The sequence below is a fragment of the Microbulbifer mixtoriginis (SeqCode) genome (assembly GCF_052466695.1).
In genome coordinates, this window is the sequence record NZ_CP174285.1 from 1,213,600 (window position 1) to 1,269,216 (window position 55,617).

The 55,617-nt window shown below is 48.4% G+C and carries 66 protein-coding genes and 3 tRNA genes (2 of these 69 cut by a window edge); 26 read left to right on the forward strand and 43 right to left on the reverse strand.

What is annotated here, in order from left to right:
- Positions 1 to 319 carry the 5' portion of a TetR/AcrR family transcriptional regulator gene (locus ACJJI0_RS05240; RefSeq protein ID WP_252085834.1) on the reverse strand. Its footprint begins 359 nt before the window's first position, so only the first 319 of its 678 coding nucleotides appear in the window; the start codon lies at positions 317 to 319; the stop codon falls past the left edge of the window.
- 385 nt (positions 320 to 704) lie between these two features.
- On the opposite strand from ACJJI0_RS05240, the gene ACJJI0_RS05245 reads away from it, so the two are divergent.
- Positions 705 to 1,553: an acyl-CoA thioesterase gene (locus ACJJI0_RS05245; RefSeq protein ID WP_252085833.1), complete on the forward strand. Its 849-nt coding sequence runs from the start codon at positions 705 to 707 to the stop codon at positions 1,551 to 1,553.
- Positions 1,554 to 2,049: 496 nt separating this feature from the next.
- On the opposite strand, the gene ACJJI0_RS05250 is transcribed toward ACJJI0_RS05245, so the two are convergent.
- A tRNA-Pro gene (locus tag ACJJI0_RS05250) sits at positions 2,050 to 2,126 on the reverse strand.
- Between the two features lie 239 nt (positions 2,127 to 2,365).
- Positions 2,366 to 2,506, reverse strand: coding sequence for a hypothetical protein (locus tag ACJJI0_RS05255; RefSeq protein ID WP_444884981.1), 141 nt, complete (start codon positions 2,504 to 2,506; stop codon positions 2,366 to 2,368).
- Positions 2,507 to 3,309: 803 nt separating this feature from the next.
- Here ACJJI0_RS05255 and ACJJI0_RS05260 point away from each other — a divergent pair.
- The 6 genes from ACJJI0_RS05260 to ACJJI0_RS05285 all read left to right on the forward strand — a co-directional run bounded on the left by ACJJI0_RS05260 (position 3,310) and on the right by ACJJI0_RS05285 (position 8,807).
- Positions 3,310 to 4,131: a hypothetical protein gene (locus ACJJI0_RS05260; protein ID WP_444884982.1), complete on the forward strand. Its 822-nt coding sequence runs from the start codon at positions 3,310 to 3,312 to the stop codon at positions 4,129 to 4,131.
- A 93-nt stretch (positions 4,132 to 4,224) separates the two neighbouring features.
- Positions 4,225 to 4,458 carry a hypothetical protein gene (locus tag ACJJI0_RS05265; protein ID WP_444884983.1) on the forward strand — a complete coding sequence of 78 codons (234 nt, stop codon included), beginning with the start codon at positions 4,225 to 4,227 and terminating at the stop codon, positions 4,456 to 4,458.
- Between the two features lie 86 nt (positions 4,459 to 4,544).
- Positions 4,545 to 6,449 (forward strand): S8 family serine peptidase, encoded by a 1,905-nt coding sequence (locus ACJJI0_RS05270; RefSeq protein ID WP_444884984.1) that lies wholly within the window; start codon positions 4,545 to 4,547, stop codon positions 6,447 to 6,449.
- A gap of 507 nt (positions 6,450 to 6,956) precedes the next feature.
- Entirely contained in the window at positions 6,957 to 8,129 is a 1,173-nt protein-coding gene (locus tag ACJJI0_RS05275) for a hypothetical protein (protein ID WP_444884985.1), read from the forward strand.
- Between the two features lie 423 nt (positions 8,130 to 8,552).
- Positions 8,553 to 8,626 (forward strand) — tRNA-Cys (locus ACJJI0_RS05280).
- 94 nt (positions 8,627 to 8,720) lie between these two features.
- Positions 8,721 to 8,807 (forward strand) — tRNA-Leu (locus ACJJI0_RS05285).
- A 339-nt stretch (positions 8,808 to 9,146) separates the two neighbouring features.
- On the opposite strand, the gene ACJJI0_RS05290 is transcribed toward ACJJI0_RS05285, so the two are convergent.
- The 3 genes from ACJJI0_RS05290 to ACJJI0_RS05300 form a co-directional block, all read right to left on the reverse strand.
- Positions 9,147 to 9,881: an SOS response-associated peptidase family protein gene (locus ACJJI0_RS05290; protein WP_444884986.1), complete on the reverse strand. Its 735-nt coding sequence runs from the start codon at positions 9,879 to 9,881 to the stop codon at positions 9,147 to 9,149.
- A gap of 300 nt (positions 9,882 to 10,181) precedes the next feature.
- On the reverse strand, positions 10,182 to 10,760 hold the full coding sequence (locus tag ACJJI0_RS05295) for a DUF2971 domain-containing protein (RefSeq protein ID WP_444884987.1): 579 nt from the start codon (positions 10,758 to 10,760) through the stop codon (positions 10,182 to 10,184).
- A gap of 258 nt (positions 10,761 to 11,018) precedes the next feature.
- A complete protein-coding gene (locus ACJJI0_RS05300; RefSeq protein WP_444884988.1) occupies positions 11,019 to 11,468 on the reverse strand; it encodes a hypothetical protein in 450 nt (149 codons plus the stop codon).
- 196 nt (positions 11,469 to 11,664) lie between these two features.
- On the opposite strand from ACJJI0_RS05300, the gene ACJJI0_RS05305 reads away from it, so the two are divergent.
- On the forward strand, positions 11,665 to 12,180 hold the full coding sequence (locus ACJJI0_RS05305) for a ComF family protein (protein ID WP_444884989.1): 516 nt from the start codon (positions 11,665 to 11,667) through the stop codon (positions 12,178 to 12,180).
- On the forward strand, positions 12,180 to 12,842 hold the full coding sequence (locus ACJJI0_RS05310) for a DNA-processing protein DprA (RefSeq protein WP_444884990.1): 663 nt from the start codon (positions 12,180 to 12,182) through the stop codon (positions 12,840 to 12,842). The genes ACJJI0_RS05305 and ACJJI0_RS05310 overlap by 1 nt, the downstream gene beginning before the upstream one ends.
- Before the next feature lie 447 nt (positions 12,843 to 13,289).
- On the opposite strand, the gene ACJJI0_RS05315 is transcribed toward ACJJI0_RS05310, so the two are convergent.
- From ACJJI0_RS05315 to ACJJI0_RS05325, 3 genes are all read right to left on the reverse strand, one after another.
- Entirely contained in the window at positions 13,290 to 14,543 is a 1,254-nt protein-coding gene (locus tag ACJJI0_RS05315) for a Y-family DNA polymerase (protein WP_444884991.1), read from the reverse strand.
- Positions 14,544 to 14,933, reverse strand: coding sequence for a LexA family protein (locus tag ACJJI0_RS05320; RefSeq protein WP_152451359.1), 390 nt, complete (start codon positions 14,931 to 14,933; stop codon positions 14,544 to 14,546). It lies immediately after the preceding gene.
- Positions 14,934 to 15,050: 117 nt separating this feature from the next.
- Positions 15,051 to 15,260, reverse strand: a complete 210-nt coding sequence (locus ACJJI0_RS05325) for a hypothetical protein (protein ID WP_444884992.1) — start codon at positions 15,258 to 15,260, stop codon at positions 15,051 to 15,053.
- Positions 15,261 to 15,474: 214 nt separating this feature from the next.
- Between ACJJI0_RS05325 and ACJJI0_RS05330 the strand changes: the two genes are divergently transcribed.
- A complete protein-coding gene (locus tag ACJJI0_RS05330; RefSeq protein ID WP_444884993.1) occupies positions 15,475 to 15,816 on the forward strand; it encodes a helix-turn-helix domain-containing protein in 342 nt (113 codons plus the stop codon).
- A gap of 57 nt (positions 15,817 to 15,873) precedes the next feature.
- Here ACJJI0_RS05330 and ACJJI0_RS05335 read toward each other — a convergent pair whose 3' ends face one another.
- From ACJJI0_RS05335 to ACJJI0_RS05485, 31 genes are all read right to left on the reverse strand, one after another.
- Positions 15,874 to 17,190, reverse strand: coding sequence for a hypothetical protein (locus tag ACJJI0_RS05335; protein ID WP_444884994.1), 1,317 nt, complete (start codon positions 17,188 to 17,190; stop codon positions 15,874 to 15,876).
- Positions 17,191 to 17,768: 578 nt separating this feature from the next.
- Positions 17,769 to 18,188, reverse strand: coding sequence for a hypothetical protein (locus tag ACJJI0_RS05340; protein ID WP_444884995.1), 420 nt, complete (start codon positions 18,186 to 18,188; stop codon positions 17,769 to 17,771).
- Between the two features lie 150 nt (positions 18,189 to 18,338).
- Complete coding sequence (locus ACJJI0_RS05345) at positions 18,339 to 18,521, reverse strand: hypothetical protein (protein WP_444884996.1); 183 nt, start codon at positions 18,519 to 18,521, stop codon at positions 18,339 to 18,341.
- A gap of 202 nt (positions 18,522 to 18,723) precedes the next feature.
- Complete coding sequence (locus tag ACJJI0_RS05350) at positions 18,724 to 19,122, reverse strand: hypothetical protein (RefSeq protein ID WP_444884997.1); 399 nt, start codon at positions 19,120 to 19,122, stop codon at positions 18,724 to 18,726.
- 84 nt (positions 19,123 to 19,206) lie between these two features.
- On the reverse strand, positions 19,207 to 20,004 hold the full coding sequence (locus ACJJI0_RS05355; protein WP_444884998.1) for a hypothetical protein: 798 nt from the start codon (positions 20,002 to 20,004) through the stop codon (positions 19,207 to 19,209).
- Between the two features lie 79 nt (positions 20,005 to 20,083).
- On the reverse strand, positions 20,084 to 20,368 hold the full coding sequence (locus ACJJI0_RS05360) for a hypothetical protein (protein ID WP_444884999.1): 285 nt from the start codon (positions 20,366 to 20,368) through the stop codon (positions 20,084 to 20,086).
- 102 nt (positions 20,369 to 20,470) lie between these two features.
- Positions 20,471 to 20,875 (reverse strand): hypothetical protein, encoded by a 405-nt coding sequence (locus tag ACJJI0_RS05365; protein ID WP_444885000.1) that lies wholly within the window; start codon positions 20,873 to 20,875, stop codon positions 20,471 to 20,473.
- 230 nt (positions 20,876 to 21,105) lie between these two features.
- Entirely contained in the window at positions 21,106 to 21,489 is a 384-nt protein-coding gene (locus tag ACJJI0_RS05370) for a hypothetical protein (protein WP_444885001.1), read from the reverse strand.
- A gap of 8 nt (positions 21,490 to 21,497) precedes the next feature.
- A complete protein-coding gene (locus ACJJI0_RS05375) occupies positions 21,498 to 26,813 on the reverse strand; it encodes a Hint domain-containing protein (RefSeq protein ID WP_444885002.1) in 5,316 nt (1,771 codons plus the stop codon).
- 2 nt (positions 26,814 to 26,815) lie between these two features.
- On the reverse strand, positions 26,816 to 27,211 hold the full coding sequence (locus ACJJI0_RS05380; protein ID WP_444885003.1) for a hypothetical protein: 396 nt from the start codon (positions 27,209 to 27,211) through the stop codon (positions 26,816 to 26,818).
- Between the two features lie 2 nt (positions 27,212 to 27,213).
- Complete coding sequence (locus tag ACJJI0_RS05385; RefSeq protein WP_444885004.1) at positions 27,214 to 29,430, reverse strand: hypothetical protein; 2,217 nt, start codon at positions 29,428 to 29,430, stop codon at positions 27,214 to 27,216.
- 3 nt (positions 29,431 to 29,433) lie between these two features.
- A complete protein-coding gene (locus tag ACJJI0_RS05390; RefSeq protein ID WP_444885005.1) occupies positions 29,434 to 29,700 on the reverse strand; it encodes a hypothetical protein in 267 nt (88 codons plus the stop codon).
- The gene (locus tag ACJJI0_RS05395; RefSeq protein WP_444885006.1) at positions 29,700 to 30,125 is read right to left on the reverse strand and encodes a phage minor tail protein domain-containing protein; all 426 of its coding nucleotides are present in this window, start codon (positions 30,123 to 30,125) and stop codon (positions 29,700 to 29,702) included. Before ACJJI0_RS05395 ends, ACJJI0_RS05390 begins: the two co-directional genes overlap by 1 nt.
- 2 nt (positions 30,126 to 30,127) lie before the next feature.
- Positions 30,128 to 30,541 (reverse strand): phage tail tube protein, encoded by a 414-nt coding sequence (locus ACJJI0_RS05400; RefSeq protein WP_444885007.1) that lies wholly within the window; start codon positions 30,539 to 30,541, stop codon positions 30,128 to 30,130.
- Positions 30,542 to 30,567: 26 nt separating this feature from the next.
- Positions 30,568 to 30,975, reverse strand: coding sequence for a phage tail terminator protein (gpU, locus tag ACJJI0_RS05405; protein ID WP_444885008.1), 408 nt, complete (start codon positions 30,973 to 30,975; stop codon positions 30,568 to 30,570).
- A 489-nt stretch (positions 30,976 to 31,464) separates the two neighbouring features.
- A complete protein-coding gene (locus ACJJI0_RS05410) occupies positions 31,465 to 31,968 on the reverse strand; it encodes a hypothetical protein (protein WP_444885009.1) in 504 nt (167 codons plus the stop codon).
- 201 nt (positions 31,969 to 32,169) lie between these two features.
- Positions 32,170 to 32,466 carry a head-tail joining protein gene (locus tag ACJJI0_RS05415; RefSeq protein WP_444885010.1) on the reverse strand — a complete coding sequence of 99 codons (297 nt, stop codon included), beginning with the start codon at positions 32,464 to 32,466 and terminating at the stop codon, positions 32,170 to 32,172.
- A 7-nt stretch (positions 32,467 to 32,473) separates the two neighbouring features.
- Positions 32,474 to 32,845, reverse strand: a complete 372-nt coding sequence (locus ACJJI0_RS05420) for a capsid cement protein (protein ID WP_444885011.1) — start codon at positions 32,843 to 32,845, stop codon at positions 32,474 to 32,476.
- 98 nt (positions 32,846 to 32,943) lie between these two features.
- Entirely contained in the window at positions 32,944 to 35,067 is a 2,124-nt protein-coding gene (locus tag ACJJI0_RS05425) for a ClpP-like prohead protease/major capsid protein fusion protein (RefSeq protein ID WP_444885012.1), read from the reverse strand.
- Between the two features lie 3 nt (positions 35,068 to 35,070).
- On the reverse strand, positions 35,071 to 36,558 hold the full coding sequence (locus ACJJI0_RS05430) for a phage portal protein (RefSeq protein ID WP_444885013.1): 1,488 nt from the start codon (positions 36,556 to 36,558) through the stop codon (positions 35,071 to 35,073).
- Positions 36,558 to 36,773, reverse strand: a complete 216-nt coding sequence (locus ACJJI0_RS05435) for a DUF6148 family protein (RefSeq protein ID WP_444885014.1) — start codon at positions 36,771 to 36,773, stop codon at positions 36,558 to 36,560. Before ACJJI0_RS05435 ends, ACJJI0_RS05430 begins: the two co-directional genes overlap by 1 nt.
- Complete coding sequence (locus ACJJI0_RS05440; protein ID WP_444885015.1) at positions 36,774 to 38,777, reverse strand: terminase gpA endonuclease subunit; 2,004 nt, start codon at positions 38,775 to 38,777, stop codon at positions 36,774 to 36,776.
- Positions 38,740 to 39,261 carry a hypothetical protein gene (locus tag ACJJI0_RS05445; RefSeq protein ID WP_444885016.1) on the reverse strand — a complete coding sequence of 174 codons (522 nt, stop codon included), beginning with the start codon at positions 39,259 to 39,261 and terminating at the stop codon, positions 38,740 to 38,742. Before ACJJI0_RS05445 ends, ACJJI0_RS05440 begins: the two co-directional genes overlap by 38 nt.
- An 86-nt stretch (positions 39,262 to 39,347) precedes the next feature.
- Entirely contained in the window at positions 39,348 to 40,067 is a 720-nt protein-coding gene (locus tag ACJJI0_RS05450) for a hypothetical protein (RefSeq protein ID WP_444885017.1), read from the reverse strand.
- Complete coding sequence (locus ACJJI0_RS05455) at positions 40,067 to 40,288, reverse strand: holin (RefSeq protein WP_444885018.1); 222 nt, start codon at positions 40,286 to 40,288, stop codon at positions 40,067 to 40,069. Before ACJJI0_RS05455 ends, ACJJI0_RS05450 begins: the two co-directional genes overlap by 1 nt.
- Positions 40,285 to 40,641, reverse strand: a complete 357-nt coding sequence (locus ACJJI0_RS05460) for a hypothetical protein (RefSeq protein WP_444885019.1) — start codon at positions 40,639 to 40,641, stop codon at positions 40,285 to 40,287. Before ACJJI0_RS05460 ends, ACJJI0_RS05455 begins: the two co-directional genes overlap by 4 nt.
- Positions 40,641 to 41,033, reverse strand: a complete 393-nt coding sequence (locus ACJJI0_RS05465; RefSeq protein ID WP_444885020.1) for a DUF5675 family protein — start codon at positions 41,031 to 41,033, stop codon at positions 40,641 to 40,643. The genes ACJJI0_RS05460 and ACJJI0_RS05465 overlap by 1 nt, the downstream gene beginning before the upstream one ends.
- Before the next feature lie 158 nt (positions 41,034 to 41,191).
- The gene (locus tag ACJJI0_RS05470; protein WP_444885021.1) at positions 41,192 to 41,578 is read right to left on the reverse strand and encodes a hypothetical protein; all 387 of its coding nucleotides are present in this window, start codon (positions 41,576 to 41,578) and stop codon (positions 41,192 to 41,194) included.
- 46 nt (positions 41,579 to 41,624) lie between these two features.
- Positions 41,625 to 41,870 carry a hypothetical protein gene (locus tag ACJJI0_RS05475; protein ID WP_444885022.1) on the reverse strand — a complete coding sequence of 82 codons (246 nt, stop codon included), beginning with the start codon at positions 41,868 to 41,870 and terminating at the stop codon, positions 41,625 to 41,627.
- 26 nt (positions 41,871 to 41,896) lie between these two features.
- A complete protein-coding gene (locus ACJJI0_RS05480; RefSeq protein ID WP_444885023.1) occupies positions 41,897 to 42,682 on the reverse strand; it encodes a hypothetical protein in 786 nt (261 codons plus the stop codon).
- Between the two features lie 344 nt (positions 42,683 to 43,026).
- The gene (locus tag ACJJI0_RS05485) at positions 43,027 to 43,275 is read right to left on the reverse strand and encodes a transcriptional regulator (protein WP_444885024.1); all 249 of its coding nucleotides are present in this window, start codon (positions 43,273 to 43,275) and stop codon (positions 43,027 to 43,029) included.
- An 83-nt stretch (positions 43,276 to 43,358) separates the two neighbouring features.
- Here ACJJI0_RS05485 and ACJJI0_RS05490 point away from each other — a divergent pair, with 83 nt between their 5' ends.
- Positions 43,359 to 43,964 (forward strand): helix-turn-helix domain-containing protein, encoded by a 606-nt coding sequence (locus tag ACJJI0_RS05490; protein WP_444885025.1) that lies wholly within the window; start codon positions 43,359 to 43,361, stop codon positions 43,962 to 43,964.
- An 8-nt stretch (positions 43,965 to 43,972) separates the two neighbouring features.
- Here the strand turns inward: ACJJI0_RS05490 and ACJJI0_RS05495 are convergent, their stop codons facing one another.
- Positions 43,973 to 44,818, reverse strand: coding sequence for a hypothetical protein (locus ACJJI0_RS05495; protein WP_444885026.1), 846 nt, complete (start codon positions 44,816 to 44,818; stop codon positions 43,973 to 43,975).
- A 131-nt stretch (positions 44,819 to 44,949) separates the two neighbouring features.
- Between ACJJI0_RS05495 and ACJJI0_RS05500 the strand changes: the two genes are divergently transcribed.
- The 11 genes from ACJJI0_RS05500 (at position 44,950) to ACJJI0_RS21945 (ending at position 49,104) form a co-directional block, all read left to right on the forward strand.
- Positions 44,950 to 45,303, forward strand: coding sequence for a response regulator transcription factor (locus ACJJI0_RS05500; protein WP_444885027.1), 354 nt, complete (start codon positions 44,950 to 44,952; stop codon positions 45,301 to 45,303).
- A complete protein-coding gene (locus ACJJI0_RS05505) occupies positions 45,300 to 45,485 on the forward strand; it encodes a hypothetical protein (RefSeq protein WP_444885028.1) in 186 nt (61 codons plus the stop codon). Before ACJJI0_RS05500 ends, ACJJI0_RS05505 begins: the two co-directional genes overlap by 4 nt.
- Positions 45,482 to 45,784 carry a DUF7673 family protein gene (locus ACJJI0_RS05510; protein ID WP_444885029.1) on the forward strand — a complete coding sequence of 101 codons (303 nt, stop codon included), beginning with the start codon at positions 45,482 to 45,484 and terminating at the stop codon, positions 45,782 to 45,784. Before ACJJI0_RS05505 ends, ACJJI0_RS05510 begins: the two co-directional genes overlap by 4 nt.
- A 168-nt stretch (positions 45,785 to 45,952) precedes the next feature.
- Positions 45,953 to 46,102: a hypothetical protein gene (locus tag ACJJI0_RS05515; RefSeq protein ID WP_444885030.1), complete on the forward strand. Its 150-nt coding sequence runs from the start codon at positions 45,953 to 45,955 to the stop codon at positions 46,100 to 46,102.
- Entirely contained in the window at positions 46,099 to 46,386 is a 288-nt protein-coding gene (locus ACJJI0_RS05520; protein WP_444885031.1) for a phage antirepressor KilAC domain-containing protein, read from the forward strand. The genes ACJJI0_RS05515 and ACJJI0_RS05520 overlap by 4 nt, the downstream gene beginning before the upstream one ends.
- A gap of 89 nt (positions 46,387 to 46,475) precedes the next feature.
- Complete coding sequence (locus tag ACJJI0_RS05525) at positions 46,476 to 46,829, forward strand: YfdP family phage-associated protein (protein WP_444885032.1); 354 nt, start codon at positions 46,476 to 46,478, stop codon at positions 46,827 to 46,829.
- A 53-nt stretch (positions 46,830 to 46,882) separates the two neighbouring features.
- Positions 46,883 to 47,710 (forward strand): DUF2303 family protein, encoded by an 828-nt coding sequence (locus ACJJI0_RS05530; protein ID WP_444885033.1) that lies wholly within the window; start codon positions 46,883 to 46,885, stop codon positions 47,708 to 47,710.
- A 66-nt stretch (positions 47,711 to 47,776) separates the two neighbouring features.
- A complete protein-coding gene (locus ACJJI0_RS05535) occupies positions 47,777 to 48,046 on the forward strand; it encodes a hypothetical protein (protein WP_444885034.1) in 270 nt (89 codons plus the stop codon).
- Positions 48,047 to 48,118: 72 nt separating this feature from the next.
- Complete coding sequence (locus ACJJI0_RS05540) at positions 48,119 to 48,340, forward strand: hypothetical protein (RefSeq protein ID WP_444885035.1); 222 nt, start codon at positions 48,119 to 48,121, stop codon at positions 48,338 to 48,340.
- Positions 48,327 to 48,773 (forward strand): hypothetical protein, encoded by a 447-nt coding sequence (locus ACJJI0_RS05545; RefSeq protein WP_444885036.1) that lies wholly within the window; start codon positions 48,327 to 48,329, stop codon positions 48,771 to 48,773. Before ACJJI0_RS05540 ends, ACJJI0_RS05545 begins: the two co-directional genes overlap by 14 nt.
- A 61-nt stretch (positions 48,774 to 48,834) precedes the next feature.
- Positions 48,835 to 49,104, forward strand: coding sequence for a helix-turn-helix transcriptional regulator (locus ACJJI0_RS21945; protein WP_507021906.1), 270 nt, complete (start codon positions 48,835 to 48,837; stop codon positions 49,102 to 49,104).
- Positions 49,105 to 49,131: 27 nt separating this feature from the next.
- On the opposite strand, the gene ACJJI0_RS05550 is transcribed toward ACJJI0_RS21945, so the two are convergent.
- Complete coding sequence (locus ACJJI0_RS05550) at positions 49,132 to 50,109, reverse strand: tyrosine-type recombinase/integrase (protein WP_444885037.1); 978 nt, start codon at positions 50,107 to 50,109, stop codon at positions 49,132 to 49,134.
- A gap of 1,340 nt (positions 50,110 to 51,449) precedes the next feature.
- On the opposite strand from ACJJI0_RS05550, the gene ACJJI0_RS05555 reads away from it, so the two are divergent.
- Positions 51,450 to 51,989, forward strand: coding sequence for a cysteine hydrolase family protein (locus ACJJI0_RS05555; protein ID WP_444885038.1), 540 nt, complete (start codon positions 51,450 to 51,452; stop codon positions 51,987 to 51,989).
- A 476-nt stretch (positions 51,990 to 52,465) separates the two neighbouring features.
- Positions 52,466 to 53,068, forward strand: a complete 603-nt coding sequence (locus tag ACJJI0_RS05560) for a hypothetical protein (protein WP_444885039.1) — start codon at positions 52,466 to 52,468, stop codon at positions 53,066 to 53,068.
- A 93-nt stretch (positions 53,069 to 53,161) separates the two neighbouring features.
- Here ACJJI0_RS05560 and ACJJI0_RS05565 read toward each other — a convergent pair whose 3' ends face one another.
- Positions 53,162 to 53,221 (reverse strand): hypothetical protein, encoded by a 60-nt coding sequence (locus ACJJI0_RS05565; RefSeq protein WP_444885913.1) that lies wholly within the window; start codon positions 53,219 to 53,221, stop codon positions 53,162 to 53,164.
- 691 nt (positions 53,222 to 53,912) lie between these two features.
- Between ACJJI0_RS05565 and ACJJI0_RS05570 the strand changes: the two genes are divergently transcribed.
- Both ACJJI0_RS05570 and sigZ read left to right on the forward strand, forming a co-directional pair.
- Positions 53,913 to 54,743: a TauD/TfdA dioxygenase family protein gene (locus tag ACJJI0_RS05570; RefSeq protein ID WP_444885040.1), complete on the forward strand. Its 831-nt coding sequence runs from the start codon at positions 53,913 to 53,915 to the stop codon at positions 54,741 to 54,743.
- 340 nt (positions 54,744 to 55,083) lie between these two features.
- Positions 55,084 to 55,617, forward strand: the 5' portion of a protein-coding gene (gene sigZ, locus ACJJI0_RS05575) for an RNA polymerase sigma factor SigZ (RefSeq protein WP_444885041.1). 39 nt of this gene lie beyond the right edge of the window; 534 of the gene's 573 nt are visible here — the first part of the coding sequence; it begins with the start codon at positions 55,084 to 55,086; the stop codon falls past the right edge of the window.

Here is a 55,617-nt window from a genome sequence, read left to right on the forward strand (position 1 = left end):
GATCCTTACCAGGATCAGCCATACGGGACTCAAAGTAGGCACGGGCGGGCGCGGTAATGTCGCCTTTCTCTGCATTCTCTACTGCGATCTTCAGGCGCTCTGCCAGGGACTTTTCATAGTCCATCAGCAGCCGCATATAGATTTCTGTTTTAGAGATAAAGTGCTTGTAGATGGTGCCTTTGCCTATATCTACACGCTCAGCAATCTGCTCAACCGTGACTTTCTCTTCACCATGCTCCAGCAGAAGCTCCAGAGCCGCATCCAGGATGCGCTGCTCACGCGCGCGAAACCTCTGAACCTTCTCTTTTGCCTTATCCATACTTCCGACCTTCTCTGCCCGTAATGTTGGGGACTGAAATTGACTATTCATTCATGAATGATAGGCAATTCGAGTCGCTTGGAAAAGAGAATCGGGAAATTAGCCTAGAAAATACGCCCAAAGAGAGAGCAGCCCGCCTAAATTTTGTCCTAATACGACATTTAAGGTCCAAGTTAGCCATCATTTTCGCCATGAATGACATCACATTGCTAACGCAAAGCGCCCAACTAAGTGAACCATCAGCCACCAATGAAACTTGATGCAAAATTAATGACTAATAATGGCCTTTACGTCATCTACTGTTATTATCGCTCTTCTGGGCAGACCTCCAATGCCAGCCCAGGCAAACCCGACTATCACTTATAGGTAACAGGTAGAGTCGTCCATGTTGGAAAAGCTGAGCAAACTTCTCGACGTCGAAGAGCTGGATCGCCACCTCTTTCGCAGTCGCCATCACGTCGAAAATTATCGAAAAGTACTCTTTGGGGGCCAGGTGCTTGGCCAAGCCCTGATGGCCGCCGCCCGTACCGTCGAGGATCGCCTGCCACACTCCCTACATGCCTATTTCTTACGCCCTGGATCAAGCGAGCTACCGGTAATCTATGAGGTGGACCCAATACGTGACGGGGGCAGCTTTACCACCCGCCGCGTTGTGGCCAAACAGCGCGGCCGCGCGATCTTTAACATGTCGGCCTCTTTCCAGATCCAGGAGCCTGGTTTCGACCATCAGGCCGACATGCCTGCTGTGGACATACCTGACCCAGAAAGCTTAAAAAACACTCAGGAACTGGCTCTGGAGGCTGGCCTCGTTAGCCCGCAGTATGACCAGCGCCGCTATATGATCGACTTCCGCCCAGTAGATCCACAAAGCTACTTTGGTGCCGAAACTCGAGAAGCCAAGTGTATGTTCTGGTTGCGTGCAGAGGGCGAAATGTCTGATGACCCTATCGAGCACCGAGCAGCACTCTGCTATGCCTCTGATATGGGACTACTGGGCACCTCTCTGCAGCCACATGATATTTCCCTATTCGATCCACACCTGATGCCAGCCAGCGTTGACCATGCCATGTGGTTTCATCGCAACTTCCGTCTCGATCAATGGCTTTTGTACGTCACTGATAGCCCGTCTGCCGGTGGTGCACGTGGATTTACCCGCGGCCAGATCTATACCCGCGATGGCGTGTTGGTAGCCTCTACCGCACAAGAAGGCCTCATTCGACAAATTAAAAGCTAAGTCGAAAGGTTATAACGAAAGCCAGACAAGAAAGCGCCACTCATTGTATCGGTAGAGATAGCCCAGCCGGGAATGAGCGGCGTAACCTTTTTACCTGAAAATCTAATAAATAGCTTCAGGATCTCCACGGGTGAATAGTCCCTTCTAATCCACAAAGACAATCGCTACCTATTTGGCGATCTCGCCGACATAAGCTGGCAGTTTTCTTCTTAGGATACCCAACAGGCCACTCTGCATTTTTGAAGCGCGAGAAGTATGGAGCCATTTCGCTTTAGGGGCTCGCGAAAATACCTTCATCTACATGTGGGGCACCCTCTTAACCCCTGCCTCATAAGAGCAAAAAATGGAAAAGTACAGACCATTCTCAAGCACAATAACCGGAGTTTATTAATAAGGCTTTTGAACCATGTGGAAAGTTGGTGCTAGAAATACTCAGGAGAAAAGAAGCAAGCTGACAGACACAAAAAAGCCCGCAGCATGCGGGCTTTTTAAATAATGGTCGGTGAGAGAGGATTCGAACCTCCGACCCCTTCGTCCCGAACGAAGTGCGCTACCAGGCTGCGCTACTCACCGAGGTCGCGAATACTACGCGCCCACTTTTTATCGGTCAAGTATTTTCGACGCAAATATCATCTTCGTACATTTTGCATTCAACCACCTTACTTTATGGCTTTTGAAGGCTTTATCTCTCCGCTATACGAACATCTTTGGCTTTATGTTATCTCCCCCTTTGAAATAACCGGCTTGCCTATTCGGGAGTCTTATTTTGGATATATTTCAATCAATAGTGTACTCCTGCTGATTTCGCTCCTTCATTTCGGCAAATACTGCATACGGTGCACTTGGTGAGCAATGGACTCCTTCAATTGCAGGGCATCATCTGCTTCGTAGATACCACTTACCTCAACACTGGCTACCAGAAATACATGATACTTGCTTGAAACTAACATCATGTTAACGGCTTTATAAGTGCATTCTTTTAACCGCTATTTAAGTGCCTTCCAAGTTAATGGGTGGCCATCACATTATTCGTAGCCTGATACCAGGTGACCTCTACCTTGATCCTGGATATTACGCCTTTTTAACTGCACCAAGATTTTTCACAGCACACATAGAGTTTCATTCAGCACTACCTATTGCTATTAAACCCGGCGAAGCCAATAGATTGATAAAGATCCATGTGAAACATGCAGAATAAAAAAGCCCTCCGCCCCCGCCCTACCCCGCATTGATTCCATAGAGAAGAATTTTTAGCTTACACATAAAACAACTCAGAAAAGAAGAAATGCTTTATGAATATTATTTAGGCGAAATTTAAATAAGATTGTCTATTTGAAGTCACACCCTGAAATTTTTGAGCGGGGATGAATACATCGCCTCCTCCAAACAATACAATTTATAAGTTTAGAATCAACACGGCCTGCATCTTATAGAAAATTGAGTGAATTATCGGCTAAAAATCGTTACATTTTTAAAAAGGTACAAACATTTTTCACGCCTTTATATTCAACCGATTTTAGCCACAAAAAATTCTTAAACTTTTCCAGCACACTGCGAAAGCTTCTCTATACTCTGCTCAGCCAGCTGGATACCCGACACTTAAAGCATTCCCCCTATTATTGGCACCTGATTTACTTCTAGCTGGTCAAATTGTTAATGGGGCTTTATCAAGTCTCAATACTCTCAACCCAGAAACCATGAAATACCTGGACGATAGATTTTTATATCGATAAAGGCCTACTCAAGGAGTACGTTCATGTACCAGCCATATGCATACGCTCAAGGGACTTTTGGACAGCCACTTAACTACGCTATTCCTCCAATCAGCACAGTCGCAGGATTCACCAATATATTCCCTCATCATGCTGTACCACAACTGAGCCCCCAAGGTTTCCTGGGTGATTTGGTGAATCGGGCGGCGCCATTAATTGGCGGTATTGTTGGTGGACCTCAAGGCCAGCTGATCAATTCCCTCGGCGGTCTTGGTCAATTGCTTCCCTTCCAAGCATTACCACAAATTCAGCCTCAACTTACCCAGCCATTCATTCCTCAGGGATATATTGGAGAATTAATCAACCGGGCAGCGCAACAATTTGGGGGCTATTTGGGGGCACCCCAAAACCAATTTGTGAATGCTGTGAATAACCTCAGTCAGTTGCTGCCTTTCCAGGCTGCGCCACAATATACGCCCCAGGGTTTCCTGGGAGAACTGATAAACCGCGCTGCTCCGGTAATTGGCAACTACATTGGTGGCCCACAGGGCCAACTTCTCAACAATGTTGCGCGACTAGGTCAGCTACTGCCATTCCAGGCCATGCCTCAGTTCGTCCCACAATTAACGACACAGCCCTATTTAAATCAGTTTACCCCTGTTCCCCAGATTCAAGAGCAGCTGGGGACCCTCCCTGCTCAAATGATGAACCCAATGACGGGTATCGGCCATACATTGCCATTTCAGGTAATACCACAGACTCCATATCAAGGATTGCAAAATTTAAGTGGTATCGGCCAGGCATACCCATTCCAGGCCATGCAGCAGCCTAACTCACCCCTACAGCAGCAATCCTATTTACACTAATAAAACACTGATTCTTGGTGGCGGATTTTCCGCCACCAGTTTTATATAACTTGCCCCGGCATTCTTTAAGTTGATCGTTATCAGAGAAAAATAATGAAAAAATTTGAGCAGTATGTGGCTGTCCCTAACCGCAAGTTATTAGCTACCGCCATAGAATTGGAGGAGCTGGCACGCGAGGCAAAAAATTGCCCAGATGTGAAAGAAGTCGTCTTGCGCAAAAGCAATGTCACACTACGAGCTACACCAGATGCAGTTGAAAACTTAAGAAGGAAATTAGGCGGGAAAGTGATCATAGATCCAGACAGACCTATTCAGCCAATCGGCTAATATTGAATACCCTCTCGATTCATTACTTTCGGACGTTAAGTACACGCTAAAAGTCAGCACCGCACTGAAAGCGAAGGAACACAAACATGACTGAATCCCGACAAGAAAAGGCCGCAGGAGAACCTTCGGTCGAGGTTGCAGAGAAGGTCGAGTTACTTATTTCTCCCCGCCGGAGCCAAGTGGCCAAGTCTATGGGAGTCCAGCTATTAAACGCTGGCTCAATGCACAATATAATTTCAACTATTGCCAGGCAGCCCGGTTGTGAAGTGCTTCGCGAAATTAGGCCAGGTAGAAAGCTAAAAACACTTTCAACTGCAGATGAAGCAACAAACATCTACAAAGTGCGTATGGATGTTGATGCTGCCGCTACTCTCTACCAAACGGCCCCTCCCAATATTGCGGTTGAACTGGATTCATTACTTTCTTATGGGCAAGCTAATTTTGCACCAAGCTTTACTGCAATTTTTGCCCAGCAACCCGGTCTCTTACGTGAATATCATGCTAAGGCCCAACAAGTCCGGCTCCGAGTGGTCGGCTCAAAGGGTGAACCGATTCGGGATGCTCAAGTAATTGTAGAAAGTGCGGGCTTCCCACAAGAGGGCGTAACCAACAACAAAGGGGAGGTGGCAATCAATATTTTCGCCCAGAGTGGCGGTGCCCAGATCAAATCCCTTCTTATCCGCCCCTCTAAAGATTTCTGGAATAAATATATTCGTTGTCCCTCACTTTCTCTGACAGGAGTAAACCTGGTCAAATTGCACTCACTAAGCGAGGCAATCCCCAGCTTTCCAAATAACGCTCCCTATGGCTGGGGGCAAAAGTACATGGGCTTAGATCAACTTCCCGATGAATATACCGGTAAAGGTATTAAGATCGCCATCATTGACTCGGGGGCCGATAACCAACATCCAATACTCTCGCATCTAAAAAATGGCATTGATGTCACCAATAATTACGACAGCAAAAGCTGGGCAGAAGACATTGTCGGACATGGAACCCATTGCGCAGGTATCATTGCCGGTCAACCCTCTGGGACTGATGCTATACGTGGCTTTGCACCAGAAGCCGAAATTTATGTATTTAAAGTCTTCCCTGGCGGCCAATTTAGTAGCCTGATTGATGCAATCGCTCACTGCATTGAAATAGGTATTGATGTGATCAATATGAGCCTGGGGAGCACAGATTCATCAGAAGCCGTTGAGCAGCAAATTGAAGATGCCGTGCAACATGGTATCGCCTGCGTTGTTGCCGCTGGCAATTCTGGCGGCCCTGTTCAGTATCCTGCAAGATCCCCCAATGTTATGGCTGTAGGGGCAATAGGAATGCTCAATGAATTTCCAAGAGACTCCTGGGATGCTCAAACCGTTATTCCATCAACCGTTACTGCAGATGGTGTTTTCTTACCCACCTTTAGTTGCCATGGACCAGAGGTATCAGTAGCGGCTCCGGGAGTGGGTATTGTGTCATCGGTGCCAGATAAAGGATTTGATGTACAGTCAGGCACGTCCATGGCAGCACCTCATATCACTGGTCTTGCTGCCCTGCTACTCGCCCACCACCCATTATTTAAAACCACTTTCAGACAGCGTGATATTTCGCGTACAACCGGCCTCTTCCAACTGATCCGAACACTAACATCACCAATGAATCTTGGGGCAGATAGAGTAGGAGCCGGTGTTCCCAGGCTATTTGGTATTGATTCTCTATTCGAGTCAGCCAAAGAAATGGCAAAAACCGAAGGTGTTGGTGTATCTGCCGCCCAGCCCACAAGCCCACCCGCTTCTCCTTATACCGGATATAGCGTGCCGCCAATGCAAGGGTATGCGGGGGCTGGAGCAAACTGGTCCGGCCATCAGTTTGTCCCGGCCTATTACGGGGCAGAGGTTAGCGGAATGCCCCCCCAACAACCAGTGATGGGTACTTTCCCAGACGGCTTCGCCTTTGCCTATGGAATGCCCTTTATGGATCCACGCTCCATTCGTTATTGGTAGAGACATCCACAGAGGCCACGGGAACCTGTGGCCTCTGTATCTACGTCATTCCTCAATGCTTGCGCATGGACCATTTTCCCTATACACAGCTTGAATAAAAATCAACCACCCTTTCCCCTATCAACATTTTTCGGCGGCGCTTTTCTACATAACACAACCTCTAGTGACATATTGGGTTGTGCTTAGATATACCATTTACATTGATAACGCCTTTATAAGTGTATTCTTTAATCTGACTTGATAGTAAAAGCTGCTTCTACATGCACTAACTAGACGCACCGGAACGAATGATTAAACCCAGGTGCCGTGACTCATTTGCTTGATGGCGACATGTCGGCACCTGTAGGCTTGCTCATTGTCCAAATTGGAACTTGTTGGATTTTCTGCCAGATAATGATGCGTAAACAACTTCTCTCTTTGTCTTTGATTGTTCTTATCCTTTCACCGGTTTCTAGGGCATATGAGCTCTTATACACGGCAAAAATCGACCCTGAGAGTAAGAGGGCCTTGGTTGAGGTAGCTCTGAGCGGTGAAGACGTACCCAGTAAGCTAACCCTGAACCTGGCTTCAGGCCGTTATAAGGACCTGAAGAGCGAGCAGCCTTTGGAAGAAAAGGAAGGAAAGGCTATATGGCACACCGCCGGCAACGAGGCAAAACTCCGATATAGTTTTGTTATCAATAACCAAAGGAAAAACGGTGGTTATGATTCACGCATTACCAAAGACTGGGCAATTCTACGCAGCGATAAATTAATTCCGCCAATTTCTGCTACCAGCCGAGGACGGGCCACGGATACCCACCTGAAGTTAGAGATGCCAGAAGGTTGGTCTTCCGCTCTGCCCTACCCTCAAATCGAAGAAAATCTCTATCAAATATCCGACAAAAAGCGACGTTTTGTCAGACCAAAGGGATGGATGATTGTTGGTAAGATCGGCAGCCGCCAGGATTTGATTGCCAACACAGATACCAGAATTTCCGGCCCTAAGGGGCAAAACATCCGTCGACAGGACATTCTTGCATTTCTCAATTGGAACCTGCCAGAACTTAAAAAAATCTTCCCTCTATTTCCAGACCATTTATTGATCGTTACCGCTGATGACCCTATGTGGCGAGGGGGATTATCCGGGACGCGCTCATTATTTATGCATGCCGATCGGCCTTTGATCAGTGGAAACCGCACCAGTAGCATGATTCACGAGTTAGTACATGTTGGAACAGGTATCCATGGAGATGACCAGAGTGACTGGATTGTGGAGGGCCTTGCAGAATTTTACTCCCTTGAAATTTTAAGAAGAACTGGTGGCATCAGTGATGACCGCTACCAAGAGGCAATGGATAAACTGATTAATTGGGGAAAAAAGGCCCCCACCCTATTGGTGAAACGCTCCTCAGGGCCAGTTACAGCGCGGGCAGCGGGAGTTATGCTAGAACTCGATAAAGAGATTCGTGAAGCAAGCGACGGTAAAGCCAGTATTGATGAGGTTGCGAAAGCACTCGCGAGTACCCGTGGCGAAGTGACTTTGGAACGCTTTCGAAAGCTGTCAGAACAAGCAGCTGGTAGACCCGTAAAAGCACTGGCCTTAGAAAACCTCACCGAGAAAAATTCTAAGGACATCAAACAACAGATAAAAAAAAGCCCTGACGACGGGGGGGGAGAGCGTCAGGGCCAAGACCATTAGGAGTGAAACTTGGAGGATTTCATCCTTGCTACACTACGGGCAAATACCATCCTGGTGTGCCCTACCGGCATTGCATAACACGTTTGGGGGGAGACATGTTAGCCAGATAAAGACAGTATCGAACACCCTCAATGGATTGCCAGCAACCCTTCCAATAAATTAAGAACAAATGGAAATAGCTTCATTGGCAACCGTACTAAAAGTTATTAAGTCTATTGCCATAAGGTCATCCGTGAACTTTCCAGACTTTTTTCCTCAAGTTTTACAATTTGTTGAAAACAACGCTTGACTAATCTCTAATAGTCCATAGAATAGCGCCCACTTACGCAGCCAAGGGCACGTAAGTATAAGAAAACGCTAGGATTTTTCAGATTTATCAGATAGAATTCGCAGCGTTCTCATCCACACACGATGTGGAACAAAGGCTAGGTGGCAGAGTGGTCATGCAGCGGACTGCAACTCCGTGTACGCCGGTTCGATTCCGACCCTAGCCTCCATTTTTCCTTTTCATTGCAGAATCCTGTGAACTGCATTGAACGTGAGGATCCAGGGAAGAGCAAAAGTGCTAAACTCCCGCCTCGCAAAGGAGCTGCCCGGGTGGTGGAATTGGTAGACACAGGAGACTTAAAATCTCCCGGCTTCACGGCCGTGCCGGTTCAAGTCCGGCCCCGGGCACCACACAACCCTTCAGAATCAATAAGTTAGAACCCTTTTGGTGCATTCTTGGTGCACAACTCTAAATTTATTATTTTCTCCTGAATAAAATTCAGATTTAATTAATTTCAAGTGTAGGTTTTTACCGCATCGCCCCTCCCCCTCTGGCGAGAGCTTCAGCCTTTATTCTTAATCTGTTCTTATTCGCTCACCTCAATGTTTCTCGAAGCTATTCTTGCATCCTCCTGAGAACGTTTAGATCTTAAATCGAGGCAATCCGTCAAAACCATGTACAAATATACAAATTGCGAATGTAGCTTGTCGACAACCAAGGGAAATGGTTGAGCAGTAAGCTTTCATTACTCATGCAGCTAAAGAGTGGCGATAAGCTACTGTCTCACGATGCCCCTTCAGAAATTCCTGCCACCCCTCTGCGCTGTTTGACTCCGCATCAAGCCAAGCTTCCATGAAATCAGCATCAAGGAAAATTGGACTGCGGTCATGTCCAGCTGCTTTAACTTCAGGAGCTGGGTCATCGGTAATCAAGGTGCATGAGAAGTAGCCAACCTCTTTACCCGGAGACATCCAAAAATCCCATAGAATTGGCGCCCACATCAAGCTCCTTCCTTCTGGTATGAACTGTATTTGGATTTTCTTACCCTTACGTTCTACCCATTCGAAGAAGCTGGTGAATGGTAGGATGCCATGACGATGACCTATCAGAGGTCGCCAAGTCTTTGCCTCCAGTAATCTATCCAGGCGGGCGTTATAAAGGCTGTATTTGGTTGATAAGTCCCAAGCTGAATTTGATGGGCGGATCGAATAGCGTAAAGGGCGCAGCCAATTCTTGCCCTCATCGCACACGATACCTGGAGCGAAGTAACGAGGGTATACTCGCTGGCCAGGCCCTACCAGCCGGAATTGACTCACACGGGGCTGTCCCTTCAAGCCCAGTACATGTTTAATCTCTTCCTTACTAGAGGACTTCTCCCACTCTTGATCTAAGCGTAACTGGTCCCAAGACAAGCTATCACTCTGGAAAACAATTGGTAGTTCGGCAAGTAATTTATCGCCGGGAACAGCAAAGGAGTAGCACATGGAATCCCTCCACATAATATGAATGAGACTTGGTAAACTTTTTAATATTAACCCAAGAAAACCCTAAAAATTCTTAACCACCAACGGAACCAATATCCGGACTGACTCTTCCCTACATGAATCGAGCGCTTACCTCTCTAGATAGATGAAATATAAGCAACTCACAAGCTAGCACCTTATTTTAGGGTCTTTAAACCATCTTCTTATTCTAAACATGGGGGAATAAACTTAGAGACGCTCCTTTAATTAAGGAGTCATATTTAGACTACAAGAGGAGTATCTAGTTAAGCTCAAAAACACTTAAAGATTAAGTTCAGCTTTCTCTCTCATAACAAGAAAGTCTAGCTTATACATATCTGGTGATAACTGCGCCTGCTTTAAAATGGCATGCGGGAAATTTTTCTCGATATATTTAATCACCCTATTTCGTGATTCATCACTTACGTTTGCACCAAGTATGACCTCCTTTAACCTACCTGCCGGAAAATCAACAAGGCCCGGATCAATTTTTGGATTGGTATTGCAAAACCTAACTTCATTTTCATATGACCATTCAATCGCTTTTACATAGCACCTACGAGTTATAATGTCGTCAAATTCAGGAAGAATCTTACGATTGAAACTATAAGCATGCATCATCTTTTCAACTTCCAACATGGAAATAACTGGGTAGGACTTCCTGTATTCTACTGGGTATCCTGCACCGAAAACCGAATCATTAGGGAGAGAAATATCGAACCCTATGCATACTCCACGATGAGAATCACCATAGTGTGACCACATTAGTAGATTGTCAAAATGTGGGGTTACACAGAAAACGCCTGTCTTTTTTGCCATCCCATCCGTTGACTCGAGTACAATCCCCACATCATCTTTCAATTTTTTCCTTAGCATTTTGGTTAATGATGTTAACTGGTTCTTTTTTGCCCCAATATTGATTAAATGAGATTTGATCTCCGACTTACAAGGCTGTACATAATTAGGCCTAAACTCGAACGGATCATTAAAGAGAGATGGAGGCGAAAAGAAAACCTTTCTATCATTAAGTATCGACTCAAAAGATAGAGAACTTGTAGACAAATATTTATAAAGCATATAGGCCTTACCAAACTAAAATTACAAACCCAACACCCAAAACTAAGTGACGGCCAACTGCAACACATACCCAAGGCAGACAAAAAACAGTCCGAGCCAATACATTATTTTTACCGTGACATTGAAATTTATCACCGAAAAATATACATGCTCCAACTGAAACCCCTGCCTCATATGTAAATCAATTTTCCGTACCTTTTCTTGATTATCCTTGAGGGATATAATTTTTTTGAAATCTTCTTTGCGCTTCGCACACTGCCTCACGTAATCACCCTTCTGCTCTAAAGCCAATGGCCCTCTCAGAAACTCAAAGGATAATATAATTACTCCGAACAACTGACACCAAAGCCCTACAACATTAAAATTTCTTATAGTTCGACTTGAGTAACTAACATCAGGTTCCGTCATAACAACAAGTGCACCACACACTAGAAGAACAACAAAAATCAGAACCTCTGCGTAAATACTTTTCGGTATTATCTTTTTTTGCATTGCAATAACCCGCCAACTCCATTGACAACTTAGAATTCAATCATATTACAGGCTTATAAATTAACAACTCTCCAAAAATCCAAGCAGTGGGCACAGGAATAATACTCGAATTAAATCCAATTTTTATGGGCAAAAGAATCTCTGTATATTTGCGATTAAATTTAACTGGGAAGTAAAGCATTACAAGGATTTTGGCATGCCAGTAGAATATCTTTTTGAGTACCATCCATATCGCGGGGGTAATAACCCTAAGCATATTGGGGCGAGCGTACAATTACTTAACTTCAAAAATGGTGATCTTAAAGCTATAACCTTCTTCACTGACCATGTAGAAGCTAAACTGAAAACGACTTTACCGGCTGGCACCGGGTTCAGTATTGCAACAGTACCATCCTCAACCGCTGCCAAAGCTCACAAAGGCTTTGGATCAATGATTAGGCTTCTAAAAGGGAGGTTTCCAGAAATTAGAAACAGTGGAAACCTGCTTCAAAGAATATCTAGCATCCCCTCTCTTCATAAAGGTGGGAATCGTGCACCAAGTGTCCACCAGAAGTCCTTAGTAGCCGCCGATTCGATAGTGTCAGGTGAAAAGGTGGTATTATTAGATGATGTGACTACCACCGGAAATTCATTGCAAGTGGCTGAAAAGCTACTCCAACAAGCTGGTGCGAATGTAGTTTTAACACTAGCTCTCTGCAAAACGGTTTCATAATGGAAATAGTTGAGATTCAACGCGGCAATCCAGAGTATCCAGTCGGCCTGGAAGATGCACCCAATCCGCCGGCAACACTGTATGCCCGAGGTAATGTCAGCCTACTAAGTCGGCCAGGCGTTGCGATTGTTGGATCTCGAGACGCTTCTCCAAACGGCCTAGAGATTGCTCGAAGAATCGCGGGTTACGTCACTTCTAAGGGTAATGTTGTCATTAGCGGGCTAGCCCTGGGGATTGATGCCGCAGCCCATGAGGGCGCACTGGCAGCTGGGGGAGACACCATCGCAGTTCTTGCTCATGGCCTGCACACTGCAAACCCTCGGGCAAACTATAAGTTGGCGATGAGAATACTTGAGGCTGGTGGCCTATGGGTATCCGAGCACCCTGAAGGTGTATCTCCCCAAAGGCACTTCTTTGTAGCAAGAAACAGGATTCAAGTTGGCCTGTCTCAATCCTCTGTCATAGTAGAGTCTGCGGCATCGAGCGGGACTATGAAGCATGTAGACTTCTGCCTGCAAGCCCGCCACCGACTCTTTGCCATTGCCCCTCACAACCCTGAGAATTCTCTAGGTCTAAACTGCCAGGGCCCAATGAAGCTCATCAATGAAGGAAAGGCAACACCCCTAAGAACTAAGGCTGACTACGATCTCCTAGAGCTGTAATTGCCCTGCTTTCCTAAAAGTACTGGTAGCTGAGCTAACTCTTCCTACTAGAACTTCAGCCCGTATTTCTCCACTACCACCCTGAACATCTATGGACTGGTTCATACAGTAGCTCCAGCTCACCTGGGCGCATATCGCCCTTAATCTGGTGCGGCCGAAACCAATCATAAATTAGAGATGCCCTATTGAGACACCAACATACTGCAGCAGTAGTTTATAAAACAACCTCCAGCCCCCGTGGTTGCTAGCTTTCCGGGAAATCGCTGTCTAAGAAAACTACCTGTTTTTACTCAATTTTGCTCTATATAAATCAATGAGTTAGGAGCAAATCTTAGACATTTTTTGGCGCTTAAATAATTCATGTATATTTATACAGGCACCCTAAACTCAACCTGTTGAGGCTTTGCAAAGTATCAAAGCTCTCGGGATCTAATTGGTACAATCATCTCATGTTGTCACTTTGGGCAAATCCCCCCACCGAGTGGTATAGGCAGGCGATGTAAACGCCTGCCGCATCTTCCATTTTTTCTGGATGCCTTCGGCCCCTAGAAACAAAGTCCCGCGACCAAACTTTTTATTGATTCGGTCCATCGCTTGCATGGTCTGCCCTGCCCTAAGCGATTGCCCAGGGGTGAACAAATCACCCTGACCGAGCGCGCAGGGGATTATCTCGATTAGCCCAACCCCTGCTTTCATAAAGCGGCAGCCGGGGCGGTATAAATCGGCAATAGTTTCTCTCACCAGCCGCACAATTACCCGCGTGTCGTCGGTGGGGTATGGGGTCTGCACTACGGCGCTGCGGCTGTAGTAGTTGGGCTCATGGGGTGAGGTGTGCAGGAATAGATGGATCGACTTTACCAGCGACTTCTGCGCGCGCAGTTTCTCTGCGGCCCTGCTGGCGTAGAGGGTGGCGGCCTGTAGTATCGGCGCTAGCTCGGTGAGCTTTTCACCAAAAGAGCGGGTGCAATAGATCTGTTTCTTCGCTGGGGGCTCTTCCTCCAGGCCCAGACAGGCAATCCCGTTCAATTCTTCAATAGTGCGCTCAATATTCACATTGATACGGCGGCGCAAGATTTTTGGGTTGGCCTGTGCCAGGTCATAGGCCGTCTCTATGCCGAAATCTGCTAGGCGCTTGGTAAGGCGGCGACCTATGCCCCACACATCATTCACAGCGGTACGGCGCTGCATCCACTGCCACTTCTCCGGCGTGTCCAGCGCACAGACACCATCGCACTTGAGGATTTTCTTGGCCGCGCGGTTGGCGAGCTTGGCCAGTGTCTTACTGGGGGCGATACCCACACCAACAGGCATACGGATATTGCGCCAGAGCGTGTTACGGATCTTGCGGCCGTAGTCCTGCCAATCCTCTTGCAGCCCGTGCAGGTCCAAGAACATCTCATCAATGCTATAGACCTCCACATTGGGGCCGAACTCGCGCAGAGTAGTCATTACCCTGTGGGAAATATCGCCATACAGTGGGTAGTTGCTGGAGAAGATCGCCACCCGGTGTGCGCGCAGCAGGTGCTGAACCTTAAAGAAAGGTTCCAGGTCGCCGATGCCCAATAGCTTTGCTTCCTTGGAGCGCGCCACTACAAAGCCGTCGTTATTGGAGAGCACCACCACTGGGCGCCCGCGCAGGTCCGGCCGGAATATCTGCTCGCAGCTGGCGTAGCAGCTGTTGCAATCCACCAGTACTAGCATTCAGCGCGGCCGGTGGTAACGCACCGAAGCCTTTACCACCCCCTCCACAATCAATTCCTGCCCTTCCCAAATTGGGATCGGGGCGTAGTCATCATTGGCAGAGAGCAGCCGCCCCTGCTGCTGGTCCAGCACCTTGCAGGTGAGCTGGCCATCCAGGGCCACCACCACCACATCGCCATGGGTAGGCTTTAGCGAGCGATCGACAATCAATAAATCCTTATCGAAGATACCGAGCCCCATCATGGAATCCCCATTCGCTCGCGCCATAAAGGTCGCCGCCGGCTTGCTGATCAAGTGCTCATCCAGGCTGAGGGCCGCCTCCTTGTGGTCATCGGCGGGAGAGGGAAAGCCACAGGCAATGCCGTGGCCGTAGAGTGGGGAAAGCTTCATTCTGGAAACCCTAGATACTGTATATACATACAGTTTATTGCTAGAGGGTAGCAACCGGCAAGGGCAATGGATGACTATGAGGCCGGTACCACTCACGGCACCGGCTCTACAAAGCAATCAGGCAGGCTCTTCAACTGCAGGTCTTCCCCCTGGGATCTTTTGCTCATAAGCGCAGATAACGCCTTGAAGCACGAACCCCACCTCCTCACCAATCAGCTGCAGCAAGGCGGTGCGCGCACTCTGATTGGGACAATCCGCGACCCATTCCAGGCCGGCACATAGATTGTTGACGTGGTGAAGTTGTTGAATGTGAGCAGTCATTGGCATGGTCCACCTCCTGTAGGAACTACAAATCCTCACTAATGCCGCCGAACGAATTCAGCACTTTATTCGGGCTTTTGGCGACAAACACCGGGACACTACTAACTATTTCTCAGCTTATAAACGGATATTCTGGATTATTTCTAATTTAGCAATGCAAAATGCGGTTTTATTTCGAAAATCAAAAATTTGTTATTACAGGAGTAGCTGAAACGGCTAGATGTTTGAGGCCGGGACACTGGGCAAACGCCTGCGCAACGCACGGAAATTGAAGGGGATGACGATCACACAGTTGGCCAGGCAGCTGGGGCTGGGGCCATCTCAAGTTTCGAAAATGGAAACAGGCAAGCAGAAGATACTGGCGGAGCTACTGCCGGCCTGGTGTGAGGCGGTGGGGATTACTTTGGCCGAGGTGTACGGAGCCGAGAACCTGCACCACTTTGCACAGATTCCCTTTCCGCCACTTATAGCTCGTCTATATGCGCAGCTGCCGCAGGAGTTTCGTCGGCATATTCACCGAGTGATTGAGAGTAGTTATCAGCTTTGGAAAGGGAGGCAATAACGCCGTGCTCTGGGGCAAACCGGAGCGGAGCGTAGGTTTATCCCTAGCAGCACTTTGTTAGGGCTCTTCTGGTTCTGGAAGGAATTGGTACTCCGAAACATCAAATTCATCGATCACCTTCATAGCTCGCTCTACAACGAGTTCATGATCACTGTCAGCTCGGCCGCGCCAGTGCGTCTGGTTATTATTTCCAATACCTTCGATCAAAAGTTCGATATCAGCTTTATCGAATTTACTGATATGAGGCTTAATAAATTGAGAAAAGAGCGAATCAGCAGCGTCGAAGTTTGTCGCATTTACATACATTACTACCAGTAGTTTGTTAATGCGACTTTTTATACCAGCTGATTCAGCATGCCTCATGAGATCATGAATGTGGTTGATGTGTATTTTATGTGTCCCGCCAAAAGAACATGCGTGATTCGCTTTTATCAAATTAATGAGCATGTCTATGTGTTCAGAGATATTTTTGCTGAGAAAATATGAAACGGCTAGCAAATCTACATCCGATTTTGCTTTAGCAGAAACCACCTCCCTGGTCGCCTCACTCAGAAGATTAAACAAGTGAGGGTAATCACCCAAGAAGAACACTGCCTGCCGCAATGGCCCGCCGTCAGATATTTCACTGAAGTATGGGGAATTGTTTCTGATATATTCGGTTAATGTTTCACGATTTCGGTCAAAAAGTATTCTTACGGCTCGGGAATTAATGATTCTATTTTCATTGCACCGTTCGTCTTCAATCTTGAAGGTTACTCGCCATAAGGACTTAAATATTTGAGCTGAAACTTCTTCATTTAAATTCTTAAAATATTTGGACTCTAGATACCTTTTGAGTTGGCTATTTTCTGCGAACAGATCTTTTACTTTCTCCAGATCTTCGGCTAGCTCGGTAAAAACCTGCTTAGTTAGAATCGGGGGTTTAGTTAATACAGAGTCCAGTGCAACTCTTATATCTGAAAGAACCATCTCTCTATTGGGTCGAAACAAAATGTCGGCTTTACTAATCACTGGATGAGCTGACAAATGCCTGTGCCGATGCAATGCTTGCAAAGAATCAAGCTCATGCGCTTCTAACAAACTTGTTCGTGAAAATATCTCTTTTAAGAGATTCTCTTCCCATTTAGGGTTTGCAGGATTTTTCTCTTGAAACTCTGACATCTCATTAAGGATCGACTCTGCTTTTTCATCACCATGAATATCTTTTAAATATTGCAGCTTATAGACAAGGTCACAAATAACTACGGTCCACAGCATTACAAGTGCAGACCTGTGGTTTCCATTAAAATAGTTATTCATCACCTCACGAAAATACTCTTTCGTCCGGTGATCATGAATATTATTAGCCGCTTGCTCAACCGAAAATTCGTACATCTCAATCCTTATAGTCCTGCTTCATTCTTGACTGGCGCCCTAACGCCTCACTCAACAGACGCGCCAGCGTTCCGTTGCAGTGACTTGTTAAATTTGAATTCTGCGTTAATCACAGGGGAATTTCCTTTGAAGTGCTCTTAGTAGGGCAAATCCTGGCGGCATTTCTACTCTACTACCATTCAATTTTTCTCGAAAAGCATACTCGTCGTCTATAAGATTTAAGTAGTTTTGAGTATTAAGCTTAATAGCCAGGCAGAATAGCTTTTTCTCGCCTCTGCCCTCTAGCGCTGCGTTGGACCAAAGTAAGCCCTCCATCACCGAATTGAGGTATATATCAGTACTAGTACTATCTGATTTGATATGGTTTTCAAAAGTGTTTCTGTCAATAAAGGAAGCTGAAGAGGTAGCTGGAACCAACAATAACAAAGTCAGGTAAATGAATATCGGTTTCAAAGATATGCGTCTCATAAATTTCCCGCACTTAAATCTAACGCCGCCAACACGGGCCGCAGTGGAGGCGCGAAGCGCCTGAACGGAGGTCCGAGCCCTGAAAAGCAGGGCTGTAGTGCTTGGCCTTATTAAAGCTTGATGCACTCACCAATTCCTACCCTTGGTGCGGCTGCAGTATTGCCTGCCAGAAATTGAACACCTAAATCGGCTGAGATAAATGTTCCTTTGTTTTTTGACTTCCTGGCAAACTTGAAATGGTAGTCATTTTTGTTTCCACAATGTGCCATGCCTATTTCAGGAAACCAATATTGACAGCGGAATATGAGTGTCCCCTCATTCGTTTCGTACACTCCATATTCTTCACCTCCTTTCTTATCTTCTTTTTCTAATGGCTTTAAAAGAAATTGATTTCCTTTAAATATACCTTGCTCCCATTTTTCTGTCTTGCCGCTGTAAAAATATCCAGTTTCATTTTCTGAAGTACATAGATAAGTTTCTGCCATGCATGGTAGGGACACAAGTAGCAATAACAATTTCAGAGTACGCATAGATTTTCTCTTTAACGCTGCCCACAAAGGCGGGCGCTTTTCAGCGTATCCTTTTGCTGGGCCTGGTTATGTGCTTGGCTTTCCATTGGAACTACCCATTTTCAGTTTATAGCATTGACGCTAAAGATCTTTGCATCGGTCTGGCGTTATCTATTTTGATTCCGGGTTTGATACTTTCTTCTTTTTTCCAAATATTCCTGCCCAGAATAGGCCCTCGAAAGTTATCCCGAGAATGACAAAGAGTATGCCTCCTACGGGAACACCGAAGACATAGCAAGCTATTGCTGCAAAGAAGCAAGCGACAATGAGTACTACCCTAAATACCACGTTCATTGAATATTTCTCTTTCTAATTTTTTAGGAACACATAACGCCGTGCGCAGCGGCGGCTTACTTTGTGCATTTTTTGCACGAAAATAGGAGCGTAGCAACTGGGCAAAAAATGCACAAAATAAGACGTCGGTCTGCCGCACCTTGTTAAGACGACAAGGACCCTGGCCCCGGCTTCAGTACCCGTTATACTTTGCCACAAGAAACTAGGCATCTGGCGCTTCATCATAAATAGTAATTATCGTTGCTTCAGAAGCAATACTACACTTTGGAGAGTCGTGGTTTTCAGTTTTTATAATTTTAGTAATACGGAGATTTATGTCTCTCGGCGGTGAGGATAGCCCAAAAGTATAGATCCCATTATTCGTGACTTCTGCTATTAGCTCGACATATAGAAGCTTCCTAAAACCTGACTTCTCTTTTTGGTACATAGAGTAAATATCGAGATCGCTACTGTCATCTAAGCCGTATACATCACCTCCACAGTGATAAAACCCGACCCACTCTTCATCGTAAACTAAATAGCCGTTGAAACTACTCTGATCTGTTGCCTTTGCAATTACAGACCAACTAAGCATCAGCATAAAGAGGAAGACTTTATTCATTATTTGCCTTAACGCCGCCATAACCGGCCGGAGCACGCAGTGCGGAGGTCCAGCCAGTTCTGCTGGCGATGGTTGATGGCTTTGTTAGGCATTTTTACGTTTGACCTTTTTCATGAGTTTCTCAGGATCGCCGCTCCCAGTATCGTCCGTTGTTGCTTCAAAGTACTCAATAAATTTGTAGCCCCGTTCAACGATCTCTGCCTCACCTAGTGCTTTGGCCGCGAACACGACTGAAATAAGACCGCGATATGTGTAGTCCCAGTAGTTATACGCAAATTCTGCTTGACGAGGTGTGCCAGCCATACCTGACAGAAAGTAATGTAATGGATCACCACCGATCATGTCGCATATATGGCAAGAGGCCCCGTGGACATAGCCACTATATATCTGACTAATGGTTCGCGACACCTCTCGCTGATCGTGAGGGTTAAGGCCACTTTGGCCAGAATTAGCTATGACAGCCCAAATTTTCTTCCTTGGGATTGTATCCCTCTTTTGTGTAGAGAGAATTGCATTCCCTGGGTTATCAAACTCCTCCTGAAAAAACTGTTCAAGGTACTTTTTGTGTGTTTCCGTTATTTCAATACCACCTACAATAGGTAAGGCAAGAAACACTATATCTTCTTGGAATTCGTCCAGTGTTCGAAAGATAGCTCCAAGCTCTTGCGTATAACCAGATTCAAGCAACAATAACGACGCATTTAAACCACTAATATATCGGGCAAGTTTTTGAACAATTGCTAGCTCAAGACAATGGTACTTTTCATCATATCGAAGAACCCAGCCCTTCCCTTGCTTTATAGCCGAAGGAGGTGGCACTGGCGCTTCCAGCGTATGAAAACACTCTTCTAGAAAAGAATTTGTTTCGTGATAGATCTTCATGACCATGACTAGTGCCTAACGCCCGCAGTTGCGGCTGGTTTGGAGCGCAGCGGAAAACCAGTCAGGCAACCTGCGCTTGTTATGTTTTGGTCGCACTTACAAGCTCCTCAAATCTATTCCCGAATTGCTCCCCATATCTTTCATCGACCTTTTTGATACTTTCGATTGCTTTATTTATATCGAAATCTTCAGGGCGATCCTCAATTATTGCCAAGGCTTCATTATGTAATGCATAAGCTAAATGCGCAGATACACTCTCACAGAGCATATTTTCATCAGTGCTACCAAGATGATCACTAAGCAGCAAGCGCATCTCATAAACAGCCTGAGCAAGAATCTTTATTTGGGCATCCTTTTGATCCATGTTTCAGCCACTCAGAAAACATAACGCCATGGTTTGGGGCGGCGGAGCGATAGCGTAGCCGTCCCGCACCGCGTTTTATGTGGTGCGCACAACACCACCTTGTTATGTGTTTTTAGCATGCTTGAAATTTATATACTCCCCTAAAGGCACCGATTCTAAATATTGTTTCACCAGGGACTTTAATGCCGGCAAATGCTCCGAGTAGTCAACACACCCATTGCTAGAAAACTCTAACCACTCTCCTTCTAAGGTGACGCCCATATCGATAACGCCATCCCGGTAAGGCTGTGGAATTTTGCTCAAAAAGCTTGGGTCATTTGAGCTAACAAGGCCAAGAGCGAACTCTCTATCCATAACCACTTGTGGCAAAGAATATTTCTTATCTGCATCAAGCAACTTATTAATTTCTTCGTCATTCATACTTAGGACACATAACAGTTTATTAAAGAGCCAGTGGCTCACTATCCATTTGGCTACTATTTCTGGGATGGAGCCTTCAAGCTCCACAAAAAAGTCCTTATTTACAGCAGGTTATAAACCACTGTCTAAATAGTAACCAGGAATAGTGAGCCACTGGCTCAAGACGCCTGGTTCAACTTCCCGCTCTTGAACACATTTTACCCATAATTAAATCAATAAGTTAGGGGGACCTTTCTGTAGATGTAAGCCATGGCTCTATAATTCGGGCCTTCGCACCGGCGACACGCTCTCTCCACTACTGAAAACCGAAGCCAGTATCACCCGCTAGGAATCGCCATAGCCGCAATAGAACTATGTACGGCTAGGCGGTTCGCCACTTCAACAATACAGTCGGCTACAAGATCGGCAGCATGGTCGGCAACATTGATGGCCTGCCCGGCATCAGTCTGCAGGGTTTTGGTCGTTACATACACGCTAGTCATTTCGTCCCCAGCGCCGTCAATCTGCACTTTATTCTGGTCATCAATAACCGCAATGGTGCATTTTAAAACCGCGGCGGCTTTGGCCTCAGTGGAGGCCGGTTCGGTAGTTTGCGTTACCGTTGCGCGCACAATAGTGCCGGCGCTGTGGCCGTCGTCGATGGTGAAGGGGAACTGCCAGGCTTCAAGACCTGGCACGGTTTTCGGGGAAAAGCTGGGCATGGTGCCTCCTAAGGTTTTTGTCTTGCGTTGTGGGTTGCAATGGTTAGCTCTGCCTGGCGGCCGGCGAAAAACATGCGATCGCCAAAATCAGGCTTTAGCACGCGCCGCGGGCCAAGTTTGCGGATTTCTGTAACCGTCGATAATTGAGAAGCGCCATGGCACAGCACATACGCCGGCTTGCCTAGCATGTGCGGGGTGCGCACGATTGAGCCGTCCGGCAGGTCCATGGGTGTGGATTCCGATTGCCAGATTTCCGCACCTTCAGGGGTGCGCAGGCTGTAACACATCTCCTTACCGGAACCCATTGCGCGTAGCGGGAACATTCCACGTTCACCAGTAACAACATCGATACACTCGACTAAATCCCCCGGCTGTAGGTCTCGCACGTAGCGGCCATCCGGCAGCAAGGTGTCATAGTCTACGCACCAGGGATCTGTCGGTATGGTCCCGCCGCCGCCATTCGATGGGGTCGTGATTGTCCCTACATAGCGTCGGTGGGTATTTGCAGCCAGGACGGTAAAACTTGTGGTGGCCTTATAAGTTACTGCGCCGCCTTCATAACCTTCATCATCGCAATACACATAATATTTTCTGGAAAATGACAGGCCGGTAATGCTGCCGCTGTTATAGGAGACCGCCCCAAATCCATACTGCACGGTATGCGAGGCAACCGTAATTTTCGCAGTAGAGCCGTCATCTCTCGCGGTAAGCGGCGCGCCCCCGCTAGTGATGGAAGAGATACCGGACTGGATATGAGGAAGGCTACGCTGTTCATTGATAGCGCCTTTTTCATTAAGGCCACTGAGATATGCAGAGAACCCACCCAATGGCCGCGGATTTTGGTAAATACCACCGCTTTTAACGACTTCCGATCCAGAAAGGAAAATCTCTCCGATAATCAGCTTGTTCTCTATTGATGAGAAATAGCCGCGCTTGGTTGTTGAGCTGGCGCCATCGTAATAGTGGTATCTATAGGCTCCGCGCTCAATGGATACCGACAAGGCCGAACCCGCTGAGATCCAAACTCCATCCGTATCGGTGACGATATAAAACAGGCCTCCAAGACTTGGATTTAATTCCACCGGTGGAATTTTTATCCGCTTGCCACCCCAGTAAAACCAGCTCGGCAGAGTGCCAACGGGGTTGCCATTGGCATCAAAGCCACACAACCGCGCTTCCCCCGGACTGGCATTATCGCCCAGGCTCGAATTGCTATTGATCTTTAAATAAAGGCCGTTGCCGGTGGGCTCAACCGTATCGATGCGCACATAATCAATCAGGGTCGCCCCTTTCTTGGTCGCGTCGTAGTTGGCAATAATCATCGGCGTGAACTGCCGAACGTTCGCCTGCAGCTGGGCCGGCTGGGCTATGGTGTTGTGCCCCACTGTGGATTGGTAGCTGGCATTGCCGCTTGTTCGGCCCTGAAAGTATGCGGTGTATTCTTTCCAGCCCACACCAGACGCCTTTACACCAGGCGCAGCGATATAATGGGAGCCCGAATGCGTCTCACTGCCGCTGGCATTGACCCGCTTGCCATCTTTATCAAAGCAATTAATACCCAGATACAGAGAGCGGTCTGCATCGCCACCAGGTCCCATTAATACTCGAAATTTAATTCGATAAAGCTTGTCAGCATCAAAAGGGAATCGCTCTTTATACTCAAGCCAAGCATTAGAGGCCTTGTCATCCTGTCCAATGCGCAACACATTGCCACCAGTCACGTGTGCATCAGAACTTGAATGTACTTGATAGGTATAGCCAGCCGGCGAACCGGTATAGACCACCCAATCATCGGCAGCCGTGGTATCGGTAAACGCCTCAAAAAATACAGAGCCCGAAGCCTGCTGCGCGCGCAACTGTGCCTTGCGTACGCTTTGCATATTGCCGATTAAGATACCGTCATCGGTGAATTGTCCGCTGGCCTCGTCATAGCCAATGATATTGCGGGTAGCGTCAAAGGCTTTGGTGCGCGTCGCCTCCGCTACGGCACTATACAGCGCTGTTTTCTGGTCGTAGGCGTAGGTCCAATTGCTATCAAATAGGGTGCGGCTTACCGGGGTATTTTCCTGGCGGTTATCCCAGGCCGGGGTTAACCCTTGCAGATAGCTTGTCAGCGCGGTCAAAGCATTCGTAAACGCCGCCCGTTTGGCATCGAGTGCAGTGCCGAAATTGCTGGCCAGCGCATCCAGCTTCACTTGATCGTTTATTAACTGGTTGTATTCGCGGATCAGCTGCAGTTTTTCATTGATATGAAGAACGCCGTCTGCAGAGATATTGCCGAGATCTTCAAGGGCCTCTTGTGCATCGACCTTGGCTTCCTCTGCAATCTCAAGCGCAGCCTGTAAGTCTGGGTCTAGCGCGGGATCTTCTGGATCTGGATAGGGTGTGCGGGATTTGGGCACAAATAATACGCGTGCGGCCGCTGTGCCTAAGCAGGTGCCCCCCTGGCCGGCAGTACCGGGGCTGCTCGGGCTGCTGCCATAGCAGGCCACTATGCGGCTATTGGTCAGCACCGGCATGGGGTTTTGGGTACCGTCCACTAATAAAACAATACCGCCAGGCGCACCACCGCCACCACTACCGCCGGGAATCTTCTGGATACCAGTTCCCAGACTGCCGCCACTGCCATTTCCCCCAGAGGTATTAATGGTTCCACTCACACCCAGGGCGATACCCCGTGCGACGATTACCAGACTCGCCCCACCTTGCCCGCCGGAACCACCGTAGCCGCTATTTTCATAGCTCTGATCGCCGCGCAGGTAGTAATAACTATTTCCGCCACGGGCGCCGCCGGTACCGCGCATATCCTCGGGGATACCTTGCAGCTCTCCGCCATTATTCTCAATATTGAGCGGTGGCATGACGGAATTGCGACCGACCACAATTTGGCCGCGAATACGGTTGTACATAGTGCGGTTGGTGGCGCCAATTCCAGATACCCGCCCACCACCACCGCGACAAGAGCCCAGAAAACCACGCCCCCCATTACTGGGAACCCCGCGCAAAGTACCGTCTATTTGCAGAACGCCGCGCACATGTAATTCAACATTGTCACTAACAAAAAGTGTGCGGCCTGCGGGGATGGTTAAGTCTCCCAGGTAATAAAATATCGTGCGGCTGTTATCCGCACCGTATAGAGTGCCGTTAGCGGTGAGGAAGCCACTGGTATCGATAGCGAGGCCGGCGGCGGTCATCTCGGTGCCCTCTGCGCTATACCAGCTGTCGGGAAGCTCTCCGCTGGAGCTGCTGCCGCTGGGCTGGTCGGGCACCGCTGATGCAGGCTGGTAGCTGCCAAATAAATCGACCGACACTGCTCCGCTGACCTGATCGACATTGAAGCGCTGTACTTCCATGGCGCGATCAAGACTGTATCCATCGAGGCCCAAAGTAGGCAGTAGGCGGATATAGTCCACGTCAAAGGACCAGTCAGCTACCCAGTTGCTACCAATATCCCAGCGAATATATTCGATCGTATTACCGGTCCAGCTGGTGTTACCCGACAGATCAAGGGCTATTTCATACCAAGTATTCACCGGCAGTGTGTTCAGCCGATCAACTTCACCCCTAATATCCACATTGTGATAGGTGCTAGTGGCGGCATCGCGCCAGAAAAAATTAGATCCCGCAGGAATAGGCTCGGCACTGGTGCGGCGTAGGCGAATTTTTACATAGGGAACATCTGCGCCAGTAAACTGCTCAGCAACAGGAATGCCGCGAACAAAGTACGGGTCTTGAGCCTTGCAAGTAACAGAGAGCACACCGCCGGCAGTGCTGGTCTGGATTTTGGAACCCTCACCAATGCCAGACCACCCCTCTTTTCCGCTGCTGAAATTCCACTGCAGCGGCCGATCTCCGCGAATACTGTGATCGCGCAATTGCGGCAGGCTGACCCGCACGATATCGCCCACTTCCAGATCGTTTTTGCTAGGTAATAATCCCAGGCGCAGAGTAAGGGGAGGCCCGGCGAACCGATCGCGCAGGGCATCAAAGGTATTTTTAAGGGTGGTATAGGTATGCCGGGAATTGTGCAGTCCCCGAAATTTCAGAGCGAGCGGCTTGGCCTCGCCATGGGTCGCAATAGAGTCCGCATCAATGAGGTTGTTGGAGCGCAGGAATTTGCCATCGAATCCCGGCTGCTCAAACCAACTCCACTGCACCGAGAAGGCATTCTTTACCCCGGCTAAGTTGTATTTGAGTTCGCCCAGGCTACTGACATCAACAGGACTGATGGTGGCCACTGTACCGGATTCAGCCAGCACTCCAGCCATACGGCGAAACCCCAGCTGGCCGGCGGCATTGACTGGCATAAAGGCACCGAGCAATAAATTGATTTCGGCCTCGATAAACTTTTTGCCGTCGGTTTTTTCCAGGCCATCAAAGCGCAGGATCTTGCCTTTGCGGTGGTCACTGGGCTTGTACCAGTCGGCGCCAATATTTTCGAACTCATCCAACACCACAAAGGCGGGATCTATGCCCAGGTGCCAGTTGCTGGGCAGTACGTTATTGGTGCCGAGAATCTTCCCGGTCAGCAGTGCATAGGCAAGCTGGGGGCCAGGGCCTTCCAGATAGACAAACTCCTCCACTTCAACGCCACTCTCATCGCCGCTGTCTTCTGGCAAGGCATGGTCTCGGGCAAAGGTGCCGAACAATCCACGAGTACAGCCGGTGAAACTATTCCCTGTTTTCCCGGTGGCTCGCACAATCTCGAAACCGTCCTGATATTTAATCTTCAGGTAGTAGACCGATTGGTTAGGGGCATCACCATAAGCCGCGGTATGGGGATTAGGTTCAAAATAACTGGTATCGAATACCCACAGGGTGCTACTCGATTTAGGGAAATTGGCAGCCAGGCGTGTGCTATTGGGCACAAAAATATCGCGGCGCATCTCTCGCTGAATATCCCGGCAGCGCACTCGGTAAACACCCTCGGCGTAGCTAATGGATTCCTCGGCAATCTGGGTTTGCTCCAAACGGAAATCATCCCAGTCGAGCCCAGCAAAGCCTTGGTACAAACGTACTGTGCGGCCCTTGATACCGTTCCCTTGTTCCAACTCATCACGGAGCACATAAGAAAGTTGCGCACCGAGATCCACCACCTCAAAGGAGATAGCCCCAATCTCTGCGCGGCCCTGCTCGGGAATTATTCTCTGGCTGGTGGCACTGCATTTTTTCAGTGCACCAAGCACGGCATTGGCAGGAAGACTGGGAATATCGTTGTGACTGGTGATATACAGCGGCAGATCAAAACCAATCTCAATCACCAGGCGCAGCTCCCGCTGTGCTGCCTGGTTGTGCAGGTCAAAAGTTTCTGAGTTATTGCGCATAGTTAAGCCATGACTTGAACGGTAGTAAAAGAAAAAATAAAGCGGCCGTCTTTCTCGCGCTTTTCTTTGAAGGATTTGTATTTCAGTTGAACTTGTTGGGGAAAATCAGGCGTGTCAGCAGTGCCGTAAGCATCGAAGCTGAAGAATTCACCAAAGGCACAGCTTCTTTTGAACTCTCGCCAACGCGCTAACTCTGTATGGGTGAGGCTTAGCGGTACTGTCTGACAAGAATATTCCTCTTCGAGGCGGTAGATTGTGTATTCCGTTCTACCACTGAGCGCCTTGTGTTCCTTTCCCTCCGGTCGGTCGTTGCAGTCATAACGTTTTAGCTTGGCTTCAATTTTGTAATTACTGCCATCACCCACCAATAAGCGTGTAGGTGTGTATTCAATAAGCATGGTCAACCCCTGAGTATTTGCGCTTGGCGACTATCCTCGGGGATTGCCACTAAATCCTGCTCTGCAAACATCGTTGTTAATTTATCGGCAATGGTTTGTGCGTTATCTCCGATTAAATCGCCTTGTATCGTCAGGTTCACAACCGTGCCAGGCTGTTGTGAATCGCCCTCTACAAAACCGTCATCATTAGAAGCGGCAAAGCTCTCCGATGGTGTGCTCGCTACCGCACCTCCAGTACTCACACTGGAAGCGCTAGCGCCACCATCAAAGGAAGCACTTTTGATTTGAGCAATTTGAGCCGCGCCAGCTGCAGCCATTGCGACCGCTGCAGGAATACCCCATGGGTAACCACCGCTGTTGTTATAGGATTCGATTATTGCACTCGGGAGGGTTGCGGCAGCTTTGGCCAGACTGAGCGCTTTCTGAATCTTGAAGAGTTTTTTACTGCCGGTATTGGAGATACCCAGCATCATATCCATCGCACCGCCGAACGCCTGCCAACGGTTCTTGCTGCTGGCCTGTTCGAGCTTTTCCCGCTGCTTAGCGTGCTTACCTTCCAGCAGAGTAAGCTTGCGCTCATAGTCATCATGATTGATAAGTTTTTTGGCGTAGGCCTGATCCAGCAGGGCCATTTCTTCATCCTGCTGAACCTGCAGCTGTTCCATTTCGGTGAGCCAGGAAAGCTGGAGCGTTTCTAAGCGTGCAGTGATTCGCTGGCGCTCCGCATCGGTTAGGCCGTCAGCCCCGACTTGACTGCCTTCCCCGCCATCATTGGCTGACCGTGACTGCTCTTCTGCCAGCGCCATTTGATAGCGGGCCTTCTCACGCTCAGAATATTCCGCCCTTAGCGCTTCAATGGATTCGAATCCCCGCTTTGTCAGTTCCTCCTCGGCAACCTGAAGCGCGGCGATTTGCTGTAGCCTCTGCTCGTGGTCGAGTTGGATTTTTCCTTGTTGGTCAGCCAGGAATTGATCCAGCTGGATTAACTGAGCACCACCGGCCTCTTCCGCCATGGCACGCTGTTGGGCGATACGATCGCGGTCCGCCTGCTCCCTGGCCGCTGCGGCAGCCTCCTCGGCTCTCCGCTCTTCCTCCTGCCGCTTTTTCTGTGCGGCTATTTGTGCATTCTGCAGTTCGTCGAGCTGGCGCCGTATTTGCTCCGATTTGTAGCGATGGATTTCTATCTGGACCTGAACACCTTCGGCTTCTGCCTTGGCCAGAAGATGCTGATGCGAAACATATTGGCTGTGCAGCTTGGCAAATTGATTGCGCTGCTCTTCTTCCTCAGTGGGGGCAAGCCCTCGGCGCAGGGTATTCACTACCCCGGTGAGCTTCTGAATGCCTGCCGTGGCGACACTGGTAGAGCCGCTGGTTTCACTGAGGCCTTCCAAAAACTCCTGCCAGGCCTGCCCCAAAGAATCAGTAGCACCGGTGAGACCACCGGCTTCAGCCGCACCCGCGCCACCCACCTGCTGCTCCAGCTTGAGCAATATCATGCGCTGGGCTTCCGCCACACGGCCAGACTGCTCCAGGGTTTTAATCTGCTCTTTTTCTTGCTCGGTAAAACTAACCCCGGCGCGCTTCAGGGCGGTCAAGCCAGTTGATGGCTCCTCTAAGGCCTTACCGAGCTGCAACGCTGCACTCTTGGTATCGCCACCCATCACAGCCGATAAATCCTGACTCAGCCGGATAGCATCATCGAAGACAGGCCCCTGCACGCCCTTAAAGGTTATGAGCACACCTTGGGCTTCACGAATGCCGGTGACACTGGCCAGGGTAGCGCGGGCAACCGATCGAGCCTGATCATCCAGTTGCTGTGCAGTGCGGCCGCTAGCACTTCCCGTGGCTTTAAGGAGCGCTTCGATTTTGAGCTGCTGCCGCTCCATCTCCTCGCCAGCGCGAATGCTCTGATAGAACACCGCAGTCACACCGGCAACCCCTGCCCCAAACAATGCCCAGCTGCTGGCACCGCTGGTCAACAGGCCATTAAGCGCACCGACTCGACCAGAAACACCGCCCAAAGGACCATCGATAGTGGCGACCCCTTGGGCGGCGCCACGCATGGAGCGGCCGAACACATCCCCAGCGGCACTGGTGGATTTTATTTCACGGGTGAGTTGTTTATTGCGCTCGGCCGCTTGGGCCATCTCCCGCTTGTACTGGGTGGAGCGTAGCTCCAGGTTCGCCACCATGGTGGCCATGGAAGTTTGTTTTGCCATTGCTCAGCTCATGGAATTCCAGATTGCGATTTGCTGCTGCACGGTTTTGGGCTTGTGCGGCTGAGGTAGGAAGTTAGAGACTTTGCCTCCCAGGGTGCCGGCGGCAATGTGGGCTAGCTGCCACTGCTGGACTTCGGCGTAGAGTGGTCGCTCCGAGTGATATTCATACCAGTGGTCAAACTCAGTCGAGCTCATAGAGCGCAACATATTGAAATAGTCGGGACGATTAAAATCCCGTGCGAGCTGCCGGGCAAAGTGAAAACCCGGCACTAGCCTTTTTTTTCGGCTTCCTCGCTTTCTGTTTCACTATCCGCTTTTTCAGTTTGGACATCGACGAAAAGCCCGGACAGCTTGGCAGCAGGGATATAGAGCCGGTCAATCAACTTAGGAGTAACGCTGCGGATTAAGCCCTGATGGATCTGCTCCAGTGATGCCTGGCAATCCGGCTTCATCCAGATGGCATAGGCTACCAACAGCAATTTTTTGCTCACCTCCCCTGCACGAAACGCCCAAAGCTGGCCAAAGTTTTCCAGCTCAGTTTCAGGCAACTCCTCCCCCTGTGGTAGCGGAATATCTTCGGTAGTTTTCTGCAGATATTCACAGCGGTGGTAAGCGCTCAGCTCAAACAACTCTACTTCCTGTTGGCCAAATACAACGGTTTCGGATTCTAAAATAGGGGTAGGAACTAAATTCATTGTTAGCTGCCTGCGGTTACTGTGGGTTTACCAGAGATTTTGAACTTCACGGTGCGGGTAATCTTGTCATCCTTGGGCACAGCCTTACCCCAGCCGGTAATATGGCCGGTGATTTTCACCGTGGTACCTTCAGGATATTCAATCTGGTAATACTTATTGGTATCGGAGTCGTAATCAGCACGCAGAGCCTGCTGGCCGCTATCTGTCTCTTTCCAGATCAAAGTAATTGAAACCTCGCCGGCATCACGTAGCCCTGATGGGTCATAGTCCATATAGCCACTGGTGCCATCAATCGGCGTCATTTCAACTGAACCGCGCGACTCCTCACCGGGATCAATATCCAACATGCCCGCTACTGGCGTATAGGAGCTGCCATCATCACTGCGGGAAAATTTTGTTTTATAACCTTGTGCCATAGCTAAGACCTTATTGGGTTGTTGAGTTAAAGGGCTGAGGGTTCGGTGGAATACTGGGCCCTGTAGGTCAATCGAACCTCGCCCAGTGGGTGATCCTGATCCAAGGCAAACTGGGTTTGGCTGAGTAGGAATAAGTCACAGCTGCCACCCATAGAGGCATCCTGCAATGTGCTCTCAATATCCGCAGCCGCCTGATCCAGTGCGACATAAATGTCTCCGCTGCTCTTCACCACAGCGGCAATAGTGAGATCTAATTGCCGACTGGTGCCGCCATGCATTTCGTGTTCTGTGTTTTCGGTTGCAAAACCCACCACAATCGCCGGTAGCTTTTTTGGATCGATTTCTTCTGTGGTGCCAGGTGGTGGAAATGTGTAGCTGGATAAAGTTTGCAACTTGCTTAAAACGGCATCACGGATTGCCATGCGTTGGCTCATCGGAGAATCTCCGGGGAATATTGGGCATAAAAAAGCCCGCTAATGAAGGCTTGGATAACAACTATGAGTTTTTATTGACCGCCTTTTTAATCACTATCTACGATTAAAACGGTCATGCAAAAAAAATAAAATGGCGTTTTATGGTAAAGCCTTAACGGTCGCAGCATGCGCAGCTATGTAGTAAAATCGACGCCGAAACAAAAGCCGTCACTATACCTGCGTTTGTTATACACTTTTAAAACTATCTATACAGAAGATACATGACCTATAGGGTCCACTGTATATACGTTACATAGGCTGTAAGTAGAGGGAAAAATGATTTTCTATTCTGTTCTGCCCTACACGCAACACTTGATACAAATAGCTGCTTAGATCTTATCCTACAAGAAGTAACAAATTTATCTTGATACACTTACGCTTCAAGCATATACGCACGCAAGCGTATCGGCATACTTTAAAGTGCACGGTGCGCCAAGGAACTACGCATGCCTAGCATGCAGCTTTTGCCAATAGCTCCTTAATATAATGAATAGTTGGAGAGTTTATATTCCGCATGGAGTTTAAGTAGATCCGACTCGACCCTTTAATAAAGATCTTCAAAATTCCCTCGTTAACCTCATCCATCTGTGATTTTGTGAGCTGATTTCGATTGTTTATAACTTCTCTCCAATATACCCAACATGCCCTCTGATAAGACTGCCAGATAAATACTTCTTCAGTGGTGAATTTGGCAGCCTCAAAAAGCTCTTCTTCAGTTTCAATTCCACCATCAATTGCACAAACAGATTCGGATTTACTTAGGACAGACGCAAGCTCGGGAGTTTGCACTGGGACCAAATAAATCTCTCGGAGAAAGGCATAGCGAGCTTGCTGAAGAGAACGTTTAAACTGATTTTTTGCCTCTCTGACCTCAATAGAAAGAAGTACCAGAGTTATTACCAGTATGACGATCCCAAGACACTGTGCAATTGCTCCAATAGCATCCCAGTTCATTTATTCACCGCTCTCCGTGACATCAAGAAAAGATCCTCAATTGCAATATAGAATTTATATAGCGTTCCTCATAACCACTGTCCAGAATCTTTATTTTTCTTTAAACCTATTCACTCAAAAGTAATTTTTACTGAAATTTTATGGGCTAAAGATAATAACGAGCAGACTGATCATAATTCCTAAATTACTCAGCGTCTTTTTCTACTTCAAAATCAATACCCTCCAAACAACCCCATCATCTGACAGTCGCTTGCGCACCCTATATTCCACGCCACCAAGGGTAATCACCGCTGCTGAGCTGTAAGCCCCTACCTCACTCACCAGCAGGCTCAACTCGATACGTGGCACCCGTACTCGCTCATCATCTTCGAACTCGTCGATCTCCTGATCTTTAATCACGCTGCAAGCAATTGGCTCAGCACCGCTACCCTCTGAATAAGTAGCGGGCTTGCCCCATTTGCGGAACGCCCGCTCTGCGGCTCGTTGGTCCAGATCCATGCTTCACCTAGGCCTTCACGGTGCCTGGTACGCCGGTAAACTTGACCGCTAGGCTGGTAACGCCATTACCGGCAGCCTCTGCGGCAAAGGCGGTGGGGCCGGTAATATCACCGGTTGCGGCTGTTGTGGCGCTATCGTCAAAGGCTGCTGCAGAGATATCCCAGGTGAGGGTTTCCCCCTGACTGATCTCTGCGGCGGATACCTTGGGTACACTAAACACACCTTCAATAGCGATCACACCAGACTCACCCACAGCGATATCATCCATCGCCACACCCAGTACTGCACCTACTGCTAACACTTGGCCAGAGGTAATCAATGCACTGGTGCTGTTGGTGAAATCCAGCATGCGCCCGTCTTTTACAAAATTAGTAGCCATTCTCTTTCTCCCAATTGAGTAAGTTACTTAAAGCAAAAAGGCCGCGATGTGCGGCCCTGTTCGGATTCTCTAAGGTTTGCTTCGGTTTGAGCTGGGTATTAGGTCTTAGGTGTTTTCACCATGCCTTTCGCATCCCAGGCTTTCGCAGCGGCATCGAGGCGGACTTTGAATTCCACCCCATCAATACTCCAGCCATTTTGCTCTTCTAGGACTGGGGCTTGCTGGCCGTCCAGGTAGAGTACTTCGATAGTGTCATGCACTACCGGATCTGCTTTGAGGTACCAGCCATTGTGGCCACTGAGGCGTGCATCAGAGAGCACTTCAGCAATATTGCGTACGCTGTTCGGCGTGGTGTTGTTTTTGGTGGATGCACCCACTTCGTACTCAGATTCCAGGGCAACCTTTGCGCTACCCTCATCAGCAATATCACACAGCAGGAATTTGGGGCGGATATTTAGGAAAGCGGTACCGTCCTTCTGTTTACCCATCAAGACCCGTGCGGCATCGATACTAGCTGTATTGATACCTGCCTTAGTAGCTAGGTTGCCATGGTCGGTATGGAATAAGGCCTTGCCATCGGCCATATTGGGATTATTGAGCAGGATGCTGAATACAAGATCCCCCACCGTGCGCACGGCAGCGAGGCCCATCTTTTGTGGAATACGGGTAAATGCGCTGAGATCATCGTTAATGATGGCTTGGCGGGTAATAGAAAAGAGTTCACCGTAAGTAGCCAGTGCGGCTGTCTCGGCACGCTCTCCGATACTCACATATTTAAATTCTGCCCCCGGTGCCACTCGGCGGAGTGAGGGGAAACTGCCCAGGTCCGTGCGGGTGGTCAGTTTAAAGTCACTGAGGTTGCCGACGCTGGTAAAGCGCGGGAAGATCTCTTGTGCTTCTTCATAGCCTTTGAGCATAGATTTATTGGCGATATTGCCGAGGACAGTCGCGAAGTCGCCAGAGCTATGGGTAAACGCTGCGGCAACCACGCCCATCCGATCCAGGCCGGATAAGCTCTGCCCGTGGGCCTGCATCAAAATGCGAGCAATCTCCATCATGGTGTAGCCGCTGAGTTCATTGCCCTCTGTATGCTTTTCACCGAGTGCACGCACGGCAATGGCATTTTCAGCATCCGCCTTGAGGCGTTTAATGCCCTCACCTTCCTGTACTACCACGCTGTAGCTTTGCACTGGAGTTGGGGTTTGATTTCCCAGAGATGTGAGTAGTTTATCTTTGGCCTTTTCCGCGGTGCAGTCCATATCATCCAGGCAGGATTGCATTACGGTGCTGTGTGCTTCGAAGCCCTTAAAAACGGCTCTGATAGTGTCTTTGCGCTTTTGCTCATCCGCTGCGAATTGTGCTCTGGCATCGGCGGCAATCTGCGCTTTCATTTCTGGGGTAACCTCGGTCGCAGCGGTTGCAGCTGGCGTGGTGGAGGTAGGTGTAGTCATGGCTTGCGCCTCCTTGGTCTGGTGTGGGTTGTCTGCAACCGCAGACTGAGTAGATGAATTATTGGAAGCTGAAATATATTTTGTGATAGCAGCGGTAAGCTCAGAGGAATCCCCTGAACCGTTCACCAATATGCTATGGGTTACTTCCGCAGCGCTTTGAGTGCGGATCGCTTCAGGTGTGTTTTTGAAAGCCGATACCAAGGATTTACTAGCGCAGGCCTGCATCTCTATTGCTTCGGTGGTGTCACTGGCAAAACCTGCAGCTACCGCTTCCTCGCCGATATACCAAGTCTCCTCATCCATTAATGGTAAGAGCTGTTCAGTATCTAACCCGGTTGCATCAGAATATTCACGAGCCATCACATCGCGTACTCTGGCCAGTAAATCGCGGGCCTTTTCCATAGCCCGATAATCTCCCGACGCACTACGGGCTGGGTTATGGATCATGAAGTAGCCGTTTGCGGCAATGTGCCTTTTTTCAGGCTTTGCTGTGAGGAACAGAATGGTTGCCATGCTTGCACAGAGCCCATCAATCCAGCATTCAATTTCGGCTGGATGTTCCTTCAGTAAGGTATACATGGCAGTACCGTCATACACGCTACCACCGGGCGAATTGAAACGTAGATTAATCTTGCTGATATTGCCCAGTGTGCGTAGATCCCTAGCAAATACACTTGCAGGGATTCCCCAGGCTCCGATCTCGTCATAAATAAAAACTTCAGCTACGCCATTAGACAGGGCCTTCATGTCGTACCAGGATTGATCAGGCATAAGTCATTCCTTCTCGGATTCAGTTTCTTGTACGGGGACCGCAGTGCGTTTGCTTGGGGTGGTGATTCCGTTCTCTTCCAATTTCCTCTGCCAAGCAGCGGTTTGTTTAACAACGTCATCGGGTTTTTTGCCTCGGCGACGGATGGTCTGCTGCGGGCTGGCCAGAAGATTTTCCAGCAGGGTTTCATCAGCGCTGGCTTCATGGGCTGGATTAATCCAGGGCATTACCGGGGTAATAAAATCGACATTCATCAGAGTTGCCGGATCAACATCAGCCGGCACCTGAAAGGCGTCAGCCAGTAAACCCATCTGAACCCAACGCCGGGTTACCGGCTCCACAACTTCTTCGCAGAATTCCAAGCTGAGGGTTTCGTAATTAACCCATTGCTCTACCAGCTCCTGACGCTGTGCGCTGTAAGTGCCGTTGTAGTTTTTGCTGATACTGCTAAAGCTGGCCATGGTGCCGGCGGCAGTCATACGGTGCATGGTTTCCAAAAACGGGGTTAGCAGACCGCTTGGGCGATTGCTCTGGATGGTGCCGACAGATTCCCCAGGGCGTAGATCGTCGTAGATAGCACCAGCGCGAATAGCCAAGGTGCGATTTCCTTCATCGTCTCTGTCATCTGGCTTGTAATCTTCAGGGCCACCTTTTTGAATAAATCCAACCATAGCCGAGGCGATCTTAGCGGCGACGCGCTCGTTTTCTTCATAGTCTTTAATATCGTTAAGGCGATTCATCACCGCAGCAAAGATGGAAACCCCTCGGGTTTGATGTAGCCTGCGTACAAACTTAAGGTGCTCAATATTTTTGGCACTATGGAACCTGCGCTTCATACGCCAGTTCAAAGAGGCACCAGGGTGCTCGTCGTACAACCAAAAGCCCGCGGGCTCGCCCCAGGCAGACTTTTGTATGCCCTGAACAATACGCTTACTGGGGTCGCTGTAACCGACCGGTAAGAAATCCGGCTCCAGGCACTCGATGGTGTAAGGCACATTGGTGCGGTGCTTTAAGCCAGGTACTGTGCCCTGCAGGTGCCTAAGTAGGGTTTCCCCGTCCCTCAGCCAGGTATTACATAAAAGCCGTTGAGATTTGCCCCAGCTGAACTGACGGGTACATTCCGGGCGCCGCGCCCATTCTTTATGGGCATCATTCATTTGGCTAGCTAGACCGTCATGGATATCGCCTTCCCAAGTTTTGGGTTGGAATTCCACATCGATCCCACGCGGGCCGACAATGTTGTTTACCAGAGTGGTGAGAATGCCACAGGCAAAATCATGATTTTGCTCCAGGTGCCGGGCTTGACCTCTTAGGGCTTCAAGGTCCCCCTCAACCACCAGATCCCCGCTGCGGTTATCACCAGGGTTTTTTCTTGTGCGGCTGGGGCGTGTGGCCTCGTAGGCAGCAACCACTTCTAATGCCCGGCGAGCCTGCACACGGCGCAAGGCTGCCTCGGGCGCAAAAAACCCGATAACAGAATCCAGTTTGTTCATTAGTAGAAATTCGCGTAGGCGGGCCCGCAGCGTTTACCTGCAGCCTTGAGTTTTTCTTGATATGCGCGGCGCTCCCACTCCTGACGGCCTGCGCGGATTTCCTGCAGGTTCTCTGCCGTAAATTGGCGACCGTTTATCACCGTGGTTTTACCGGCGAGCACGTCTATTTCGGCCTCAATATAGAGGCCGACCATGGCTTGTGCGGTTTTAGACATTTAACTATCCAGTAAGGAGCCAACAGGCTGTGCTGGCCGGGGTGGTTTTCTAGCAGATTGCTTGGATGCTGGGGGTTGGTCAGGTTCACTAAACAACGTGCGCTGGCCTAGACGTGCCTCAAGAATTGACCATTTTTTCTCAGTCTTTTTTTGCACTTCCATGGCATAGGCCGCGTGTAGGGCATAGACCTCAGTATCTAGCCCTTCATTACTCTTTCCAGGTCTTTTCTGCCAAACTTCCCTTCCTGAATATTTTTTGCTTGGAGCTTTTACTTCAGCGGTGACCTGCTCCCAGTAATCCTGACGCACATGCTTGCAGCTATGCATATAGGCGCTGGTGCCTAACAATCGCCTAGCAATTAGATCCTTAGCCTTGTGGGTGCCCACCATGTACAACTTCACTTGATGGCGATCTGCTTTAGTCGTGCGTGTTGGATTACTAACCTCAGCTTTCCTAGGATGTGAAAATATTTCTTTGCTGCCAAAGTCTCTACTATCGCCTTTAATTGCCATCACCAGGACGCGGCGATATTTTTTTTCTCTAGTTCTTACCCATTCATACACCGCGCCGCTGGTAGTACCATCAGAGGAATCGATACTGACTGCAGATGCGTAAATCTCACCAAAGCGCTCATGCTTGAAGCCTTGGAAAACTAACTTGTCCAAGGCATCCCAGCAGCTATCGCGCTTATCTACCGTGTCGCCATCGATTTCGCCCCAGTACATTTGCCAGCTCTCTTCATTACGACCAAATGCGCGGATGGTGATGGCAAGCCGGTCATGCTGAACATCAATACCGACAGTTACCAGTAACCCACCAGCCGGACAAAATAGTTCTGGATAGTCTTCCGCAGTTTCTTGCAGTTTTTCATGATCCAGCAACCGGTTGGCCGCATATTTATAGGGCCTGCCTAACTTGTTGTTTTGGAATACGATGCGCGCAGATTCATCGCCGCTTTTGGCTTCGTGTTCGGCTTCCAAGAAATCCCTGACGACCTCCGCCAAGCCAGTACCAGGGATACACACATAAAGCTCTGATAGCTCCATAAAGGTTTCTATCGATTCGATTTCATCTTCTGCAAAGTCCTCGCCGCATTGGGTTTTGACCCAGCCGGCAAAGTCATCGCCATTTTCCCGCGCGGTTTTACAGGTCTGTAGAATATTGGCCTGGCGGCGGTAGTCATCCCAAGCACTGCCACATTTAGGACAGGTATAAACGGCGGTTTCTGGCTGATTCAGGCCGAATACCGGGTGCGGTGTGCCGCCCTCTTTCTCCAACCAACTGACGTTTTCCCAGTCCAGCACATGGGACTCACCGCAGTCGTGACAGGTCACCGGTAGCACTCGCATGGTGCCGAGCTTGGTGTAGTGCTCCACTTGGGAAAGATCAGCAACTGCCGGCGTGCCACCAATAATCAATTTCTTATTGCGCATCCGTTTTAGACGTTCACGCAGGTGGCGAATGGAATCGCCCTGATCACCGACGTCTTTGTTGGTATCGTCCGGCTCTTCCACATAGCCACGCTTGGCAGTGGTGGATTTAACATTAGAGACGGAATTAGAACCGACAGTACGCACTTCCCCGCCAGGGAATACTTTTCTAGTAGATCTGTTGCCTAGCTTGCGACTAGTGGAGACATCTATCACACGCGCTACATTCGGCGAGCCCTCAACAATCTTCACAAACTTTTCGTCCATGAAGTTCTGGCCTTTTGAATCCTTCGGAAAGAGCATCAATACCCGTGCGGGATCAGTCACCGCCACCTTACAGATATCTGCCGCTAGCAATACCGTCCAGCCAATCTGCGCCGCTTTTTGCATTACAACCATCCAGGAGACTTGGCTATCGAGCGCGTGCATTACACCCCAGAAATAGGGCACAAAATCTACTCGGTAATAGCCAGCGTTATCGCTATCTTCGGATGGCAACTTGATATTTTCTGGCAACCACTCGATCAGCGGAATCTTAGGCTGCGGTATCCAGGTCTGGCGTACCTCCTTCACGAGCCTCTTTAGATTCAATCTCGTAACCGCCAATAGTTCTGAGGGCAGCGTCAATGTTTGGCTGTAAGGGTTCTCTGTTGACGGTAATGGCATACTGACTTTCGATAGCAATAATGATGCTTTCTACCGCTCCTATAAATTCATTCTTTCCAATAGTGGACCACTCCACCATCGCTTTGCGCGTTGATTCGACATCAAGGATTAATTGATCGTCTCGATACAGCTCGCGCATTTTTAGTTTTGCATTAACTTCAGACTCAATCGCTTGGGCCATATCGCGACGGTTTCGGGCCTCATTCGCCTGGCGGCCTGCGGCCTCGGTTCGCAGTCGCTCGCAGTATTCATGAAGCCAAACTTTGTAACTGGCACCTACGGTAAAAACCTCTGCCTTGTAGTGTTTGGCAATAGCAGGTTGCGAAGCGCCAACTAGGCGAGCAAAGCCCGACTGAGTGGCCTGATCATCAAGAGAGATATCACCAGCCAAGGTATAACCCCCTAGGAAATTTCAGATATCTGTTAAAAAAACACGGTCCGAATTACCCGTGTGTTGGCCCCCTCAGGAGGACCCGTTCAACGTCTTTTTGCGGTCGCAATCGCATGGTCCATGGCCTTATCCAGTTCAATCGGCAAGTGACGCCGCGCTATACCTTCAGCAATACGGAGGAAAGGGAATCGCTTGCGGTAGTCAGGCTTTCCCTTGAGGAAAATCAGGATGGGCTTAACCGTTGGCCGGCGTTTGCCGCCTGCCCTCTTCCAAACGCCTAAGACACCATTAACTTTGCCAACGAAATATTTCCCCTTTTTACCCTGCGCACTGCCTCCCACACTTGTAGAGCCAGGGTTGCCCCGTAATTCAGCCAGGATTTTTTTATAGGTTCCGACCGAGATATTCCCATGCTTGTTTAATCTCGCCGCCTCGCCATGTACCACATACATACCAGCAGGTAGGACACCCATGTACCGTAAGGCACGCTCAAAGCGCTTGTCGTTTCGGTTCACATCCATGACCGACGGGGCCAGATATTTACTCGGTGCAGTTCCGTTGAAAACCTGATCACGGATAAAGACTTTGGCAATACCTGAACGCTTCGTGGCTTTCTTTACCAATACAGAGTTCAGCGTTAACTTTGCCGGGTTTGTAAATACACGCCCCATCGCAGAGCGCTCTTCTCCCCGTATACGAAAGGCCACGTTATTTAGGGCAACCGAACTGGCATAAGGTAATTGCTTTTTTAATTCAGCAGATGCTCGATCGAACTTTGAAGTATCCAGCTTTACACTAACCTGCATCAGGGTTCCTCCTGCTGCCTTTCCTGCAGCTTCAAGCGCTTGTGGTTGTAATACCAATTCACAATGAACCCACCCAAAGCAATCAAAAAACCACCTACCGCCAATATCTCTTGTGCTGCATATCCACCAACTACAGCAGTACCCGCAGCAACCGTAGTGGTTGCACTGGCGACTTTCTGAACCATCGCTTCCCTCGCTGCCTCTTGAGCTACAGTGTTCACCGCTTGACCTCACTTACCCACGACTTCACGAAATAGAAACCGATGATGATGCTGTAAGGCTGCACAACCACATCAACCAGCAGGCCCTTTAGGTCTGCTACAAAAGGCGCTTTGAAAGCCATGGCCGCCGCAATAAATAAAACCAACAGCGCCCAAACCAAGGTCACCAGAAAGGCAATTAATCGTCGTGCCCGGTTCTGCGGCTGCGTGGCTTCCAGGTATTTGAGATACCAACGGGATTTTTCCTCATTGGTAAACCACACCGCATCCACGGCATTTACCGTGGCATCCAGCACCTTGCCCGCAGACTCGGGGCCAGCAAATAAACCCTTAACTCCAGACCAAATACCCATCACGGATACTCCGGCACATAGTGCGTAATTGTCAGATAAAACTCAGGCGGCAACAGCTCTCGCAACTGCTGCATTGCCTTGCGGGATTGCATCACCCACCAGCCACCGGGAGCCAGGCCAGAACCAATACCAATACAGCCCTGCACATCCGCCGAATAATTAGCGGTGTGGATCAATATTTTTGTTCGGCCAGGGACTTCCTGCAGCTCCCACACATTGGGGAACCTAAGTGAGTTATAGGGATTACAGGAATAAACCCCTTCAGGAATACAGCTCTCGAACGGACGATTCCCCAACCACGGGCGCTCTACCGTATAAAACACACAGTCGCGCACTCTCAGCCGCCCCAATGTGGCATCTGGCCCATAGGCGAATCGCGTTAATTCAAACATGAGGTATTAGCTCCCGGGTTTCGGGCACAAAAAAACCGGCTCAAGGGGCCGGTTTAGGAAGGTATTCTGTTCGCCGAATCACAAAACTCGGCAGCGTTGCAGATATTAGTGTGCGCACGTGCGCAATGTCAACAGCCATCTACTGAATTAAAAAACAGTTATGCAGCATCACGCGCCAAATAAAATGCCTCAATCGTCCCCTCAATAACTCGACACATATTTACCACCCAGGTTTTACCTTGACCGAGCTTTTTACACACATCAGGCATTTCCCACCGATAATAATATCTCAACCAAAAAACCAGCCCCTCCAATTCCGCCTTCTCCTTGTCCCGGCGTCGAGTAATTGTATTCAAATAGGCCAGTACCACCGCATCCATTCTGTCCGCCCTATTCCAATCAATTAATGCGGATGTCCCTTGTCCCTCACAAACCATCCCCTTGTGAAATGCCGCCATACGAGGCCAAGACACAGAATCCCCCGCTCTCTCAGGGTATGCCCTAGCCCATTCCCACAGCAGTTCACGAATACCTAATTCTGACATTACGAATACCCTCTTCTCGACCAACTAACTCACCAACCAATCCCTATCACGCAGCCACCTGAAAACTATCGAAGTGCTCCTGAAAAACCTTCCTCGCCACATGCAAATTATCCCGGTGGAAAGTCCCCAAATAATCCTCATGCACCTCTCGGATTTTATTTTGAGTCACCACCGTATGAGCAAACACCAAATCCACCTGGCGCGGATTATCCGTGCGGAATGCCGCTAATGGCCTGCTAGCTGCAGTAGTTAAAATTCGCTCTTTGGCTTCTGTGATAGTCACAACGGTCATAGCTATCGCTCCTTGATGTTTCGTGTTTACCAGCTGGTGTCTGACAAGATTTCTCCGATTGGACGGTCTCGTGTTCGCAGCTGGGGCGCTGAGCGCTGTGGAGGAATAAACCTTTCTCGCCTCACCCAATTGCGCCACACCGCCAACCAATCGCACCGCACCCCCTGCTTGCCCGACTGAGATTTCCAGTAATCACCAAAGCTGGCCGCGATATCGTAGATCTGGTGTATCACCTCAGGGCGCACCTTGGCCGCCTCATCGTAAAATTCCCTGGTTAGCTGCCAATCATCGGGAAGACGTGTCCCACGCTTGGATCGCGGGGCTTGCTCCTGGCAAACAGCAACCGCTCCCCTCTGCTCACCCTCTCTCTGGTTATTTTCTAGAGTGGTTACTTTCTTAGTATCTTTACTTTCTTGTGTTCGAAAATCCGTATCTGGATTATCCGTATCTGGGTTATCCGTATCTGGGTTATCCGTATCTGGGTTATCAGGAAATGGATCAGAGCCCCCTTCGAAACTTCTGGGTGAATCCGAAATTTCATAATCAGTGCCGATTATTTTACCCTTCTCATCACGCAGGGTAATACGCTCGCAATAACCGACCTCAATCAACTCGCCCAATAGCTTATAGATTTTCCCCCTGCCCTCCTGAGCCTCTTTGGCTAGTGCCGAAGGAGAAACCTCCCAATGATCAGGCTTTGATAACAGATGCAGCAGCAAGCCGCCTGCAGCAAAAGAAATACGGCGATCGCAGACAACGGAATTAGCAACCACCAAATAATTTGAAGACGGCCGAGCACTTCGACGAATCATGCAGCAGCCCCCCCGAAGAAAAATGAATGGGTCATTTTGTTTTTACCTATCCTTGATTTCACTATTCGTGCATAGCGAACTACACCCAACAGAAGCACCAAAGGCGCAGAGAATTGAGAGCCGGTCTTTCCCGGCTGTCAGCGGTCTTTCCCGCCGTCCTCAAAGCGGGCCGGCTTAGCGTCCCTCACCGGCCCTTCCTGTGGTTATTTGAGATAACCCTGTACAAATCCCCATATACCGCAATGAATTAATCCCAACCTTCATTCACCGCAGAATGGCAGGACAATAAAATGGGGATTTGAAAATGATCGTTATTCTGGTTTCAACGACCAATCCTCATGGGCTTAACTTGCCTGCTGGACTTCTGTAGGTACTTCAGAATCATTCTCAGAATCCAAAGGCGAGAAAATGTCAGGGCGAAGGCTCTCCTTGGAGACAACACCATTTGTCAGAACATCAATCTGTAAAGCCCGAGTAACGGGTACACCTCGGTTTTTCCAGTGGCTAACGGCCATAGAAGTAACTCCAACCTGCCCGGCCAGCACCCGAGCGGAACCAAAGAACTTGATTGCATCATTGATTGCTTCAGACATGCTTAGAACCCACTTGTTTACACTCAGAGTATAAACATGTGGGTTCTGTCCGTGCAATAGGTGCGCGTGTAAACTTCGTGGTTATGGAAAAGAAACGTTCAGAAGAATCAAAGATAAAAGGGGCCGAATTTGAGCGCCTTGCACGAAATGCAGGCATCAAATGGGCTGACCTTGCGCGTGAACTGGGCGTGAATCCGCAGTCAATAACCCACTGGCGGAAGCGAGGGGTTTCAGCCCCGCACTCTGTTCGGGTTGCTCAGCTACTGAACTGCAAGCCAACAGATATCAGCTGGGTAGCAGAATCTATCGCAGACTCCACGATACAAGGTATCCGTGCCGCAAATTTTGATTACCTCATAGAGCGCTATGGGGAATCTGCACTTGAAGATAAATTGTCTGTTATAGATCGAGGCACAGCACTTAGCATCATGCGACAGTATGAGCATCTTAGCTCTCGTGCTGCACGTAAAATTGAAACTGCTCTCAAGCTGCCTCAAGGGGCTCTGGATTACCCCCAAGTCCAAAAGATTCTGGAAACCTCACCAAAGTATGATAAAGCAGACAAAGAGCAGCTGCCAGAAGAGATCCAAGAGTTGATCCTATTGATCAAAGAAAAATCCAAGGAAGGGTCCTTTACTGCGGAGCACGCTGCTGTACTTAAAAGCAACCTGCTCCTCATGGTCAAATAGCAAATACTCTATACTTCAGCTTTGAGACTCATGGATTGCCTTTTAACCATATACTCTAATGCAGCCTTCTCAGCTGGATGAACTGTTTTTTGTGTATCCACAATCTTTTTACAACAGTCAATCAAAAGATCGATATCAATTTCCTGGGCTTTCATCACTCGGCCAACTGCCAATTTGAATGATTGCAGTGACGGAACGTCATAGCTACGAAGTACTTTATCAACCATTTCAAAGTTAACCCGATCATCAGAGACAAGCTTTCGTAAGTACTCTGCTATGACAATTGCCTCCCCTTTTTTAAACTGACCGTCAGCCTTTGCAACAAAGTAAAGGATTTTTAAGACATCTAAAAACTCCAACTCAAGAGTGTCAATAACCCTTTCTGGGGACAACTCAAATTTATCGATCAGATAGTCTCTAACATTAGAAATACACTCTCCGGTTTCCAAATCCATACACTCTGAGATGCGATCAATCCGGAAAGTACGAGTAGCTCTTCGTAATTCACAGAAACCTATGACCATACCGCCAGATAGCAACTCATCGAATTTTTTTACCTTAACGGATCGAGTCGTACTGTTCCCGTCGCCATCTTTATAGTCAATCTGCAAATGAGCATTGACCTTTATTGGCGCAGTAGCACCCCAAAAACCGCCTTCCCAGGCATCATAATCTTCACCAGAATCTATTTGCTCCTCAGAAGAAGTTTCCACCGTTCGCTGATAGCTACCTTCAAGACGCTCATTTTCACGTCGAAAGTTTTCTTCATGTTCAGCCCGAGCCCGAACAAAACGGTAACGTAACCAAACAGCGAACAGCACCCCACCCAGAATAAGAAACTCTTGAAATCCCATAAAAACACTCCTTTGTTTTTCTAGCATGAGATTAAACATAAATTATCAAAACTTATATAACCCACCTGTTGACAACAAATAACCCACATGTTTATTCTTGCATCATCAAATAACCATGTGGGTTACACAAAATGGCCTCACGACAAGAACTGGCGTCTATTTACAGACCACTGGCCCCACGCCAGGCCGAAGCCCTAACCCATCGCGCCCGTGGACTCTCCAATCGCGAGACGGCCCAAGCCATGCAGTGCTCAGTCACGAACGTAAGCAACCTGTTGACCGAGTGTTTTTTCAAACTCCACGCCCGCAACAGCACAGACGCAGTGGCCAAAGCGGTAAAGCACGGATTAATTCAATTCGCACTGCTCGCCTGCGTACTCAGCGGCATCGGTGCTGATGCGCAAGACCAATTACGCACCCGCTTCCAACGCCGCCCCACAGTTCGAACCATTCGCATCCGCAACAACCGGGAGGGAATCGCATGACCGCCACCGTGTTTGTACATCCAACGGCCATGAGCAAAAACCATATCCTCCAGCTTAAACGCCGCATCGATATCGCCAACATCGACCACAAAGCCCACATCCGTTTAGTGCAACCAAAACCCACTTTTGCACGGCCAACACAAAACAATAACTGGCCCCCATTTGGAGGTGATGCCGCATGAATACTTTCAGCCCAACCGTGAGTGTGGAAACCCTGCTCCGCGTTGCCAACGGATACTCCGGCGCAAGTGAAATAGCCGCACAGGTTTTGCTTTCAGCCTGGAATAGCAGTGATTTCGCAGTCCCCGTTGCCAGCCTCTCCCTGCTAGATGGCGACAACTACCAACACGCCCTCAACGTGATGAATCTGCGCTACCACGGCAGAGCACCGCAAAGCGTAATTGCAGACGGCGAGAAAAAATTCCACGCCCTCTACCGCGAATGGAACCACCTGGAAATACAGAGGAAGGAAGCAGCGTGAATCAAACCCAGCCGCTTCCGCAAATGCCTTGCCGCCAATGCGGGAAACCCGCAGAACCAGCATTTAACGGGCAATTGCAACTACGCGGCTGGAGCTGCCAACCCTGTCGATACTGGGAACCCGCCATCGGCAGAGAAAGAAAGTTCAAAAAAACAACGGGGTTAAGCCATGAGTGAATTTAGCCGGATTTTAGAACTTTACGAAGAGCTAGTACGCACAGTACAGCTACAACAAATCCAAATAAATCAACTGCGCAAATTCGCAGCTCAACAAGCTCAAACCCCACAAATAAAACCAAAAAAACAGGAGGCAGCGTGAACCAGACAAAACCCTATTCCGTCACCCAGGCCGCCCGAATGCTGGGAATGGGCAGGAATAATCTGCTGAAGCTTCTGCGCAACAATGGCTTTTTATACAGCCGTGAACCCATGCGTAATTCACCCACAAAGTGGGCTCTAGAACAAAAACTCTTAAAACAAAAAGAAAGTGAATATCAAGTAGGACCAGTAAAAGTGCAGCACATCACCGCACTTGTTACCACTAAAGGCATGGCCTGGATACGTGACATCGTTGAACAAAATGCGGCACCTAAAGCCAGCTAAAAATTTAACCGCGCCCAGGCGCATCAGTCAGCTGTAACAGTTAGGGCTGCCGGTATGGAGCCCAATTTTAAAAAAACTTGGAGCATCCCATGAGCACAAACGTCACCCAGCTTTTCGCCGACTTAGACGGCGGAGTATTTTTAGAGAAACTAGCCCACACCCTCAGCGATGTAGCCGGTGCAGTCACCGACCACGAGAAAAAAGGTGAGGTAAACATCAACCTGAAAATGTCCAAAATCCAGAATAGCGATCAGGTTCAAATTGAACACACCGTCAAGTTCAAAAAACCAACTATGCGCGGCTCTATTGTTCAGGATGATGCCACTTCTACCCCGATGTATGTCGGCAGCAAAGGCGCCCTGAGTTTCTACCCTGAGAAGCAGCCACCACTGTTTGACCAAGATAGTAAAGGCAACGTCGCCAAACTTAAAAGCAACGGCTAAGCCTTAAACACTCAACTCATTTCAAACCCAATCAAGAAAAGAAGGATTTATCGATGACTATGGATCGAAGTGCAATTCAGGAAATTAAGGAATCACAAACTACCGCAGAGTTGGCGTCTGTGATTGAGCAGGCCAAGCTTTCCACTCCAGCAATGGCAGCCCCAAAAGATTTCCAGATTCTAAATCTGGAAAAATATCAGCAGGGCCGCACACGCTATCGCGGGAAAATGGAAACTACATCTCTAGAAGATTTCGAGCAATACTGCATGGACTTCGGTAATGAGAGTGCCAAATGTTTTGTCGATCCCGAAAGCATGACCGCACAAACCATTTTCAATTTGGGAACCACCCAAGAACCCGGCCACGCCGACTTCTCTGCAAAACTTCGCCTGATTAGAACCGCTGAATATAGAGCGCTATTACAACTTAATGGCGATAGATGTTCACAAAAAGCCATGGCGGAATTTATGGAGGATTACGCCGAAAACATCCTCTGCTATACCTCCGATGGGGAGCCGATCAACACCAGCACAGCCATTGCCGCCGTGCGCCGCCTCACTATCGAATCCTCACGCAAAGAGGATCACTCCGTTGATGACTTTAAATCTAGCCGCAGTGCCTTGGAAAATATCGAAGCCCGCAGTGAAGAGGTTCTCCCGGCCGGGTTTAAATTTGAATGTATCCCCTACAACGGCTTGGAATCCCGCCACTTTGATCTGCGCCTATCCATCCTTACCGGCGGAGACGCTCCACGCCTTACGGCCCGCATTAAACGACTAGAAGCCATACAGGAAGCCATGGGCCGAGAACTACAGCAATCCCTCAGCTCAGTGCTGGTTCAATCCCAAATGAAAACTTATATCGGTGATTTCGCCGCGTAGTTTAGGACTGTCCACAATAGCCAACCGGGCCGCAGGTACTGGGCCCCAATACAGGACCAAGATCCAATGAAACCATACGCCCTATTTTACGGCGCCTACAACCTTGAGATGGGTGGCGTAATAGATTTCAAGCAGTCATACCAAACAGAAAAAGAAGCCTTTGAAGTGGCAACACAAATTGCCAAAAACGCTATTTTCACCAGCTGGGTTCAGATATTCGACAAGAAAACAGACACAGCAAAGATTTACAGCGTGGTGGATGGAAAGTTGAAAGAACGGAAAGATAAGACTTGCCCTTCAGGGTTATTCGAAACCGCCCAGCCCCTGACCTGCTGAAAATTAAATACTGACCCAAGCCCGCCCAGTGCGGGCTAAGTGGGTAGAAAAGCATAGTGAGAGTATCTAGCAATGAACACCACTGAATTCAACAGCCAATACCCACCCGGCACCCCCGTAATTTATGTTGATGATTTTGGCAAAGAAACACGTACACACACTCGATCAATTGCTTGGGATGTATGCGGCACCCCGGTTGTAAAAATTGAAGACAAAGCTGGTGGAGTTGCGCTTGAAAGAATAAAAATCCAAGCGCGGCAATTAGCAGAGGAAAGCTCCAGTGTCCAAGCGTAAACCCCGCAAACCCATGAGCAAGCAGGCCCAACACGCCCGTCTGGTAAACCGCTGGGTGCCCGGCTTGGTCCTCACCGCCCGCAGCAGCACCGGCCTGGATACAGATGGCGACCCCATTCTGGCTATCAGCCATCGACGCCAAAGCGGCGCTGTTGGTGATATAGCCCGAGCCAAGCTGCAGCACGAAATCCTCAACTGGCAACACCACTGGCTGGTAACGGTTTTTGTCGAGTGCAAAACCCCAGAGGGCGAATTCTATACGGACTCCACCGAGTTCAAATCACGCGGAGTCCGCCTAAACGACTTGGCCGAACTGGTGCGCCCAGAGCTAGACAATATCCAAAACCAAGCCAACCCCAACCACTACAAAGACCACGGCTGGCAGGCGGAGATTCTGCCGAATCGAAAACAGGAGAAAGGGAGAGCAGCATAATGCTGCGAACTATCAGCTAAAGGTCGCCCTAAACCAAGGTAAAGAAGACAAGGTATAAATAATGAGCGATTTGGAACAAGTTGTTAACACAATCACCGCTGCGCTCCGGGGAGCCAGTCCAAGGCTTTGGACCAGCGAAGATATAGCCAGCTACCTGAGCTGTAGTGAGGCGACAGTATACAGGCTGTCCGCAAGGCCTCATTTTCCTGAGCCAGTCAAAATTAAGGGGCTGAATGGCCGCAGGTGGGTCTCTGAAGAGGTGCTAGAGTGGGCCAAAAAGCAAAGGGCCTCCAGGATCAGTGGTCCGGGACGCCCTCGTGTTATTGGATAATCAGAAAGCATCGCTCTTAGCCCCTAGTCAATCTAAGCGCGATGCAATTTCTGTTGCAGTGGCGTTATAGTAAATCATCAATGAACGCGGGTCTCTGTGCCCTACCATCCGTGCAAGGTCTAGCACTTCAAGCTTTTGCGCCAATCGTGTTAGGGCCTCATGTCTAGTATCGTGAAAGCGTAAATCTTCAATCTCTGCATCTATCCGCGCTCGCCGAAACAGCACGCTCGCAACATCGCGGCCCACTTTCAGGAGTTTCCCCTCCCTGTCGGCAACCAATCGGAATAACTCAACAGCCCTGCGGGAGAGTGGCACCTGCCTCTTATCACCATTCTTCGATATTTGTATCGTGACAAAACGCCCCCTTAAGTTTAAGTCGGCACTGGTCAGCGCCAGTATCTCACCGAGCCTCATCGCAGTCTCAAGGGCGACCAGAAAAGCCCAAGCGATTTCCTGGTACGTTGACTGTGGTGCAACCCCCCTCCAATTTAGGGCTCTACAGATACGCTCTATCTCATCTTCACTTATCCGGCGGTCTCTTGGGCGGGGATCTTTGGGGCGCTCCAGGCCTTGTATTGGGTGGTGGTCCAACAGATGCCATTCTCGAAGTGCATAACGGCATACAGCGCCCAGTAAGTTAATCTCACGATTCACCGAACCGGGAGATACAAAAGTCAGCCGACGGTCCCTAAATTCAGCGAAATTCTGTGTCTTAAGCTCCGATAGCGGGGTCTGCGATATTGGATCGGATAGAAGTTTATTAAGCCTGACAATCTCCCACCTTGCACCGGCCCTCCCCGGGGAAACTGTCTCGGAAAAACGCTTCATTAGGTCACCAAATGTACCCGCCTGGGGCTTTCCGAATTCTCCCTGCCTTATCTGGTATTCCGTATCCTGCGCCCACTGCTGAGCTTGCCTTTTAGTATCAAAGGACGCTCCAACAGAATGGCCTTGGAGTCTTACCTGGGCGCGCCATGCTTTACCACGCCGGGTAAATGTTGCCACTACTATCCCCTATCCTTGGTGCAAATTTGGTGCACTATTTTGCACCCATTCGCAAACCGCTGACAATCACTAAGGATAAGTAAAGTAAATATTTCTTTTAAAATCAATAATTTGCAAGGGATGGAGGCTGGGTGAATCTCTCTGCAAAATTGTGAAAATGTCCGGCCCCGGGCACCACACATTTTGTTAGAATCAAAAAACGAAATATCTCTTGGCACAAATTTTGTGCACCCCTTCAGAACCTCTAAACTCTTTCTCAAAACTTAAGGTAGAGAGAGTAGAAATCGTTTTCTTGATTCAAAAGTGCTCCTACTCCCCTAATCACTCTATTTAAATTCAGCCCGCCCTTATAATCCCAGCTGTAAAATAGTCAAGCCCCTAGACATCAATACCACCTAGGTTAATGGTTCGTCGATCCCACAAGGTGGTAAGGCACTTGACTGAAGTAAGCTTTAAGGAACCATGGGCCAGATTTTCAAACTACCATAATTTGCCTGATAGATTTCAGCTATCTTTTTTGCCAGCCGGCATCCCTTGCTCCCGAAAAATAGGGGAGCTACGCTACTTCTTAGCATTGTATACAGCAGAAATAAATGCGGACTCTGTCTCCCCACCCATGATTTACAAAGAGTGAAAAGAGGTAATTGCCTAAATTTTCAATAGGGTGATGGGCTCAGCCTAAGAGATTCTTTAATCTGAGTTGACTCTTGCTAAACAAACCTCAGCCGACACTTTCCGCCCATCGCCAGGAGAAGTCATTCACGGGCGACCCAGATTAACTCTTACAATAGCATTTTCTCACCACGCGCTTATCGCCCCAGCTTGCTTACGGTCATCATTGCTCAACATTACCCCGTTGAGATACTCACATACTGCACCTGTAGTTAATAGAGAAGCCCTCAAACCCCTTAGTTGCTAGCTTTCTGGGGAATCGCAGCCTAAGAAAAAAGCCTATTTTATTCTGTGTATATCGATGAGTTAGTCATGAGCCTTGAACATATTTTATCCTCTTAAATTACCACCAGAAATCATCCTGGACTGACCTGATACCGGGCCATTTATAATCATACTCAATTAAATTTTCGATCATCGCGCTGTTATTTCTGGGAGACTCTTAAAAATCAAATGTCCCCCCTTCTAACCAATGAGCCACGTGATCACTAGAAAAGTTGATAGCGGTCATGATGGCCACTTTCCATTTGTCTCTACAGTACCAAGTAGCTGCAGCCTATTAATTTAGCTGCAGGAAGAAGCTAGTTGGCGTATATTTGCAAATGAAATAATAGTCGTTGTGATAAGGTCACAATGTAACTGTCAGACCAACAACATATGGAATCTTAATGTCCCAAAGCAAAGCCCTTTTAGTTATCGATGTTCAAAACGCTCTTTGTCACGGTAAAGGAGCTACATATAATGCACTTGGGGTAATCGATAACATCAATCTAGTTGCGTCGCGAGCAAGACAGGCTGGTGCCCCGGTCATTTATATTCAGCATGATACTGAGTCAGATGCTTTAAGGTATCAAACAGAGAGCTGGCAACTTCCAAAAGAGCTAGAGAACTCAGACTCAGATATTTACGTAAGAAAGCAGGCCTCAGACTCTTTCAAGGACACCGATCTCAAAGACCACCTGGATAGATTAGATATTCAGGAGCTAATTATATGCGGCATGCAAAGTGAGTTTTGCGTAGATAGTACGTTAAGGTGTGCCCTATCGCTTGGCTACACTGTCACCGTCATAGCGGATGGCCACACAACTGTCGGTAACGATATTATTCCTGCAAATACGATATCCAAGCATCATAACTGCACTTGGGAGAATATTACCAGCTATAGCGCAAGAGCAACTGCAATCAAAGCCAATGAGATCGTACTATGAGAGGCCTAATAGATTTAGACAAACGGACAAATTACTCTGCCTTTGGCTCCGTAATTTGCCATTGCTAGAGACGTTAGGGGCCCATAAGGAAATATCGATGTCAGAAGTAGTTACAATCAATTACATCGTGTCTAGAGGTAATGAAGCTGGAACGGTACTTGAACCGCATAAACATAAGTGCGGTAGATATGTTGCCAGCATGTCTCGCTTTAAAAAAGACTACGTTCGAGTTGAATCACTCCGGGAACTCGCCATTTTGTCTCAGCACGGTTTTAGTGTTCGCATGAGTAGCCCAGATTCAGAGAATCACCGAGCTCCAAGCCTCATATCACCAGACTCATTAAAAATTGTCTATAGCGAGGTCGCTGCTAGCGCCTAACAAACCGCCACAATCGCTCCCGATGGATGCTGGGACAGCCAAAACGCTGCGCTTATTTTTCCACCCCTATACGAGGCATTATACGCAAGGAGATAAAGTGCGATTTTTAAGATTTTTCATCTTCATTTTCTTCTATCCAGCCACATTGCATGCAATAGAAGGTATTTCAGTTTACACAAAAGTCCATCCTCAGCTATCTTCTGTAATAAATTTAGAAAACGAGCTATCTATAGAATTCGGGGTGATCCCTGGAGCTATTTTCGGGCAGCCTCTTAACAGTCCACTGTGGCTTGTAAAAATTGATGATTCAAAAAGCGTAGCCTGGCCCACGAAACGAGAAAAACATGAATTTTTGCCTTTCATAGCGAAACTCGCTAAACCAAACGAAAACTCTAATTTAAGTATTAAGCCTGCTGACACACAATTGGCGAGAATAAGTATTTACGGTTATTTCAGCAAAACAAAACAGAACGTGGAGGCTAGTGCACTTTCTGAAAGCGGCAATTACCTTATGCTGGTGTATTTCGATAGGCCTTGCACCCTTTCTGGATTTGTGAATCTCAACAATAAAAAAGTCAAGCACTCAATCAATATTGAATCTTCTGGATTTCATTGGATTGAAGTTACTATCGGCGAAAAAGAGGACTCACTTTCTGTATATTCGCCGCACAAAAATGTAGTTTTAAATATCGGCAGCTAAACGTACAACCAGTGGTTATATCTTTTCATCTTCGCTATTCAAAGCCAATATCTAGTGAAACACTTATCCATAAAGCTAATGCTATACCACCCCTTAAGTTACTTCCCTCTGCAAATCTCCCCATAGAGTCGTATAGGCAGGCGATGTAAACACCTGACGTATCTTCCACTTTTTCTAGATACCCTCGGCCCCTAAAAACAAATTCCCGCGCCTAAACTTTTCATTAATCCAGTCCATCGCCTGCATGATCTCCCCTTCCCTGCCCCATTGCCCCGACTCAGGGCACGGGGGATTATTACTTCTAGCCCGGCTGCTGCTTTCATAAAGCGGCAGCCGGGAGGCTATCAATCCGCAATGGTTTCTCTTACCAGCCGCACGATCACCCCGTCGCATCGGTGGAGTATGGGGTCTGCACTACGGCGCTGCGACTGTAGTAATTGGGCTCATGGGGTAAGGCATGTAGGAATACATGTAAGACTGTAAACCTCCACTTTGGCACCTAATACCCGCAGGATAGCCATTACTCTGTGGGAGATATGGCCATTCAGAGTAATTTCTAGAGAAGGTCGCACCAGATGAATGTGCAACCAGCACGGAACTCAGGAAGTACATCAAGTTATTAAATATTGAGATTTTTTTGCTTAGCATCAAAGTTGCGTTATGAGATAGTTGCTATAGATCTATAGAAATATGACGCAAAATATATCAATTTTTGTAACTCATTAATTTTATTTCCTTTTATTTTGATAGAGCCAAAATCAATGGGAAAAGTGAATTACAAAAGGTTGAACCTCTTTACGAATATCTTATTATGCGATGACATTCATTTGATGCGACACCTATCATGCATATCTCTCAGTTCTCAACAGGCTGTGGTGCGCTCGTGGAAGGCATACAGCTAGCTAATTTATCTAGTACCGAGCTAAGCGACCTACGCCAAGCTTTCGCTGATCATGGCGTGCTATTTTTTCGCAACCAGTCTCTATCCCCTGAGGAGCACCTGACCTTTGCCCGCCGCTGGGGCGAAATTGTCATCAATAAGTTTTTTACCCACACTCAGGAATATCCAGGCATCGCTGAAGTACGCAAGGAGAAAGATCAGGAAACCAATGTAGGCGGTGGATGGCATACTGATCATTCTTATGATCAGGAACCAGCCCTCGGCTCGATTCTGGTTGCCAGAGAATTACCCAAATCCGGAGGCGATACCCACTTCGCCAACCTACAAAAGGCGTACGAAAGTCTTTCCAATGGGCTAAAGCAAACACTGGAAACACTTAGGGCCGTACATTCCAATGTCCACGTATATGGTGAGGATGGTTACTACCAATCAACAGATTTGTCATCACAACTTGGGGGCGTCAACGAAGTTGGAGAAGCGATTCATCCGGTGGTAATCCAGCACCCCGATAACGGGCGCAAGATTCTCTATGTAAATCCAGGGTTCACACTGCGCTTTGAGGGATGGACACCTGAGGAAAGTAGACCTCTATTGAACTTCCTATTTGCCCACGTGCTCACTAATGGCTATACATGCCGCTTCAATTGGGAGCCGGGCTCAGTCGCATTTTGGGATAACCGCTCTACCTGGCATTCTGCCGAAAATGATTATCAGGGACAGTTCCGCCTAATGCACCGTATCACTCTTGCCGGAAGAGCATTAGAAGCTGTCTGACCAGAGTTTGGGGCGTCGCAGTTCACCGGTCAGTGAAAAGGTTCGGCTGCGCCCCAGGTAGCCTCCTCACACTGGCCGGGGCTTTAATCATCAACGGTTAAGTATGTGTCATTAGCGACTATTAAAAAAGGCAACTTCTAGACAAAGCTCGACCCCCGAGAAGTATCCAGTTACTCCACCTTCCTCTAGTGATTTCTCTACACACCTGGCCCTACCCTCTAACCGACTCTTATCTACTGGATTTGATTAGTGTCTTGCACCGCCGCTAAACTTAGATGAAAGCGAAAGGGTTCTTCTCATCTAATTTCGAACAGGTGGCTGAAACCAGCTGGTCAAAAAAATGCATAACGCAAGAGCGATAAAAAATATGACTATTGATTCTGTTTGGAAAGAATATCGTTCAGCCCTGCGAGCTTTTCTCAGCTCAAAGGTTTCATCTGCCGATGCAATTGATGATCTGCTCCAAGAGATCCTGATAAAGATTCACAGGAATCTCCATACAGTAAGGGATCAAAAAAGTATCAAATCTTGGCTATTTCAGATAGCCAACAGGACAGTTATTGATTTCTACCGTGAAAATGGAAGGCTCAAGGAAGTAGAACTCGAAGACAACTTGTTGTTACCTGAAGAGGATTCAGAAACGCAGCGTAGGTTATCAGCCTGTATAGAGCCTTTTGTTAACGCGCTCCCACAGGAGTCAGCTGCTCTACTAAAGGCTATTGAACTGGAAGGTCAGTCACAAAAATCTTATGCGACAGAGCATAAAATCCCCTACTCCACCTTAAAATCCAGAGTACAAAAAGGTAGAAGCCAACTGCGCAAACTATTTGAGGACTGCTGCCATTTCACTCACGACAGCCATGGAACAGTGATC

Excerpts from the sequence above, each read along its gene's own strand:
- ACJJI0_RS05330 (WP_444884993.1), top strand. The coding sequence starts at position 15,475 with ATGTTTGAGGCCGGGACACTGGGCAAACGCCTGCGCAACGCACGGAAA.
- ACJJI0_RS05385 (WP_444885004.1), bottom strand. The coding sequence starts at position 29,430 with ATGGCAAAACAAACTTCCATGGCCACCATGGTGGCGAACCTGGAGCTA.
- ACJJI0_RS05370 (WP_444885001.1), bottom strand. The coding sequence starts at position 21,489 with ATGCCCAGCTTTTCCCCGAAAACCGTGCCAGGTCTTGAAGCCTGGCAG.
- ACJJI0_RS05485 (WP_444885024.1), bottom strand. The coding sequence starts at position 43,275 with ATGTCTGAAGCAATCAATGATGCAATCAAGTTCTTTGGTTCCGCTCGG.
- ACJJI0_RS05495 (WP_444885026.1), bottom strand. The coding sequence starts at position 44,818 with ATGGGATTTCAAGAGTTTCTTATTCTGGGTGGGGTGCTGTTCGCTGTT.
- ACJJI0_RS05395 (WP_444885006.1), bottom strand. The coding sequence starts at position 30,125 with ATGAATTTAGTTCCTACCCCTATTTTAGAATCCGAAACCGTTGTATTT.
- ACJJI0_RS05500 (WP_444885027.1), top strand. The coding sequence starts at position 44,950 with ATGGCCTCACGACAAGAACTGGCGTCTATTTACAGACCACTGGCCCCA.
- ACJJI0_RS05305 (WP_444884989.1), top strand. The coding sequence starts at position 11,665 with ATGCCAGTAGAATATCTTTTTGAGTACCATCCATATCGCGGGGGTAAT.
- ACJJI0_RS05570 (WP_444885040.1), top strand. The coding sequence starts at position 53,913 with ATGCATATCTCTCAGTTCTCAACAGGCTGTGGTGCGCTCGTGGAAGGC.
- ACJJI0_RS05490 (WP_444885025.1), top strand. The coding sequence starts at position 43,359 with ATGGAAAAGAAACGTTCAGAAGAATCAAAGATAAAAGGGGCCGAATTT.
- ACJJI0_RS05350 (WP_444884997.1), bottom strand. The coding sequence starts at position 19,122 with ATGAATAAAGTCTTCCTCTTTATGCTGATGCTTAGTTGGTCTGTAATT.
- ACJJI0_RS05380 (WP_444885003.1), bottom strand. The coding sequence starts at position 27,211 with ATGCTTATTGAATACACACCTACACGCTTATTGGTGGGTGATGGCAGT.
- ACJJI0_RS05530 (WP_444885033.1), top strand. The coding sequence starts at position 46,883 with ATGACTATGGATCGAAGTGCAATTCAGGAAATTAAGGAATCACAAACT.
- ACJJI0_RS05310 (WP_444884990.1), top strand. The coding sequence starts at position 12,180 with ATGGAAATAGTTGAGATTCAACGCGGCAATCCAGAGTATCCAGTCGGC.
- ACJJI0_RS05400 (WP_444885007.1), bottom strand. The coding sequence starts at position 30,541 with ATGGCACAAGGTTATAAAACAAAATTTTCCCGCAGTGATGATGGCAGC.
- ACJJI0_RS05355 (WP_444884998.1), bottom strand. The coding sequence starts at position 20,004 with ATGAAGATCTATCACGAAACAAATTCTTTTCTAGAAGAGTGTTTTCAT.
- gpU (WP_444885008.1), bottom strand. The coding sequence starts at position 30,975 with ATGAGCCAACGCATGGCAATCCGTGATGCCGTTTTAAGCAAGTTGCAA.
- ACJJI0_RS05325 (WP_444884992.1), bottom strand. The coding sequence starts at position 15,260 with ATGCCAATGACTGCTCACATTCAACAACTTCACCACGTCAACAATCTA.
- ACJJI0_RS05415 (WP_444885010.1), bottom strand. The coding sequence starts at position 32,466 with ATGGATCTGGACCAACGAGCCGCAGAGCGGGCGTTCCGCAAATGGGGC.
- ACJJI0_RS05360 (WP_444884999.1), bottom strand. The coding sequence starts at position 20,368 with ATGGATCAAAAGGATGCCCAAATAAAGATTCTTGCTCAGGCTGTTTAT.
- ACJJI0_RS05290 (WP_444884986.1), bottom strand. The coding sequence starts at position 9,881 with ATGTGCTACTCCTTTGCTGTTCCCGGCGATAAATTACTTGCCGAACTA.
- ACJJI0_RS05340 (WP_444884995.1), bottom strand. The coding sequence starts at position 18,188 with ATGCGTACTCTGAAATTGTTATTGCTACTTGTGTCCCTACCATGCATG.
- ACJJI0_RS05515 (WP_444885030.1), top strand. The coding sequence starts at position 45,953 with ATGAGTGAATTTAGCCGGATTTTAGAACTTTACGAAGAGCTAGTACGC.
- ACJJI0_RS05375 (WP_444885002.1), bottom strand. The coding sequence starts at position 26,813 with ATGCGCAATAACTCAGAAACTTTTGACCTGCACAACCAGGCAGCACAG.
- ACJJI0_RS05410 (WP_444885009.1), bottom strand. The coding sequence starts at position 31,968 with ATGAACTGGGATGCTATTGGAGCAATTGCACAGTGTCTTGGGATCGTC.
- ACJJI0_RS05505 (WP_444885028.1), top strand. The coding sequence starts at position 45,300 with ATGACCGCCACCGTGTTTGTACATCCAACGGCCATGAGCAAAAACCAT.
- ACJJI0_RS05345 (WP_444884996.1), bottom strand. The coding sequence starts at position 18,521 with ATGAACGTGGTATTTAGGGTAGTACTCATTGTCGCTTGCTTCTTTGCA.
- ACJJI0_RS05435 (WP_444885014.1), bottom strand. The coding sequence starts at position 36,773 with ATGTCTAAAACCGCACAAGCCATGGTCGGCCTCTATATTGAGGCCGAA.
- ACJJI0_RS05245 (WP_252085833.1), top strand. The coding sequence starts at position 705 with ATGTTGGAAAAGCTGAGCAAACTTCTCGACGTCGAAGAGCTGGATCGC.
- ACJJI0_RS05335 (WP_444884994.1), bottom strand. The coding sequence starts at position 17,190 with ATGTACGAATTTTCGGTTGAGCAAGCGGCTAATAATATTCATGATCAC.
- ACJJI0_RS05460 (WP_444885019.1), bottom strand. The coding sequence starts at position 40,641 with ATGGGTATTTGGTCTGGAGTTAAGGGTTTATTTGCTGGCCCCGAGTCT.
- ACJJI0_RS05470 (WP_444885021.1), bottom strand. The coding sequence starts at position 41,578 with ATGTCAGAATTAGGTATTCGTGAACTGCTGTGGGAATGGGCTAGGGCA.
- ACJJI0_RS05320 (WP_152451359.1), bottom strand. The coding sequence starts at position 14,933 with ATGAAGCTTTCCCCACTCTACGGCCACGGCATTGCCTGTGGCTTTCCC.
- ACJJI0_RS05315 (WP_444884991.1), bottom strand. The coding sequence starts at position 14,543 with ATGCTAGTACTGGTGGATTGCAACAGCTGCTACGCCAGCTGCGAGCAG.
- ACJJI0_RS05255 (WP_444884981.1), bottom strand. The coding sequence starts at position 2,506 with ATGATGTTAGTTTCAAGCAAGTATCATGTATTTCTGGTAGCCAGTGTT.
- ACJJI0_RS05420 (WP_444885011.1), bottom strand. The coding sequence starts at position 32,845 with ATGGCTACTAATTTTGTAAAAGACGGGCGCATGCTGGATTTCACCAAC.
- ACJJI0_RS05465 (WP_444885020.1), bottom strand. The coding sequence starts at position 41,033 with ATGTTTGAATTAACGCGATTCGCCTATGGGCCAGATGCCACATTGGGG.
- ACJJI0_RS05480 (WP_444885023.1), bottom strand. The coding sequence starts at position 42,682 with ATGATTCGTCGAAGTGCTCGGCCGTCTTCAAATTATTTGGTGGTTGCT.
- ACJJI0_RS05425 (WP_444885012.1), bottom strand. The coding sequence starts at position 35,067 with ATGCCTGATCAATCCTGGTACGACATGAAGGCCCTGTCTAATGGCGTA.
- ACJJI0_RS05540 (WP_444885035.1), top strand. The coding sequence starts at position 48,119 with ATGAACACCACTGAATTCAACAGCCAATACCCACCCGGCACCCCCGTA.
- ACJJI0_RS05525 (WP_444885032.1), top strand. The coding sequence starts at position 46,476 with ATGAGCACAAACGTCACCCAGCTTTTCGCCGACTTAGACGGCGGAGTA.
- ACJJI0_RS05260 (WP_444884982.1), top strand. The coding sequence starts at position 3,310 with ATGTACCAGCCATATGCATACGCTCAAGGGACTTTTGGACAGCCACTT.
- ACJJI0_RS05535 (WP_444885034.1), top strand. The coding sequence starts at position 47,777 with ATGAAACCATACGCCCTATTTTACGGCGCCTACAACCTTGAGATGGGT.
- ACJJI0_RS21945 (WP_507021906.1), top strand. The coding sequence starts at position 48,835 with ATGAGCGATTTGGAACAAGTTGTTAACACAATCACCGCTGCGCTCCGG.
- ACJJI0_RS05265 (WP_444884983.1), top strand. The coding sequence starts at position 4,225 with ATGAAAAAATTTGAGCAGTATGTGGCTGTCCCTAACCGCAAGTTATTA.
- ACJJI0_RS05555 (WP_444885038.1), top strand. The coding sequence starts at position 51,450 with ATGTCCCAAAGCAAAGCCCTTTTAGTTATCGATGTTCAAAACGCTCTT.
- ACJJI0_RS05430 (WP_444885013.1), bottom strand. The coding sequence starts at position 36,558 with ATGAACAAACTGGATTCTGTTATCGGGTTTTTTGCGCCCGAGGCAGCC.
- ACJJI0_RS05450 (WP_444885017.1), bottom strand. The coding sequence starts at position 40,067 with ATGCAGGTTAGTGTAAAGCTGGATACTTCAAAGTTCGATCGAGCATCT.
- ACJJI0_RS05300 (WP_444884988.1), bottom strand. The coding sequence starts at position 11,468 with ATGCAAAAAAAGATAATACCGAAAAGTATTTACGCAGAGGTTCTGATT.
- ACJJI0_RS05510 (WP_444885029.1), top strand. The coding sequence starts at position 45,482 with ATGAATACTTTCAGCCCAACCGTGAGTGTGGAAACCCTGCTCCGCGTT.
- ACJJI0_RS05475 (WP_444885022.1), bottom strand. The coding sequence starts at position 41,870 with ATGACCGTTGTGACTATCACAGAAGCCAAAGAGCGAATTTTAACTACT.
- ACJJI0_RS05270 (WP_444884984.1), top strand. The coding sequence starts at position 4,545 with ATGACTGAATCCCGACAAGAAAAGGCCGCAGGAGAACCTTCGGTCGAG.